We start from the raw sequence: 57,166 nt of genomic DNA, 5'->3' as shown, positions 1-57,166 counted from the left end.
AAGACATACGCGCCCGGGAACTCCATCAGCGGGCCGAGCGCGTCCAGGACCTCCGGCACGCCCTCCGGGTCGGACAGGTTGTCGCCCGTGTTGATCACGAAGTCGGGGCGCAGTCCGGCCAGCGAGCGCAGCCAGCGCTGCTTCTTGCGCTGGCCGCTCACCAGGTGGATGTCGGAGACCTGCAGGACGCGCAGCGGGCGCATCCCGGCGGGGAGGACGGGGACCGTCACCCGCCGCAGCCGGAAGGAGCGGGCCTCGAACCCCGCCGCGTACACCACACCGGCGGCGCCGGCCGCCGCGATCCCCAGAGGTACTCCGTATCGAGCGCGCATACGTCCATCGTGTCAGACCCGGAAGAGGCCCCGAGCCCCACGGCCCCTTAAATCAGCGGGCGTCGGGGCTTGCGCACCTGCGACAATCGGACCCATGACCACCACGCTCAAGTCGAAGCTGCACGAAGACCTCAACGCCGCGATCAAGGAGCGCGACGAGCTCCGCTCCTCGACGCTCCGGCTGACCCTCACCGCGATCACCAAGGAGGAGGTCGCGGGCACGGAGAAGCGCGAGCTCTCCGACGACGAGGTGCTGAAGGTGATCGCCAAGGAGGCGAAGAAGCGCCGCGAGGCGGCGGACGCCTTCGCGCAGGGTGGTCGCGCCGAGAGTGCCGAGCGGGAGAAGGCTGAGGGCGAGGTGCTCGCCGAGTACCTGCCCAAGCAGCTGAGCGACGAGGAGTTGAACGACATCGTCGCCCAGGCCGTCGAGGAGGCGAAGGCCGCCGGTGCCGAGGGACCGCGAGCCATGGGCGCCGTCATGAAGATCGTGAACCCGAAGGTGGCCGGCCTGGCCGAGGGCGGCCGTGTCGCCGCCGCGGTCAAGAAGCTGCTGGCCGGCTGACCGACTCCGGTCGCCGAGAACAGCGACGGCCCCTTTCTCCTCGTAGACGAAGTGGACGAAGTAGAAGAACTTCGCTCCTACGAGGAGAAAGGGGCCGTCGGCCGTAGGGGACCGGCGTCTCAGCCGCGCCGCCCCCCGTTGCCGTTCCCGTTGCTCGTGCCCTGGAACAGGTTGTCCGGGATGGAGAAGGTCGGTGACGGGACGGTGGTGCCGCCGTCCGTGCCGCCGGTGGTCAGGCCGCCGATGAGGCCGCCGTTGGTGGTGCCGCCGTTGTCACCCTTGTTGCCGTCGTCATTCCCCTTGCCCTTGTTGCCGTCGGGGATGTCGACGAGGTTGAACTGCTCCACCGGCTTGCCGTCGAGGGCGCCGGTCATCATGTCGCGCCAGATCGGGCCGGGGACCTTGCCGCCGTAGACCTTCTCGTTCCAGACGCCGCCGATGCTGATGTTCTTCATCTGGCGCTTGTGAGCCGGGTCGCCGACCCAGACCGCGCCCGCCATGTTCGGGGTGAAGCCGACGAACCAGGCGGCGTAGCGGTTGTCCGTCGTACCGGTCTTGCCGGCGCTCGGGCGGTCGGTGAGGCCCGCCTCCGTACCCGTACCGTCCTCGACCACGCCCTTCAGCAGGGTCGTCACGGTGTCGGCGGTCTTCTCCGACATGGCGCGCGAACAGGTCGACTTCGGAACTTCCAGGGACTTCTTCTGGCTGCCGACGGTCTGGGTGATCGACTCGATGGCGACCGGCGTGCAGTACATACCGCGCGAGGCGAAGGTCGCGTACGCGTTCGCCATCGTCAGCGGGGACATCTCCTGGGTGCCGAGGGCGATGGAGGGGGCCTGGGTGATCTTGTTGCCGTCCGCGCGCGCCACGCCCATCTTGCCGGCCATCTGGACGACCGGGCAGATGCCGATGTCGCTGATCAGCTGCACGTAGTAGGTGTTGACCGACTTCGCGGTCGCCTGCTTCATGCTGTACGGGCCGTGCTCCTCGGTGCTCTCGTTCGTGAGCTTGGCCGGGTTGTTCGGGTCGGTGCGCCACTCGTTGCCGTCGCAGATGGAGACCGGGCTCGGGTAGTTCATCTGGTACGGCGAGGAGTACGACTGGGTCGCCGGCGTACCGCCCTCGATGGCGGCGGCGGCCACGATCGGCTTGAACGTCGAACCGGGCTGGTAGCCGGCGCCGCCGCCCATGGACTGGTTGACGGACAGGTTGATCTGCGTCTCGTGCTTGCCGAAACCGTACGGGCGGGACTGGCCCATGGCCAGGATCTTGCCGGTGCCGGGCTCGACGATGGTCGCGGCCGTGGCCACGTCGTCGGTCTTGTAGACGTGCTCCTTGATCGACGCCTGGACCGACTCCTGGGACTGCGGGTCGAGGGTCGTGTGGATCGTCAGACCGCCCTGGTTCCAGACCTTGGCCCGGGCCTCCCTGGTCTTGCCGAAGATCGGGTCGGTGAGGAAGATCTCGCGGACGTAGTCGCAGAAGAAGCCGGCGCCCTTCACGGCGGTGATGCAGCCGTTCTTGGGCTGGCTCGGTTTCAGGCCCAGCGGCGTCTTCTTGGCCTTGTCGGCCTCCGCCTGGGAGATGTCGCCGAGTTCGGCCATGCGCTGCAGCACGACGTTACGGCGCTTGGTGGCCTCCGTGGCGTCGTTGACCGGGTCGTAGCGGCTCGGGGACTGGACGATGCCGGCAAGCAGCGCCGCCTGCTGGACGTTGAGGTCCTTGGCGTGCTTGGAGAAGTAGCGCTGGGAGGCGGCCTCGACGCCATAGGCCTGCTCGCCGAAGAACGTGATGTTCAGGTAGTTCTCGAGGATCTTCTTCTTGCCGAGCTCTTCCTCGATCTGGATCGCGTACTTCAGTTCCTTGATCTTGCGGCCGAGTGTCTGCTGCGTGGCCTGCGCGACCTTCGTCGGGTCGTCGCCGGCCTCCTCGATCGCGACGTTCTTCACGAGTTGCTGGGTGAGCGTGGAGGCGCCCTGGGACACCCCGCCGCTCTGCGCGTTCTTGTTGAGGGCGCGCAGGACGCCCTTCAGGTCGATGGCGCCGTGCTGGTAGAAGCGCGAGTCCTCGATCGCGACGATCGCCTTCTGCATGTACGGCGACATGTCCTTGAGGGGGACCACCGTACGGTCGCGTGAGTACACCGTGGCGATCTGACCGCCGTCGGCGTCGAGGATGGTGGTGCGCTGGCTCAGCGGCGGTGTCTTGAGGTTGGCCGGGAGCTCGTCGAAGCTCTCCACCGATCCCTTGGCCGCAAGCCCGAGCGCGCCGAAGGCGGGCAGCGCGATCCCGGCCATGACGGCACCGGCGAGCACGCTGACACCGAGGAACTTGGCGGCCTGCTGCGTTGAGGACAGACCACCGCCCGAGCGCTTCTTTGGCATGAGGGCAGCCTACGTTCTCAATCGCCGGACACGCGTATATGCCTTGGCCTAAGCTGCTCTCAACTGTCACAGCAGTAGGGCCACGTATCAATACGTCCGGCGACCCCGAATCGTTCCGGAGGTTCCCCAACTTTTTTGGTGGGGGCGTGTCCGAATCGGCCTTGTGTGTCACCTGGCGTCCGTTGTGACTCAATGGAACTGTCCCGGTTTGCCGGGAAGATCACGCATGTCGCCAGCTCACTCCCCCGGGTGATCTGCCGCTTACGCATAGTCCGTTCGGGCCATTCAAGATTGGGCCCGAAGGGGGTGTTGCGCTGTGCCCGCCTTCCGTAACGTCCTCAACTGGCGGCGGTGAATATGCCGCTGCCGCCGTGGGGGAGCCTCGATTCGGGAGAGGACGGCGCCGGTATGGGCTGGGTAACCGACTGGAGTGCGCAGGCCGCCTGTCGCACTACCGATCCGGATGAACTGTTCGTTCAGGGAGCAGCGCAGAACAGGGCCAAGGCGGTGTGCACCGGATGCCCGGTACGCACCGAGTGCCTGGCCGACGCGCTCGACAACCGCGTCGAGTTCGGCGTGTGGGGAGGCATGACGGAGCGTGAGCGCCGCGCACTGCTGCGCAGGCGGCCCACCGTGACCTCCTGGCGCCGGCTTCTTGAGACGGCTCGGGTGGAGTACGAACGCGGCGTGGGCATCCTGCCGCTCGACGACGACGAGGTGTACGAGAACTACGCGGCGGTGAGCTGAGGGCACCCCTCGGCTCAGTCGACGACGGATTCGGGCAACTCCGGCCGGTTGGCCGCGAGTCGGTCACCGATGTCCCGCAGCCCCGCGAGGTCATGCACATCGCCGGGCAGCGCGGCCACTTCGGCCACCGCCACCTCGGGGTGGAGCGCGGTGAAGCGGTCACGCGTGCGCTGCTCGCGGGAGAGCAGCCGCATACGCTCGGCGTGCAGCCTCAACAGGCCCGCGGTGAGCCGGTCCACGCCCTGGTCCACACCGTCCGGACCGGGGGAGTTGGTCTCGGACGGGTCGGACGCGGTGGGCCGGGATGCGTCGGAATCGACGGGCTCGGCGGCTTCGGATGCGGGAGATTCTGAACTGCCGTACGTGTCGGGAGAGTTACGAAGTCCAGCTTTCCCGCCGTCCTGATCGACAATGCGGGGCTCCACAAGATTTTCCGCGGCGGCGAGCGCGCGCTCGGCCGACAGCCGGTCGGCGCCGCTGCCGTGGACCCGGTTGAGCACCAGTCCGGCAAGCGGCATGTCCTCGGCCGCCAGCCGCTCCACGAAGTACGCGGCCTCCCTGAGCGCGTCCCGCTCCGGCGCCGCCACCACCAGGAACGCCGTCCCGGGCGCCTGCAGCAGCTTGTACGTGGCGTCCGCGCGCGTGCGGAACCCGCCGAAGGTGGTGTCCATCGCGGCCACGAACGTCTGGACGTCCTTGAGGAGTTGACCGCCCAGCAGCTTGCCGAGGGTGCCGGTCATCATCGACATCCCGACGTTCAGGAACTTCATCCCCGCCCGGCCGCCGAGTTTGGCCGGCGCGGTCAGCAGCCGGATCAGCCGGCCGTCCAGGAACGACCCGAGCCGCTTGGGCGCGTCCAGAAAGTCCAGCGCCGAGCGGGAGGGCGGGGTGTCGACGACGATCAGGTCCCACTCGTCCCGCGCCCGCAGTTGGCCCAGCTTCTCCATCGCCATGTACTCCTGCGTGCCGGCGAAGCCCGCGGAGAGCGACTGGTAGAAGGGGTTGGTCAGGATCGCGGCCGCCCGCTCACCGTCCGCGTGCGCCTCGACGATCTCGTCGAAGGTGCGCTTCATGTCGAGCATCATGGCGTGCAGTTCGCCGTCGCCCTCGACGTCCTTCACCCGGCGTGGGGTGTTGTCCAGGGAGTCGATGCCCATGGACTGGGCGAGCCGGCGCGCCGGGTCGATGGTCAGGACGACCACCTTGCGCCCGCGCTCGGCGGCCCTGAGCCCGAGCGCGGCCGCCGTCGTGGTCTTGCCCACACCGCCCGAGCCGCAGCACACCACGATCCGCGTCCTGGGGTCGTCGATCAGCGGGTCGACGTCGAGCACACGCGTGGAGGAGAGGCCGTGCTGAACATGGGCCGGGTTCGGACTCATGACATCCCTTGCTTCCGCAGCTCCGTGGCCAGCTCGTACAGGCCCGCCAGGTCCATGCCCTCGGCGAGCAGCGGCAGTTCGTGCAGCGGCAGGCCCAACTCGCCGAGCACCGACCGCTGCTCGTGCTCCAGCGCGTACCGCTCGGCGTACTCCTCGGCCTGCCGCAGCAGCGGGTCCACCAGCTTCTCGGCGTTGCCGCCCCGCCGCGCGCCGCCCAGCCCCGCCGCCGACAGTGCCCTCGCGACAGAAGAACGCGGCACGCCCCGTACGAGTTCCAGATCCGAGCCGTCCAACACCTCGGGCCGCACCATGTTGACGATGATCCGCCCCACCGGCAGCTTCGCGGCGCGCAGTTCGGCGATGCCGTCGGCGGTCTCCTGGACCGGCATCTCCTCCAGCAGCGTCACCAGGTGCACGGCCGTCTCGGCCGACTTCAGCACCCGCATCACGGCCTGCGCCTGATTGTGTATCGGCCCTATCTTCGCGAGGCCCGCCACCTCGTCGTTGACGTTCAGGAAGCGGGTGATGCGGCCGGTGGGCGGCGCGTCCATCACGACGTAGTCGTAGGCGAACCGCCCGCTCTTCTCCTTCCTGCGCACCGCCTCGCACGCCTTGCCGGTCAGCAGGACGTCCCTGAGGCCCGGCGCGATGGTGGTGGCGAAGTCGATCGCGCCGAGTTTCTTCAGGGCTCTGCCGGCACCCCCGAGCTTGTAGAACATCTGGAGGTAGTCCAGAAGGGCCAGTTCGGGGTCGATGGCGAGGGCGTACACCTCCCCGCCCCCTGGAGCGACGGCGATCTTCCGCTCCTCGTAGGGCAGCGCTTCCGTCTCGAAGAGCTGCGCGATGCCCTGGCGCCCCTCGACCTCGACGAGAAGCGTCCGCTTCCCCTCGGTCGCGAGGGCCAACGCGAGGGCGGCGGCGACCGTCGTCTTTCCGGTCCCGCCCTTGCCGCTGACGACCTGGAGCCTGCTCACGTCTTCGAGCCTAACCAGTCCCTGTGCCGATCACGCGGCAGCCTGTGGACAACTCGGCCACGGACCGTGCGCGCCCAGCGGCTAAAGTCGGCCACATGACCAAGAAGTGGGAATACGCGACTGTGCCGCTGCTCGTCCATGCCACGAAGCAGATCCTGGACACCTGGGGCGAGGACGGCTGGGAGCTCGTCCAGGTCGTGCCCGGGCCGAACAACCCCGAGCAGCTGGTGGCCTACCTGAAGCGGGAGAAGCAGTGATGGGCGCCGTCGAGGCGAAGCTCGCCGAACTCGGTCTGACCCTGCCGGAGGTCGTCCCGCCGCTGGCCGCGTACCAGCCGGCCGTCCAGACGGGTGCCTACGTGTACACGTCCGGCCAGCTCCCCATGGTGGAGGGCAAGCTGCCCGTCACCGGCAAGGTCGGTGCGGAGGTCACCCCGGAGGAGGCCAAGGACCTGGCCCGCACCTGCGCGCTGAACGCCCTGGCCGCCGTGAAGTCCGTCACCGGCGACCTCGACCGTATCGCGCGCGTGGTGAAGGTCGTCGGCTTCGTCGCCTCCGCCTCGGACTTCACCGGCCAGCCCGGTGTGATCAACGGCGCGAGCGAGCTGCTCGGCGCGGTCCTCGGCGACAAGGGCGTGCACGCGCGCAGTGCCGTCGGCGTGGCCGTGCTGCCGCTGGACGCCCCGGTCGAGGTGGAGATCCAGGTGGAGCTCACCGAGGCGTAGCCGCAGCTCTGACCTCGGGGACCTCTCGAACATTCGCGCACCACGGGATAGCCTCCGCCCATGGCGAATGGGCAGTGGTTTCCGCAGGACTGGCCGGAACGCATCCGCGCGGTGGCAGAGGGCACCCTCACTCCGGTCGTCCCCAAGCGCGCGGCCACCGTCATGCTCCTGAAGGACACCGACTCCGGCCCCTTCGTCCACATGCTGCGCAGACGCGCCTCCATGGCCTTCGCCGGAGGCGCGTACGCGTATCCGGGCGGTGGCGTCGACCCCCGCGACGACGAGCACCAGATCCGCTGGGCGGGCCCCACGCGCGCGTGGTGGGCCGAGCGGCTCGGCGTCGACGAGCAGGAGGCCCAGGCGATCGTCTGCGCGGCCGTACGGGAGACGTACGAGGAGGCGGGCGTCCTGCTCGCCGGCTCCTCCGCCGACTCCGTGGTCGACGACACCAGGGGCGAGGACTGGGAGGCGGACCGCGCGGCCGTCGCCGCCCGCGAGTTCTCCTTCGCGGAGTTCCTCGACCGCAGAGGCCTGGTCCTGCGCTCGGACCTCCTGGGCGCCTGGACCCGCTGGATCACCCCGGAGTTCGAGTCGCGGCGCTACGACACCTGGTTCTTCGTCGCCGCCCTCCCGCAGGGCCAGCGCACCCGCAACGCCTCCACGGAGGCCGACCGCACGGTGTGGATCCGGCCCCAGGAGGCCGCCGACCGCTACGACAAGGGCGAGCTGCTGATGATGCCGCCCACGATCGCCACCCTGCGTCAGCTGGCCGCGTACGCCACGGCCGAGGAGGCGCTCGCCGCCGCCCCCGACCGCGACATGACCGCCGTACTGGCACAGGCCCGCCTGGAGGAGGGAGACGGCCAGATCGTGCTGACCTGGCCCGGCCACGACGAGTTCACCAAGCGCATCCCGACCGACGCCCCGACCGGTGGAGCCTCCGCATGACCGATGCCGCAGCCCTCCCGGGCCAGCCGAGGGGTGGGGTCCTGACGGGGCCCGCAACCCCCCGGGCCGTCAACGTCCTGGCCCCCAACGCCTCGGTCATGACCCTGGACGGCACCAACACCTGGATCCTGGCGGAGCCGGACTCCGACCTGGCGGTCGTGGTCGACCCCGGTCCGCTGGACGAGGGCCACCTGCGCAACGTCGTCGACACCGCCGAGAAGGCCGGCAGGCGCATCGCCCTCACCCTCCTCACCCACGGCCACCCGGACCACGCGGAGGGCGCCGCCCGCTTCGCCGGGCTGACGGCCACCAAGGTGCGGGCCCTGGACCCGGCGCTGCGGCTGGGCGACGAGGGACTGGGCGCCGGTGACGTGGTCACGGTCGGCGGCCTGGAGCTCAGGGTGGTCCCGACCCCGGGCCATACGTCGGACTCCCTGTGCTTCCATCTCCCGGCCGATCAAGCCGTCCTCACCGGCGACACCGTCCTCGGCCGCGGCACCACGGTCGTGGCGCATCCAGACGGCCGCCTGGGCGACTACCTGGACTCGCTACGACGGCTGCGCTCGCTGACGGTCGACGACGGGGTGCACACGGTGCTCCCCGGCCACGGGCCCGTCCTGGAGGACGCCCAGGGCGCCGTCGAGTTCTACCTCGCCCACCGCGCCCACCGCCTCGCCCAGGTCGAGACGGCGGTCGAGAACGGCTACAGCACGCCCTCACAGGTCGTCGAGCACGTGTACGCGGACGTGGACCGCTCCCTGTGGCCGGCGGCGGAGCTGTCGGTGCGGGCGCAGTTGGACTACCTGGAGGAGCACGGGCTGATCTAGGACCTGTTGCGAAATCCCGCCTGCCCTGCGGGCGGACGACGGGACTTTCGCAACAGGTCCTAGTCCGGCCTGGGGGCCTTCACGCCGTGCACGCGCGCGTACTCGTCGGCGAGCCACGGCCCGAGGTCCTCGACGTACGAACGCAGCACGGCGGCGTCACCGGTCGGCTGGTATCCACGTACGGCCGCCGCACGCATCTGCTCCGCCCGCTCCGGGTAGTACGCCCCGAAGGCCTCGGCCATTTCCACCAGATCGCTGGTCCAGCCGTTCCAGCGGGGCATCACGAGGGTGAACCCGGTGCGGACGAGATGCCGGGACATGAACCGCACCAGGGGCAGCCGGGCCGTGTCGCTGTCCTCGACCCGCGCAATCCGATCCCGCCAGCGGGGGAGGAGCCGGGCGAGGTCCCCGTTGGTCTCGCGGGCAAGCCGCGAGTCGGGCCGGTAGCGCGGCAGGTACTCGGCGAGGTCCTCCCCGAGCAACGGCGTGCACAGACAAGCGACGAACCACCCGAGGTCGTACGTCTCCGCCTCGCTCAGCAGCCGATCCCGCCCGTACAGCAGCGTGCCGACACCGTCGATCTGCGGGAACAGCTTGTCGAGGGCCTCCCCGAGCGCCCGTACGCCCTCCCGGTCCGTGTCGGTCGGCTCCTCGTACAGCGCGACGAGCAGATCGAGATCACTGCGCCCCACGCGCGCGGTGCCACGCGGAACCGACCCATAGAGGTACGCGCTGTGCAGCCGCACCCCGAAGAGATCGAGCAACTGGTCACGTGCAGCCGCGACGACGGGGCGGAAGGCGTGGGGGATACGGCCGAGGGAGCCTTCGCGCTCGATGTGGCCCTGGGGGTCGAGACCCTTGGAGCGAACCGTTTCAGCCATGAGACAACTGTGCCAACTTCAGCCTGCCCGGCGTTCGAGGACTGGGCCGTTCAGACCGAACGGGGGTCTGGGGGCGGAGCCCCCAGAAGCGCGGCCGGGACCAAGCGTCAGCGGGACCGCTTGGCGAGCCTCTCGACGTCCAGGAGGATCACCGCACGCGCCTCGAGGCGGAGCCACCCCCGCTGGGCGAAGTCGGCGAGCGCCTTGTTGACCGTCTCGCGCGACGCGCCGACCAGCTGGGCCAGCTCCTCCTGCGTGAGGTCGTGGACGACGTGGATGCCCTCCTCGGACTGCACGCCGAAGCGGCGGGACAGGTCCAGCAGGGCGCGGGCGACGCGGCCGGGGACGTCCGAGAAGACCAGGTCGGACATCTGGTCGTTGGTCTTGCGCAGGCGCCGCGCGACGGCGCGCAGCAGGGCGCCGGCGACCTCGGGCCGGACGTTCAGCCAGGGCTGGAGGTCGCCGTGGCCGAGACCCAGCAGCTTGACCTCGGTCAGCGCCGTGGCCGTCGCCGTACGAGGGCCCGGGTCGAACAGCGACAGCTCGCCGATGAGCTCGCCGGGGCCGACGACGGCGAGCATGTTCTCGCGGCCGTCTGGCGAGGTGCGGTGCAGCTTGACCTTGCCCTCGGTGACGACATACAGCCGGTCACCGGGGTCGCCCTCGTGGAAGAGCGAGTCACCGCGCGCGAGGGTCACCTCACTCATGGAGGCGCGAAGCTCCGCGGCCTGCTCGTCGTCGAGCGCCGCGAAGAGCGGGTTCCGCCGCAGAACGTCGTCCACGAGTTCTCTCCTTGTCGACCTGCTCAGGGGATCTTGCTTCCCCTTCGTACCAGGGGACCGTGCTCCCCATTTTGCCGGACGGTCCAAACAGTGTGATCTGTCACAAGGATGCCGCACACATGTCCCGAGGTAAGCGGCAGGGGTCCAATTGGGGGCTGATCTCCTGGGTCCGGGGCGGATGTCAGTGGGGGGCTTTAGGCTGGCCGGGTGTCCAAATCGCCGGTGAGAGCACAGGCCAAGGGGGCTGGACGGGTGGTTGTACGTCGTGATTCCGCTGTGGGCGAACAAGGCCCCGGTGGCGGAAAGAAACCGGCAAAAACGACAAAAAGTTCTGCGGTGAAGAAGGTCGTGACGAAGAAGGCGGTTGTGAAAAAGACGGCGGCCGTCAAAAAGGCGACCGTCGCTCCGAAGAAGGCCACGGCCGCTGTGAAGGGCGCCTCCGCCGCGAAGGCCGTCGCCAAGCCGCCGAAGGGCGAGTCGCAGACGGCTCTCGTGCGCCGCGCCCGCCGTATCAACCGCGAGCTGGCCGAGGTCTTTCCTTACGCGCACCCCGAGTTGGACTTCGAGAACCCCTTCCAGCTCGTCGTCGCCACGGTCCTGTCCGCCCAGACCACCGACCTCAGGGTCAACCAGACGACACCGGGACTGTTCGCCAAGTACCCCACCCCCGAGGACCTGGCCGCCGCCAACCCCGAGGAGGTCGAGGAGATCCTCCGGCCGACCGGCTTCTTCCGGGCCAAGACCAAGTCGGTGATAGGGCTGTCGAAGGCGCTGGTGGAGCAGTTCGGCGGCGAGGTGCCCGGCAAGCTGGAGGACCTGGTCAAGCTGCCCGGCGTCGGCCGCAAGACCGCGTTCGTGGTGCTCGGCAACGCGTTCGGGCGCCCCGGCATCACTGTGGACACGCACTTCCAGCGGCTGGTCCGGCGCTGGCAGTGGACGGCCGAGACGGACCCCGACAAGATCGAGGCCGCCGTGGGAGCGCTCTTTCCCAAGAGTGACTGGACGGACCTCTCGCACCACGTGATCTGGCACGGCCGCCGCATCTGCCACGCCCGCAAGCCCGCCTGCGGCGCCTGCCCCATCGCCCCGCTCTGCCCGGCGTACGGCGAGGGCGAGACGGACCCCGAGAAGGCGAGGAAGCTCCTCAAGTACGAGAAGGGCGGCTTCCCCGGCCAACGCCTCAACCCACCCCAGTCCTACCTGGACGCAGGCGGCAAGGCGGCACCGCCGCTGGGGGCCGGATGACGGGGCGGAGGACGCCGGCGCTATGGAGGATCCCGGTGTCGAGGAGGACCTGGCTGCCTGCGGCGACCGACATCGCCGAGACCGGCGCGTCCGTGCCCGAGATTGCTGCCGCTCCTTCGGCGCGGCGCGGCGGCCAAGTCCCGGGGTCGACCCATATCGCCGAGACCGGCGCCCCCGCGGCCGGTGCACTCGCGCCCGGGACGGCTGCCGTGCCCGCGTCGCCGTGCTGCGGCGGGTGGCGGGGGATTCGCGGGTCATGGTCGGTCCATGTTGCCGGGGCCGGGGTACGCCTGGTCGGCCCTTTGGCGGCCGGTGCACTCGCGCCCGGGACGGCTGCCGTGCCCGCGTCGCCGTGCTGCGGCGGGTGGCGGGGGATTCGCGGGTCATGGTCGGTCCATGTTGCCGGGGCCGGGGTACGCCTGGTCGGCGCTTTCGCGGCCGGTGAGCTCGCGCCCGAGACCGCCGCCGCGTCCTCGTCACCGCGCTGCGGCCGGAGGCCGTGGCCCGCTGGCACGCCTGAGGCTGACCCGTTCGTATCCCAGACCGCTGCCGCGCCCGTGCTGCTGTGCAGCGGCCCGCAGGCGTCTCAGGGGCGATCTCCGGGGCGATCTCAGGGTTGCGGGGCGGAACGATCAAGGGAGTGCCGGGCGTTGGATCGGGCAGGGCGACGGGGGTGGGTATGACGCGGGCGAGCGAGACGCAGGGTGGGTCGGTGACGGTCAGCAAGGAAGGTCTGCCGGGCTGGCTGGATCCGGTGGTGCGGGCCGTGGAGACGGTGGAACCGCTGCAGCTGAGCCGTTTCCTGCCGCCCGAGGACGGGGCGGGGCGGCAGTCGGCGGTGCTCGTGCTGTTCGGCGAGGGCGAGCGCGGCCCCGAACTGCTGCTGATGGAGCGGGCAGGTTCGCTCAGGTCCCATGCCGGGCAGCCCTCCTTCCCCGGCGGCGCCCTCGACCCCGAGGACGGCGACCCGAAGGCCGACGGGCCGCTGCGGGCAGCTCTCCGCGAGGCCGAGGAGGAGACCGGGCTCGACCCGTCCGGCGTCCAGCTCTTCGGCGTCCTGCCCAAGCTGTACATCCCGGTCAGCGGCTTCGTGGTGACCCCGGTGATGGGCTGGTGGCGCGAGCCGAGCCCGGTCGCGGCGATGGATCCGAACGAGACGGCGAGGGTCTTCACGGTCCCCGTGGCGGATCTCACGAACCCGGACAACCGCGCCCTGACCGTCCACCCCAGCGGCCACCGAGGTCCGGCATTCCTGGTCGAATCGGCCCTGGTCTGGGGCTTCACGGCCGGAATCATCGACCGCCTGCTCCACTACTCCGGCTGGGAGCAGCCCTGGGACCGCGAGAAGCAGGTCCCGCTCGACTGGCGGTCATGACAGGGTGTCCACCGTGAATGTGCTGGACATCCTGTTGCTGGTCGCAGCCGTGTGGTTCGCGATCGTGGGCTACCGCCAGGGCTTCGTCGTCGGCATCCTGTCGGTGATCGGTTTCCTGGGCGGGGGTCTCGTCGCCGTCTACACGCTGCCCGTCATCTGGGACGCGCTGACCGACAACTCCGAGGTGAGTACGACCGCCGCCGTGGTCGCGGTGATCATCGTGATCGTCTGCGCCTCCGTCGGCCAGGCTCTGACCACCCACCTCGGCAACAAGCTGCGCCGGTACATCACCTGGTCCCCGGCCCGCGCCCTGGACGCGACGGGCGGCGCCCTCGTCAACGTCGTCGCGATGCTCCTCGTCGCGTGGCTGATCGGCTCCGCCCTCGCCGGCACCACCCTGCCGACCCTAGGCAAGGAGGTCCGCGGCTCCAAGGTCCTCCTCGGCGTCTCCCGGGCCCTGCCCTCCCAGGCCGACACCTGGTTCGCCGACTTCTCCTCGGTCCTCGCGCAGAACGGCTTCCCACAGGTCTTCAGCCCGTTCTCGAACGAGCCGATCACCGACGTCAAGCCCCCGGACCCCGCCCTCGCGCACAGCGTGGTGGCCACCAGCGCGAAGAGGTCCATCGTCAAGGTCATGGGCACCGCCACGAGCTGTGGCAAGGTCCTGGAGGGCACCGGCTTCGTCTTCGGCGACCGCCGCGTGCTGACCAACGCGCACGTGGTCGGCGGCGTCGACGAGCCCACCGTCCAGATCGGCGGCGAGGGCAGGAAGTACGACGCCACGGTCGTCCTCTACGACTGGCACCGCGACATCGCCGTACTCGACGTCCCCGACCTCAAGGCACCGGCCCTCAAGTTCTCGCCCACGGATGCCAAGAGCGGCGACGGCGCGATCATCGCGGGCTTCCCGGAGAACGGCTCGTACGACGTCCGCGCCGCACGCGTGCGTGGCCGCATCCCGGCCAACGGCCCGGACATCTACCACCGCGGCACCGTGCGCCGGGACGTCTACTCGCTGTACGCGACGGTCCGCCAGGGCAACTCCGGCGGCCCGCTGCTCACTCCCCAGGGGGAGGTGTACGGCGTGGTCTTCGCGAAGTCCCTCGACGACGCCGACACCGGGTACGCGCTCACCGCGGACGAGATCCAGACGGACATCGTCAAGGGGCGCAGCGCGAACCAGCAGGTGGACAGCGACAGCTGTGCGTTGTGAGCGTCAGCCCCTGGGGTGACGCAGGCGCACCGAGACCCAGCGGGCCCGGCGGCGCAGGATGCGTGGGATGCCCACCCGGAGGTCCGTGCCCGCCATCTGCGGGGCACCCCCTCGCTGGTGGGAGCTCAGGCCCGAGGCCGAGCGGCGATTGCGTGCTGCGTCACTGTAGTCGTGCGTCCAGCCCATACCCCGACGTGTGCCCCCGCCCCAAGGTCGATAACCGCCCCCACGGCCCCCAATTGGCCTATGCGCCGGGCATTTGGCTGTTCGTAGGACAGGGGTTCGGTTCCGGATACCGGGCGCATCGGCTCGGTCACCGATCGGGTTCGGGGTCTTTCAGCCAGTTGATGAGTTCCGTGGAGAAGGCGCCCGGGTCCTCCTCGTGCGGGAAGTGCCCGAGACCGTCGAACAGCCGCCAGCGGTACGGCGCTTCGACGTACTCGCCGGAGCCGGCCGCGCTCCGCGTCCGCATCACCGGGTCCAGCGAGCCGTGCAGATGCAGGGTCGGCACCCGCAGAGGGCGCTTCATCCGGCGGTTGAACTGGATGCCGTCCGGGCGGGCCATGGACCGCACCATCCAGCGGTACGGCTCGACCGAGCAGTGGGCCGTGGAGGGGATCATCATCGCGCGGCGGTACGTGTCCAGCGTCTCGTCGTCCGGGAGGTTCGGGCCGGACCAGTCCCGGATCAGGTCGGCGACGAGCGCGCCGTCGTCGGCGGTGAGCTGCCGCTCGGGGAGCCAGGGCCGCTGAAACCCCCAGATGTAGGAGCCGGCGCGGGTCTGCTTGACGTCGGAGAGCATCGCCGAGCGCCAGCGCCGCGGGTGTGGCATCGAGGAGACGGCGAGGCGACGTACCAGCTTCGGGCGCATGACGGCCGCCGTCCACGCCAGATAGCCGCCCAGGTCATGGCCGACCAGAGCGGCGTCGGGCTCGCCGAGGGAGCGGATCACACCGGTGATGTCGAGCGCGAGGTTGGCGGGGTCGTAGCCGCGCGGGGTGCGGTCGCTGCCGCCGACCCCGCGCAGATCCATGGCGACGGCCCGGAAGCCCGCGTCGGCGAGCGCGGTCAGCTGGTGCCGCCAGGCCCACCAGAACTGGGGGAAGCCGTGCAGCAGCAGCACCAGCGGGCCGTCACCGACCTCGGCGATATGGAAGCGCGCGCCGTTCGCGGCGACGTCGCGATGCGTCAGCTTCGTCCCGTCGGGGAGGGCGCCCGGCCGTACGACCGAGGTGGGTTGCGCCGATGGTGTGGCGGGATCCGTCATGAGGACGAGCGTGCCACAGCCTCGATGGCCGCGGGCGCGCGGTCCTCGATGGCGGGGGTGGTCGGCGCCTCGGGCCGCGGGTGCGGCTTGGCCTTCTGCAGGACGCCCGCGGTCTCCTTCATCGACGCGGCGACCTTCTGCGGGCCCTGGCTCTTCTTCGCCTTCTTCGCGAAGACCACGCCGATCAGCGCGAGGACGACCGCGACCAGGACGTTCGCCGCGAAGGACAGCAGGAAGCAGATCGCGAGGTTCCAGTCGCTCCAGGTCCGAATGCCGTACGCCAGCGCGAAGTTGAGCATCGGCAGCGAGAACACCAGTACGGCACCGGCCACGGTGAACGCGCCGCCGCTCGTCGCACCGCGCTTGACGTCCTGCTTGAGCTGGGCCTTGGCCAGCGCGATCTCGTCGTGCACCAGCGCCGACATCTCGGTCGTCGCCGAGGCGAACAGCTGGCCGATGCTGCGTTCGGCGCCGACCGGCCTGCCGTCGGGTGCGCTCATCGCGGTCTCCCTCGTCTGCATGACTGCAATCTTCTGTCCGACTGCAAGTGAACGGTCCTTTTGTACCGTCCCGTCAGATCATGCCGGACGGTCGTCCTCGTCGCCTGCCCCGCCCGGCACTTGGGCAACCGCTTCTCGCTCGGCGGCCTTCTTTTCGGCGATCCGGCGGTGCTCGGCGGCCTTGTTCTCGTAGATGGCCGCCATACGCAGGTGGTACGCCGGGTCGTCCTGCTCATAGATGTCCGGGATGCCGTCGAGGTCCTCGTCCCGCTCCTCGGCCTCGCACAGCCTTCGGTACTTCGCGTTGCGCACCTTCAGCAGCACGGTCGCGAGGGTCGCCGCGATCAGCGACCCGGTGAGTACGGCGGCCTTGACCTCGTCGGTCAGTACGGCGTCCCCGTCGAAGGCCAGCTCCCCGATGAGCAGCGACACGGTGAACCCGATGCCGGCCAGGGTCGCCACCGCGAACACGTCGGCCCACTCCAGGTCCTCACTGAGCGAGGCCCTGGTGAAGCGCGCCGTCAGCCATGTACCGCCGAAGATCCCGACCGCTTTGCCGACGACAAGCCCGAGGACGACGCCCAGCGTCTCCGGCTTGGTGAACACATCGCCGAGCGCTCCGCCGGAGATCGCGACACCGGCGCTGAACAGGGCGAACAGTGGAACCGCGAGGCCCGCCGACAGGGGTCGTACGAGATGTTCGATGTGCTCGCCGGGGGAGTGCTCCTCGCCCTCGTGGCGGTGGCAGCGCAGCATCAGCCCCATGGCGACGCCGGCGATGGTCGCGTGGACGCCGCTGTTGTACATCAGGCCCCAGACGACGAGCGCGAGCGGGACGTAGACGTACCAGCCGCGCACCCCCTTCCGCAGCAGCAGCCAGAAGACCGCGAGGCCGACCGCGGCCCCGCCGAGCGCGGCGAAGTTGATCGAACTGGTGAAGAAGACGGCGATGATCAGGATCGCGAAGAGGTCGTCGACGACGGCGAGGGTGAGCAGGAAGGCGCGCAGGGCGCTGGGGAGCGATGTTCCGATGACGGCGAGTACGGCCAGCGCGAAGGCGATGTCGGTGGCGGTCGGCACCGCCCAGCCCTGGAGCGAGCCGCCGCCGGTGACGTTGGTGAGCGTGTAGACGAGCGCCGGTACGGCCATGCCGCACAGGGCGGCCACGACGGGCAGCGCGGCGGCCTTGGGGTCGCGGAGGTCCCCGGCGACCAGCTCACGCTTGAGCTCGATCCCGGCGACGAAGAAGAAGACGGCGAGCAGCCCGTCGGCGGCCCAGTGCGCGACCGAGAGGTGGAGGCCGAGGGCCTCGGGACCGAAGTGGAAGTGGCTGACGCTCTCGTAACTGTCGTGCAGCGTCGGGATGTTCACCCAGATCAGCGCGGTGACGGCGGCGACGAGCAGCAGCATACCGCCGACGGTCTCGGTCCGCAGCGCATCCGCGACGAACGTCCGCTCGGGCAGGGACAGACGTCCGAGAACCTTGCGGGGAGCGGTGGTGCGGGGCGGGGCCATCGGGGAGACCTCCGGTCGGTGGGCATGACACAGCTACTCGCCGACCAGACTTCCCGGCGCACCTCGAGGCTCACGTTGTTTTGCTTAGTTTACCTAAAAGGGGCGCCCGGCGCGTGCTGCGCCGAACGCCCCTTCGGATCCGGGGTGACTCAGTCCTCGCTGGGCGCCGCCGGCAGCTTCGCCTGGATCAGGTCCATCACCGTCGAGTCCGTCAGCGTCGTCACGTCACCCAGCTGGCGGTTCTCGGCCACGTCCCGCAGCAGACGGCGCATGATCTTGCCGGAGCGGGTCTTCGGCAGCTCCGCCACCGGCAGGATCCGCTTCGGCTTGGCGATCGGGCCGAGCGTGGCGCCGACGTGGTTGCGCAACGCGTTGACCAGGCCCTCGTCCTCGGCGTTCGCCGTACCCCGCAGGATCACGAAGGCGACGATCGCCTGCCCGGTCGTCTCGTCCGCCGCACCCACGACGGCCGCCTCGGCGACCGAGGGGTGGGAGACGAGGGCCGACTCCACCTCGGTCGTCGAGATGTTGTGCCCGGACACGAGCATCACGTCGTCCACCCGGCCCAGCAGCCAGATGTCCCCGTCGTCGTCCTTCTTCGCCCCGTCACCGGCGAAGTACTTGCCCTCGAACCGCGACCAGTACGTGTCGAGGAACCGCTGGTCGTCGCCCCAGATGGTGCGCAGCATCGACGGCCACGGCTCGGTGAGGACCAGGTAGCCACCGCCGCCGTTCGGCACCTCCATCGCCTCGTCGTCGACGACGGTCGCGGAGATACCGGGCAGCGGGGTCTGTGCCGAACCCGGCTTGGTCTCGGTCACACCCGGCAGCGGCGAGATCATCATCGCGCCGGTCTCGGTCTGCCACCAGGTGTCGACGATCGGCGTCCGGTCGGCACCGATGTGCTTCCGGTACCAGATCCAGGCCTCGGGGTTGATGGGCTCACCGACGGAGCCGAGAACCCTCAACGAGGACAGATCGAACTTCGCGGGGATGTCGTCGCCCCACTTCATGAACGTACGAATGGCCGTGGGTGCCGTGTACAGGATGGTGACGCCGTACTTCTGCACGATCTCCCAGAAGCGGCCCTGGTGCGGGGTGTCCGGCGTGCCCTCGTACATGACCTGGGTCGCGCCGTTGGCGAGCGGCCCGTAGACGATGTACGAGTGCCCGGTGACCCAGCCGACGTCGGCCGTGCACCAGTACACGTCGGTCTCCGGCTTGAGGTCGAAGACGGCGTGGTGGGTGTACGCGGCCTGGGTCAGGTAGCCGCCGGAGGTGTGCAGGATGCCCTTCGGCTTACCCGTCGTACCGGACGTGTACAGGATGAACAGCGGGTGCTCGGCCTCGAGCGCCTCGGGCGTGTGCTCGGCCGGCTGCCGCTCGACGATCTCGTGCCACCACACGTCACGGCTGTCGTCCCAGGCGACCTCCTGGCCGGTACGGCGTACGACGAGGACGTGCTCGACGTTGTCCACCTTGCCGACCGCCTCGTCGACGGCCGGCTTGAGCGCGGACGGCTTGCCGCGCCGGTAGCCACCGTCGGAGGTGATGACGACCTTGGCGTCGGCGTCCTGGATACGGGTCGCGAGCGCGTCGGCCGAGAAGCCGCCGAAGACGACGGAGTGCGCGGCGCCGATCCGCGCGCACGCCAGCATCGCGATCGCCGTCTCCGGGATCATCGGCATGTAGACGGCGACCCGGTCGCCCTTCTGAACTCCCAGCTCCAGCAGGGCGTTCGCCGCCTTGCTCACCTCGTCCTTGAGCTCGGCGTAGGTGATGGCACGACCGTCGCCGGGCTCGCCCTCGAAGTGGATGGCGACCCGGTCGCCGTTGCCCGCCTCGACATGACGGTCGACGCAGTTGTACGCCACATTGAGCGCGCCGTCCTTGAACCACTTGGCGAACGGCGGGTTCGACCAGTCCAGCGTCTCCGTCGGCTCCTTGGCCCACGTCAGCCGGCGGGCCTGCTCGGCCCAGAAACCGAGCCGGTCAGCCTTGGCCTGTTCATACGCCTCCGCGGTGACATTGGCGTTCGCCGCCAGGTCGGCGGGGGGTGCGAACCTGCGCTCTTCCTTGAGCAGGTTGGCCAGGCTCTCGTTGCTCACGGCATCTGCCTTTCCCAGGGTGTCCGTTGTGTCCCAGGCCACAGCTCATCAGACCCGGGGGGCCGATGACAAGGGCCGATCGAGAATTGGTTTAGACCTGTGTGTCCGTCTGCTTCGACTGCTGATACGGCCCGTTCGGCGGCCGGGGTCATCCGTACCCACGGACGCCGTCGAGACGGAGTTCAGCCTCTGTAACGCCTTTCACACTCCGGCCCAAGTACAGATGAAGCGCCACCGACGAGGAGGGGGAGACCGAGTGGAAGGGATACGGGGCGGGCCGGCCGAGGCGGCTCGCGACCCACGGCTCTTCGAAGAGTTCTACCGGCGCCATGTGGATGCGGTGACATCCTTCGTGGCCCGGCGTGTCGCCGATGCCCACACGGTGGCCGACCTGACGGCCGAGGTCTTCCTCAAGGGCACGATCGCTCCCTGCGAGCCGGAGTCCGTCCGCTAGACAGGGGCCGGCGCGTCGCGAGCGGCCGACCCGAGACCTACGGGGTCGGCCGCCGACGGGGAGCTCGGCCGGGTTGTCCGGGCTGGCCGGTTGGCCGGTTGGCCGGGTCGTTCGGGTCGGTCAGGCCGGTTGGTCCGCCGCCCGTACGTGGTCGAACACCTGCTCCTGCTCCGCCTCGCCGAGCAGATACGCCTGCGCCTCACCCACGTGGAAGTACATCCCGTGCAGCTCCAGCGCCCCGTCCCGCAGCGCCCGCGCCACCGAGTCGTGCGCGCGCAGGTGCTCCAACTGCTGGACCACGTTGGTCAGACACAGCTGCTCGACCGCGTCGGCGGGTGCGCGGCCGGCCAGCCGGGCCCATGGTCTGCCGGCGTCGGCCATGCGCTCCAGGCTCGGCAGCCCGTGCCGCAGCCACCGCTCGAGCGGTGTCCGGGCGCCGCCGGGCTCGGAGTTGAGCAGTGCCTGCATGGCCCCGCACCCGGAGTGCCCGCACACCGTGATGGACCGCACCTTCAGCACGTCCACCGCGTACTCGATCGCGGCCGCCACCGAGTCGTCGCCGCTCTCTTCACCGGGCAGGGGGACGAGGTTGCCCACGTTGCGCACCACGAACAGGTCGCCGGGACCACTGGAGGTGATCATCGAGGTGACGAGCCGCGAGTCGGCGCAGGTGAGGAAGAGCTGGGAGGGCCGCTGACCCTCCCGGGCCAGCCGGGCCAGCTCGCCCCGCACGAGGGGTGCGGTGTTGCGCTGGAACGCGCTGATGCCGCGCGCCAGTTCACGGCCACCGGGGCCGCCAGGGCCGTTGGGCCGGCCGGGGCCCGTGCGCTTTCCGGGGCTGCCGGGGCTGCCGGTGCTGCTCGGGCTTGTCGGCGCACCGGGGTGGCCGGCGGGCGGGGCCGGCTGCGGGCGCTCGCACTGGTGGTTGCGCCAGGGTGTCCAGGGGCGGCAGCGGCAGCCCACGGTGGCCGTCGGGTCGCTCGCCCCGGGCGCGGGACCCGGTTCGGGGTCGGCAGGGGTGACCCCGGTCGCGGAGCCGGAGAGGCCGTCGGCGCCGGGCGCCGGCCCGGCGGCACTCACTCCCGCGCGGCGCCCCGTCAGCTCGACGGTCCCGCCCTGCGCGGTGTGCGTGTTCTGCCAGTCCTGCAGTGACTCGTACGCCGCGTGGTCCATGAACGAACCGTCCAACTCCACCACGGCGTGGGCGCCTTGGGGTACGAGATGCAGGGTCCGGCTGAGCCGTGGCACCGCGAGGAAGGTCAACTGGCCCCGGACATGGATGTGATGGGCTCCTTCCTGCTCGTCGTGGGTGATACGGGTGCGGGCGAGGCGGTGCATGGCGACGGCGACGGCCACGGCGATCCCCAGCGTCACGCCCTCCAGGACGCCGAAGATCACCACGCCGAGTGTGGTGACGGCGTACACCAGCACTTCTCGGTGGCGGGTCACCGTGCGGATGTGGTGCAGGGACACCATCTGGATGCCGACGGCCATCACCAGGGCGGCGAGCGAGGCGAGCGGGATGAGCTCCAGGACCGGGACCATCAGCAGCGCCGCGACCACTACGAGAACGCCGTGCAGCATCGTGGAGTTCCGGCTCACGGCACCCGCGTTCACATTCGCCGAACTTCTCACCGCCACCCCCGCGACCGGCAGTCCGCCGAGCGCGCCGGAGACGATGTTGGCGGCGCCCTGACCGAGGAGTTCGCGGTTCAGGTCGGAGCGGCCGACGCGGACGGTCAGGCCTGGCCGCGCGGCCGCCATCTTGTCGACGGCGACCGCGCCGAGCAGCGACTGCACGCTGCAGACGAGGGTGGTGGTGAGTACGGCGGCGGTCAGACCGAGCACCGGCCCCTCGGGAAGTCCCGCCAGGGCATGGCTGCTCCAGGACGGCAGGTCGACCTTGGGCACGCCGAGACCGGCGAGGGAGGCGGCCGCGGTGGCGCCGCTGACGGCGACGAGGGCGGACGGGACCTTGCGCAGGAGCTGTCCCGCCCGGCCGGGGATGCGCGGCCAGAGCAGCAGCACGGTCAGCGTGAGCACGCTGACGGTCACCGAGGCCGGGTGCAGGTTCGCCAACTGGGCGGGCAGGGCGCGGAGGTTGGCGAGGACGGAGCTCTGCGGGGTGCCGCCGAGGACGATGTGCAGCTGGGCGACGGCGATGGTGACGCCGATGCCGGCGAGCATGCCGTGCACGATGGCGGGGCTGACGGCGAGCGCGGTACGGGCCACGCGCAGGCAGCCGAGGCCGAGTTGGGCGAGGCCGGCGAGGACCGTGATGGCACAGGTCGTACGCCATCCGTAGCGGTGGATGAGGTCGGCGGTGACGACCGTGAGCCCCGCGGCGGGGCCGCTGACCTGGAGCGGGGAGCCGCCGAGGCGTCCGGCGACCAGTCCGCCGACCGCCGCCGCGACCAGGCCGGCCTGGAGCGGGGCGCCGGTGGCGAGGGCGATGCCGAGGGACAGGGGGAGGGCGATCAGGAAGACCGCGACGGAGGCCGACACGTCGGCACCTTCGAGCCGGAAGCGGCGGTGCGGGGTCGGCGGTGGGCTGTGGGGGTGATGCGTGCGCTCTGTCCGAGTGGGGTCGGTGGCGCGGGTGGGTGCGCAGGCTGACATGTTTCCCGTCTCCTCCGGGCGGCGCGGTCGCGGAACAGGTGGTCCCCGTCGAGGTGGCGGGGTCGGTCGCGGCCGTGGGTCACGGCGTGCAGCGGCGGGATGAAATCAACGCTCGGTAAATGAATCGTAATCCAGAGTAAAGGTCAGGCATGGATTTTTCTGGCAAATGGAGCATCGAATCACCTGGATGGATGAAGCAGGTATTTCATCGGCTTGTCGTACTAATTCCTTCTCGGTCCCATGCGACCTTGGCGGCGCTGTCGGGCCCTCCCGGCGCATCACCGAAAAACGCCCTCATCGGCGTTGGCCTGAGAGAAGGAAGAAGGTGGGCGGAATATGGCCGCCACCCAGAGGATCGCCGCGGGCGCAGTGGTCGCCGCGACGTGTGCCGCCTCACTCGCCGGTTGCGGGATCGGCTCCAACGGCTCCAAGGCAGGTGCCGCCGGTCCGCAGCAGGCCAAGCAGGCACCGAAGAACGTGGTCCGCCTGATCGGCGACGGCTCCACCTCGTACACCGGAGCACAGCCCCACCTGCCCAGACCCGAGCGGCTCAAGGCCGGTCAGAAGCCCCCGCAGTTCGTCGTCTTCTCCTGGGACGGCGCGGGCGAGGACAGCCAGAAGCTGTTCTCCCACTTCCGCAAGGTCTCCAAGGCCAACCACGCGACGATGACGTACTTCCTCAGCGGCGTGTACATGCTGCCGGAGGACAAGCGCGACCTGTACAAGCCGCCGCAGCACTCGCCGGGCCGCTCCGACATCGGCTTCAACGACGAGAAGGGCATCGCCGACACCGTGAAGCAGCTGCGCCTGGCGTGGCTGGAGGGCAACGAGATCGGCACCCATTTCAACGGCCATTTCTGCGGCAAGGACGGCGGCGTCGGCGAGTGGTCGGTCGACGACTGGAAGGACGAGATCTCCCAGGCGAAGCAGTTCGTGAAGTCCTGGAAGACCAACGCCGGGATGAAGAAGGCGGCCCCACTGCCCTTCGACTACGACAAGGAGCTCATCGGCGCCCGCACACCCTGCCTCGAGGGCCAGACGAACTTCATGAAGGCGGCGAGCGGGCTCGGCTTCCGCTACGACACCAGCGGGGTCAACGAACAGGTCTGGCCCAAGAAGCGCTACGGCCTGTGGGACCTGTCGATGCAGCTCGTGCCCTTCCCGGGCCACTCCTACGAGCAGCTCACCATGGACTACAACTTCATGGTCAACCAGTCCGGCACCCTGACGCAGGGCGACCCCGACAGGTACGACTACTGGGGCGACCAGATGCGGGACGGCCTGCTCAAAGGCTTCCAGCGGGCCTACGACGGCAACCGTGCACCCCTGGTCATCGGCAACCACTTCGAGTCCTGGAACGGCGGCACCTATATGCGGGCTGTCGACGAGGTCGTCGAGAACGTCTGCAACAAGCCCGACGTGCGCTGCGTCTCCTTCCACCAGCTGGCCGACTGGCTGGACGCCCAGGACCCGCAGGTCCTGGCGAAGCTGCGCACCCTGGACGTCGGCGAGGCCCCGAAGCAGGGCTGGGAGTCCTTCCTCGCCGGCAGCCCGGCCCCGGCACCGAAGGGCGTGCCCGGGGCGCCGGCGGCCAAGCGGTAGCCGTCACACCGGGGTGATGACGCCCTCGCCGAGCACGAACCCGGGGTCGACCTGCGCCGCCAGGTCGGCCCCGGTGCGTGCGTTGCCCCAGGAGTCGGCGTTCTTCAGATGGAAGTGGACCATCTGGCGGGTGTAGCCCTCCCAGTCGCGCAACTCGTACGTCGCGTCCGCGGCGACCTGAAGGGTGCGCAGGGCACGGCGGTTGGCGTCCTCCAGGAGCTCGAACCGGGGCGGCCGGCCCTTCTCCATGGCGCGCACCCAGTCCGAGTGCCCAACGGTCACCAGCAGGTCGTCGCCGACCTCGGCGCGCAGGAAGTCGAGGTCGTCCCGGCCCTGCACCTTGTTGCCGACGACCTTGAGGACGACGCCGAAGTCACGTGCGTACTCCTTGTACTGGCGATAGACGGAGACCCCCTTCCGGGTCGGCTCGGCCACCAGGAACGTGATGTCGAAGCGGGTGAACATGCCGGAGGCGAAGGAGTCCGAGCCCGCCGTCATGTCCACCACGACGTACTCGCCGTGCCCGTCCACCAGGTGGTTCAGGCACAGCTCCACCGCTCCCGTCTTGGAGTGGTAGCAGGCGACCCCGAGATCCGCGTCGGTGAAAGGGCCGGTGGCCATCAAACGGACGGCACCGCCGTCGAGTTCCACCGGCCGAGCACAGGCGTCGTAGACCGGGTTGTCCTCGCACACCCGCAGCAGCCGCGAGCCCTCGCCGGGCGGGGTGGTCTTGATCATCGTCTCGGCGGAGGCGATACGCGGGTTGGAGCCGCGCAGATAGTCCTTGATCAGCGGCAGCCGGTCGCCCATCGCGGGCAGCGCGGCGGCCTCCGCCTCGTCGAGCCCGAGCGCGGGCCCCAGGTGCTGGTTGATGTCCGCGTCGACCGCGACGACGGGTGCGCCGACGGCGGCGAGATGGCGGATGAACAGGGAGGACAGGGTGGTCTTGCCGCTGCCGCCCTTCCCGACGAAAGCAATTTTCATATTCACGAAGGGTAGTCGCGCGATAGCTGTACGTCGCAGGCGCGCGTGAAGAAGACCACTCATTCGTGGGGCACCCCTGTGAGGTGGCTAGTGTCGTACTCATGAGTACGACAGGCGCGACCGCCGATCCGCTCGCCGCCCTGGGTTCGCTGCCCGGTGTGGCCGAGTCCGTGGAGTCCGTGCGCAAGGCCGTGGACCGGGTCTACGGGCACCGGGTGATGCGGCGCCGCAGCAACGAGATCACCTCCGAGGCGGCGCTCCGGGGCGCCCGCGGCTCCGCCGCGCTCTCCGGCGCCGACTGGGCCCTCGAAGAGGTGCGCAGGCGGACCGACTTCAGCGGTGACGACGACGCGCGCGTGATGGGCGCGGCCCTGCGGCTCACCGCCGAGGCCGGCCAGCTGCTGTCCATCTGGCGCCAGTCGCCGCTGCGGGTGCTGGCCCGGCTGCACCTGGTGGCCGCGGCGACCAAGGGCGACGAGGTCGGACGGCCGCGGCAGGCGGGCGAGCCGGTCGACGAACCGCTGATCGAGCTGCCGCTGCCGGGCGCCGACGAGGTGCACGGCCGACTGGAGGGCCTGTCCGAGCTGATCATCGCGGGCAGCTCCGCCCCCGCCCTGGTGACGGCCGCCGTCGTCCACGGCGAACTCCTCGCGCTGCGCCCCTTCTCCTCCCACAACGGCCTGATCGCGCGCACCGCCGAGCGCATCGTCCTGGTGGGCAGCGGCCTGGACCCGAAGTCCGTCTGCCCGGCCGAGGTCGGCCACGCCGAACTGGGCCGCGCGGCCTATCTGGCTGCGCTCGACGGGTATGTCTCCGGCACGCCGGAGGGCATGGCGGCCTGGATCGCGCACTGTGGCAGGGCGGTCGAGCTGGGCGTGCGCGAGTCGACGGCGGTCTGTGAGGCGCTCCAGCGCGGGGCCGCTTAGAAGAACCCGAGGACGACTCCGGAAAAGGGATGCGGCGGTACGAATCCTCGTACCGCCGCTGGCATGTTCACCGGGTTACCAAGCGTCCTCGATATGTTGCCCATCAGGTCGGGAACTTTGCCCGTCACCTGGTGCGGCTGGCCCGTAATCGACGGGTCGACGTCGCGTGGGTGCTCGGTGTTCATGCTCGGTCCGTGGGGCCAAATGCGTTATTAAGGTGATCCTCTCGGATGTCCTCGGTCTCGCGGGCCGTTAAAACCTTTGTACTCCCAGACCGGAGGAAGCGAAACCCCTGCCTACGCTTCTTTACTTTTGCTATCAAAAGGTGTGAAACGGTCAGAGGTCTGTCGTTCGGCGCCGACTCGCGTACCAGACGAGGCCCGCAGTGGCCGCCGCGGCACCTATCGCGGCGGCCGCGACCAGGGCCGGACGGGGCGGCACGGAGAACGAGGGGAACCGCTGCTTGAGCCGGACCGGACGGTGGAAATCGAGAATCGGCCACCCGCGCGCGAGTGCCTCGCGGCGCAGTGTCCGGTCCGGGTTCACGGCGTGCGGATGGCCGACCGACTGCAGCATCGGCAGATCGGTCGCCGAGTCGCTGTAGGCGTAGCAGCGTTCGAGGTCGTACCCCTCGGACTCGGCCAGCTCCCTGATCGCCTCCCCCTTGGTGGGGCCGTACGCGTAGTACTCCACCTCGCCCGTGTAGCAGCCGTCGTCGCCCACCACCATGCGGGTCGCCACCACCTGGTCCGCACCCAGCAACTCGCCGATGGGCTCGACCACTTCGGCGCCCGAGGTCGACACGATGACGACGTCGCGGCCGGCGTTGTGGTGCTCCTCGATGAGGGAGGCGGCCTCGTCGTAGATGATCGGATCGATCAGGTCGTGCAGGGTCTCGGCGACGATCTCCTTCACATGCTGGACGTTCCAGCCGCGGACGAGCTGGGAGAGGTACTCGCGCGTCCGCTCCATCTGGTCGTGGTCCATGCCGCCGACGAGGAAGACGAACTGGGCATATGCGGTACGCAAGGCGGCCCTGCGGTTGATCAGTCCGCCTTGGTAGAAGGACTTGCCGAAGGTGAGCGTGCTCGACTTCGCAATGACCGTCTTGTCCAGGTCGAAGAAGGCGGCTGTGCGGGGCAACGACTGGTTTTCCACAGCCCCGAGCATAGGGGGAGCCCATTCGGCGTAAGGTGGGCGCGTGGGTTTGCCTGAGAGGGCTCTCGGGTACACCATGGAAGTCACGGATCGTTCGCGACCGTGCTAACCCGGTCCGGCTCCTCCCCCCCCGAGTCGGCCGTGGAGACGACCCCCGCTCTCCCCCCCGGCGGGGGTCGTCGCATGTCCGGGTGGGTTTTTCCCTTTATCGACGCGGTGATGTGGCCGTGCGCAGGCGGCTGAGGCCGCCCCTTTCACATGTCCATGATCCGTCACCGTGTGTAGCCGTTGGGTGCCTCTGTGGAAGTCGCGCGAGGGTCGGCACAGGGCCCACCGGTATGGGTGACGGCGATATTCACAACCGTCGAGTTGTCCACAGTTATCGACCAAGATCCACATGATTTCCGGCGCCGCTGCACCGTGATTCCAGCGCGTCCCGCTCGGGCCGAGTTCATGACCGGTTCCGGTTTGCCGGGCGGTTTGGCCGGTTCCTATCGGCCGCTCATATGGAGGCCGATTGCCGGTTCTTCACACGTTTGGGAATCGCGGGGCCGCAGGGGCCGCGCGAGAGGAAGCAGCGAAGGGGGATGGAGACCGTGGCCGGAGCCGTCACACACGAACCACCGCCCGCCGCCTCGGGGCGGCAGGCCGGACCACTGATCGTCACGGAGGACCCGGACCTTCTGGACGACCTGCTGCGCCTGTGCGCCGCGGCCGGAGTGACACCGGAGGTGCATCCTTCGGTGCGCACAGGGGGCTGGGAGGCCGCACCGCTCGTCCTGGTCGGCGACGACGCGGCGCGCCGGGTGCGCGGGGCCGCGCGCAGACGAGGGGTGGTGCTGGTCGGCCGCGACCAGGACGACTCCGGGGTCTGGCGCCGGGCCGTCGAGATCGGCGCCGACCATGTCCTGATGCTGCCCGACGGGGAGCAGTGGCTGGTCGACCGCATCGCCGACGTGGCCGAGGGCGTCGGCCGCCCCGCCCTCACCGTGGGCGTCATCGGCGGTCGCGGCGGGGCCGGGGCGTCCACGCTTGCGTGCGCCCTTGCCGTCACCTCCGCGCGCCAGGGGCTGCGCACCCTGCTCGTGGACGCCGATCCCCTGGGCGGCGGACTCGACGTACTCCTCGGCGGCGAGACCGCGGAGGGCCTGCGCTGGCCGGCCTTCGCCGCCTCGCGCGGGCGGGTGGGAGGCGGAGCTCTGGAGGAGTCCCTCCCCGAACTGCATTCCCTGCGCGTCCTGAGCTGGGACCGCGGGGACTGCGTCGCCATCCCGCCCCAGGCCGTCCGGGCGGTATTGGCCGCGGCCCGCCGCCGCGACGGCACGGTCGTCGTGGACCTGCCCCGCCGCATCGACGACGGCGTCGCCGAGGCCCTCGCCCAGCTCGACCTGGGCCTCCTGGTGGTCCCCGGCGAGCTGCGCGCGGTCGCGGCGGCCGGGCGGGTTGCCTCGGCCGTGGGGATGGTCCTGCGGGATCTACGGGTGGCGGTACGAGGGCCGTACGCCCCCGGCCTCGATGACCGCGAGGTGGCCCGACTGCTCGGCCTGCCACTGGCCGGCGAGGTGCCGGTCGAGACGGGGCTGGTGCGGCCGGCCGAGGGCAGGACGCCGCCCGGCGCGGGCGGGCGCGGACCGCTGGCGCGGTTCTGCCGGGGGTTCTGGGAGCGGGCGTTGACGGAGGCGGGGGCGGCGTGAACAGGCGGTTCTGGGAGCGGGGTCCGGTGGCGGCGGGTGCGGCATGAATACGTCACCGGGACTCCTCGACGGCGTACGGCAGTGGCTGGTCGAGAGTGGGGCCGAGCCGACGCCCGCACGGGTGGCACAGGCGCTGCGGGAACAGGGGCGGGTGCTCGGGGACGCCGAAGTCCTCGGGGCGGCCGAGCGGTTGCGGTCCGAGCTGGTCGGGAGCGGGCCGTTGGAGCCGCTGCTCGCCGACCCGTCGGTGACCGACGTACTGGTGTCGGCGCCGGACCGGGTCTGGGTGGACCGGGGCGGCGGACTGGAGCTGACCTCTGTCTCCTTCGCGGACACGGCGGCCGTACGACGCCTCGCGCAGCGACTGGCCGCGGTGGCCGGACGGCGGCTGGACGACGCACGGCCGTGGGTCGACGCGCGGCTGCCCGACGGGACACGGCTGCATGCGGTGCTGCCGCCGGTGGCCGTGGGCTGCACCTCTCTGTCGCTGCGGGTCGTACGGCCGCGAGCGTTCACGCTCGACGAACTGGTCGCGGCGGGCACGGTGCCGCCGGGTGGGGACCGGGTGCTGCGGGCGCTGGTCGAGGCACGGCTGTCGTTCGTCGTGAGCGGCGGGACCGGGACCGGCAAGACGACTTTGCTGAGCGCGCTGTTGGGGCTGGTCGGACCCGGCGAGCGGATCGTGCTCGCCGAGGACTCGGCGGAGCTGCGGCCGGACCATCCGCACGTCGTACGGCTGGAGACCAGACCCGCCAACCAGGAGGGCGCGGGGCTCGTCACGCTCCAGGACCTGGTACGGCAGGCGCTGCGGATGCGCCCGGACCGCGTGGTCGTGGGCGAGGTCCGCGGACCGGAGGTCGTCCACCTGCTCGCCGCGCTCAACACCGGCCACGAGGGCGGCTGCGGCACCGTCCACGCGAACGCGGCCGCCGATGTGCCGGCCCGTCTGGAGGCACTCGGTACGGCCGCCGGGCTCGACCGGGCAGCACTGCACAGCCAGTTGGCGGCCGCGCTGTCGGTGGTGCTGCATCTCGTGCGGGACCGCGCCGGGCGACGGCGGATCGCGGAGGTGCATGTGCTGGAGCGGGATCCGTCGGGGCTGGTGCGGACGGTGCCGGCCCTGCGGTGGGGAGCGGAGGCGTTTGTGCGGGAGCGGGGGTGGGAGCGGTTGCGGGGGTTGCTCGGCTGCCGGGGCGAGGGCGGATTCGGAGTTGGGGCAGTTGGTCGCGCGCGGCTCGGTGGCGGTGGACGGAGCTGGGGCGGCCTTGAGAACGGGGTCGGACCGGGAGACGGCGCCGGCGCAGGGGCCGGGACCGGAACAGGAAACGGAGTCGAGGGTGACGGCCGGGTCTGCGACAGGGCCGGGCTCGGCCGCGGGGGCGGGAGCCGGGCCGGTGTCGAGGGCGGGAGCCCGGGTGGCGGTCAGGTCGGGATCGGCGTCGAGGACGAGGGCGAGATCGGGAGGGCGCGGTGATGGGTACGGAGCAGATCGCGGTGGGGGCGGCTGTGCTGTGTGTCGGGGCGGTGGCCCTGATGCTCGGCGGGTGGCATTCCGGGGCGCGGCGGGCGCAGTTGTTGCTGGCCGGGGGTGGGGCGGTGGGGACCGGGCCGCCGTCCTGGCAGGAGTTGGCCGGGCAACTGCGGCGGATCCGTGGGCGGTTGGGGGCCGAGTGGTGGGCCTTGGCCCTCGGGCTGGTGCTGGCCGTCCTGGGGGCGTCCGTGGTGCCGGTGGTCGCGGGGGCGGCCGGGGTGCCGTTGCTGCGGCGGGTGCGGTTGGCCGGTCTGGCCCGTCGGGCACGGGAGCGCCGTGGGGACGCGGTGATCGCGCTGTGCGGGGCGCTCGCCGGGGAGGTACGGGCCGGGCGGCAACCGGGAGAGGCGCTGCTGCGGGCCGCCCGTGACTCCGGCGGGCTCGGGGACGCCCAGGCGACGGTGCTGGCGGCGGCGCGGTTCGGCGGGGACGTACCGGGCGCGCTCGCGGGGGCGGCGCGGCAACCGGGCGCCGAGGGGCTGCTGGGCCTCGCCGCGTGCTGGCGGGTAGCGGTGGACCAGGGGGCCGGCCTCGCCGCCGGACTCGACCGGCTCGAAGGGGCGTTGCGGGCCGAGCGGGACCAACGTGCCGATCTGCGGGCGCAGTTGGCGGGGGCTCGGTCGACGGCGCTGATGCTCGCGGGACTCCCGGTCCTGGGGCTCGCCCTGGGCGCGGCCTTGGGGGCCGACCCTCTGCATGTGCTGCTGCACACCGGGGCCGGGTGGGGCTGCCTGGTGATCGGGGGCCTGTTGGAGGGGCTGGGGATGTGGTGGGCGATGCGGATCGTGCGTGGCGCGGAGACGGCGTGAGGGCGGCTGCGGGGCCGGCGGAAGGGGCTTGGCGTGGAGGCGTTTGCCAGGCCGTCTGAGAGAGGCGAGTTGGTGGGGACGGAGGGGCGTGTGGAGGGGCTTGGCGTGAGGGCGGTTGCCGGGCCGTCTGAGAGAGGCGTGTGGGTGGACGCAGGGGCGTGTGTGGAGGGGCTTGGCGTGGAGGCGGAAACAGCGCCGGAAACAGGGCGTGGTGTGGAGCGGGGGTCGGTGTGAGCTCGGAAGTTGTCCACAGGGTGTTGGTGGCCGTGGGGATCGTGCTCGGTGGGGCGTGGGCGTTGCGGGGGCTGGAGGCGGCGCGGCGGGAGCGGAGGGTGCGGCGGAGGCTGGCCGGGTTGGTGGCTGCCGTGGAGGCGACGCCTTCCGGGCCTCGGGTCGATGTACGGGAGATCGTGCGGCGGTGGGGGCCGGAGGTGGGCGTCGTGGGTGCCGGGTGGGTGCTGGTCGGTGGGGCCGCCGGGGTTGTGGTGGGGCTGGTCGTCGGGGTCGCGCTGTGGTGGTGGCGTCGTAGGCAGGCGAAGGCGGTTGTCGTGGAGGTGTTCGATCAGGTACACGCGGCCCGTCAACTTCCGCTCGCCTCCGATCTGTTGGCCGCCTGTATCGCGGCGGGCGCCGGGCCGGTCGTCGCGGCGCAGGCGGTGGGGGAGGCCCTGGGCGGTCCCGTTGGGGACGCGTTGGCGCGCGGGGCGGCGGAGGTGCGGCTCGGGGGTGAACCGGCCGAGGCCTGGCGGAGGCTGGCCGCGCTGCCGGGAGCCGGCGGCCTGGCCCGGCTGCTGGAACGGGCCGGTGAGTCCGGGCTCCCGGCTGCCGGGCCGGTCGCGCGGCTGGCCGGAGAGGCCCGCGCCGAGGGGGCACGCGCCGCGACGGCACGGGCTCGGCGGGCGGCCGTCATGGTCACCGTGCCGGTGGGGTTGTGCTTCCTGCCCGCGTTCATCGCGGTCGGCGTACTGCCCGTGGTGATCGGGCTCGCGGGTGGGGTGCTGGGAGGGGGTGGTGGATGACGGGGGCGGGCTGACGGCGAAGCAACGACTGACCAAGAGACCAGTGGACCAATGGAACGGAACCTCACGGGGGTTGAGATGTACGAGGCGGTACGGGCGCGGCTGTGTGCCCTGGTGTGCAGGGCGCGGGCGGCGCGCAGGGACGCGGGGATGGTCACCTCCGAGTACGCGATGGGGATCGTCGCGGCGGTGGCGTTCGCGGTGGTCCTCTACAAGGTGGTGACGAGCGGGGCCGTCAGCGCGGAGTTGCAGGGCATCGTGAAGCGGGCGCTCGATGCGCGGATGTAGGCGGAGCGCGGACCGGGGGTTCGTGACGGCGGAGTCGGCCGTGGTGCTGCCCGTGCTGGTGATGTTCGCGATGGCGCTGGTGTGGGGGCTGCTGGTGGTGGCCGCGCAGATCGAGTGCGTGGACGCGGCACGGGCCGGGGCGCGTGCGGCGGCCCGGCAGGACCCGGCCGACGCGGTCGTCGCAGTGACCCGAGAGGCGGCGCCGCGCGGTGCGAGGGTCACGGTCAGCCGGGCGAGGGACCAGGTCAGGGTGGTCGTCGTGGCGAAGCCACCGGCGCTGCACGGGCTGCCCTTCGAGGTACGGGAGGAGGCCGTGGCGGCGGCGGAGGAGACGGTGGGGGTGGGCGAATGAAGATCGCGACGGCGTGGCGTTCCGACCGCGGCTCCGCCACCGTCTGGAGTCTGGGTGCGATCGCCGTGCTCTGTGTGGTCTTCGGGGTCGTGCTGGCCCTCGGGCAGGCCGTCGTGGTCCGGCATCGGGCGGCCGGTGGTGCGGATCTCGCGGCGCTCGCGGCGGCGGACCACTGGGCGGACGGCACCGCGGCGGCCTGTGCCGGGGCCGACCGGGTGGCCCGGGCACAGACCGCGCGGCTCGTGCGATGCGTGGTCGTGGGCCAGATCTCGGACGTGACGGCGGCCTCGGGAAGGGGGCCGTTCGCGGCGGAGGTCAGGGCACGGGCGGGGCCTGCGGAACCGCTGCCGACGGCGCCTCTTCCCCCGCCTGCTCCCGGAGCTGCTCCACCGATTCCCCCTCCTGCTCCAGGAGTCACCCCACCGTCCGCACCTCTGCCTTCTCCTCCGGCGCCCCGCGCAGCAGCACCGTGAGCAACCGCACCGCCCCCCTCTTGTGCAACGGGTCGTTCCCGTTGCCGCACTTGGGGGACTGGATGCAGGACGGGCACCCCGCCTCGCACTCGCAGGAGGCGATGGCCTGGCGGGTGGCGGTGAGCCAGGCGCGGGCGGTGTGGAAGGCGCGCTCGGCGAAGCCCGCGCCGCCCGGGTGGCCGTCGTAGACGAAGACGGTCGGCAGGAGTGTGTCGGGGTGGAGCGGGATCGAGACTCCGCCGATGTCCCAGCGGTCGCAGGTCGCGAAGAGGGGCAGCATGCCGATCGACGCGTGTTCGGCGGCGTGCAGGGCGCCGCCGAGGATCTCGGGGTTGATGCGGGCCTCGTCGAGCTGGTCCTCGGTGACCGTCCACCACACCGCGCGGGTGCGCAGCGTACGAGGAGGGAGGTCGAGCTTGGTCTCGCCCAGGACCTCGCCGGTGATGACACGTCGGCGGAGGTAGGAGACGACCTGGTTGGTGACTTCGACCGAGCCGTAGCACAACCGGCCCTCGCCCCAGGGGATTTCGGTGTCCGTCTCCAGGACGGAGATGGACGTGGTGTCGCGGGCGACCGTCGAGTAGGACGGGTTCGCCTCTGCGACCAACGCCACCGAGTCCTCCAGGTCCAGGGAGCGGACCAGGTACGTGCGGCCCTGGTGGAGGTGGACCGCGCCCTCGTGGACCGTCGTGTGCGCGGCGCCCGCGTCGACCGTGCCGAGCAGGCGGCCCGTGCCGGACTCCACGATCTGGACCGGTCGGCCGCCCTCGCCGCGGATGTCGGTGAGGTCGGCGGCCCGCTCCCGGCGGGTCCAGTGCCAGGCCTTGGTACGGCGGCGCAGCAGCTTCGCGGCCTCCAGCTGGGGGAGCAGGCTCTCGGTCTCCGGGCCGAACAACGCCAGGTCCTCGTCGGTCAACGGGAGTTCCGCGGCGGCGGCGCAGAGGTGCGGGGCGAGGACGTACGGGTTGTCCGGGTCCAGGACCGTCGACTCCACCGGCTGGTCGAAGAGGGCCTCGGGGTGGTGGACGAGGAAGGTGTCCAGGGGGTCGTCGCGGGCCACCAGGATCGCAAGGGCACCCTGTCCGGCGCGGCCCGCCCGGCCCGCCTGCTGCCACAGGGACGCCCGCGTGCCCGGGTAACCGGCGATCAGGACCGCGTCCAGGCCCGAGACGTCGATCCCGAGTTCGAGGGCCGTGGTCGCCGCCAGGCCCAGCAACTCGCCCGAGTGGAGGGCCTGTTCCAGGGCGCGGCGTTCCTCCGGGAGATAGCCGCCGCGGTACGCCGCCACGCGCCGGGCGAGGGAGCGGTCGACCTCGGCGAGGCGTTCCTGGGCGATGACCGAGATCAGCTCGGCGCCGCGCCGGGAGCGGACGAAGGCGACCGAGCGGACGCCCTGGACGGCCAGGTCCGTGAGGAGGTCGGCGGTCTCGGCGGTGGCCGTGCGGCGGACCGGGGCGCCCTTCTCGCCCTGGAGCTCGGTGAGCGGGGGCTCCCAGAGGGCGAACACCAGTTCACCGCGTGGTGAGGCGTCGTCGGCGACCTCGACCACCGCGAGGCCGGTCAGACGGCGTGCGGCGACCGAGGGCTCGGCGGCGGTCGCGGAGGCGAGGAGGAAGGTCGGGGAGGCGCCGTAGCGGGCGCAGAGGCGGCGCAGGCGGCGCAGGACCTGGGCGACGTGGGAGCCGAAGACGCCCCGGTAGGTGTGGCATTCGTCGATGACGACGTACTTCAGGGCCTTGAGGAAGGAGGACCAGCGGGGGTGGGACGGGAGTATGCCGCGGTGCAGCATGTCCGGGTTGGTGAGCACGTAGTTGGCGTACTGGCGGACCCATTCGCGCTCCTCGAAGGGGGTGTCGCCGTCGTACACCGCCGGTCGTACCGCATTTCCCAGAGGTTGTGAAAGTTTCTTCACAGATCTGCACTGGTCGGCTGCCAGGGCCTTTGTGGGGGCGAGGTAGAGGGCGGTGGCGCCGCGGCCGTTCGGGGCCTCGGAGCCGTCCAGGAGCGTGGAGAGGACGGGGACGAGATACGCCAGGGACTTGCCGGACGCGGTACCGGTGGCGACGACCACCGAGTCGCCGTCGAGGGCGTGTTCCGCGGCGAGGGCCTGGTGGGCCCAGGGGTGCTCGATGCCGCAGGCCTGTACGGCGGCGATGACCTCGGAGCGAATCCGGTCAGGCCAGACGGCATGCCGACCCTCGCGCGGGGGCAAGTGCTCCGTATGAGTGATGCGCGAAGCCCGGCTCGGCCCGGAGGCGAGCCGGTCCAGGAGCATGCCTGGTGCGAGCCGGGACACGGGGTCCGTCGGAGATCGATCGGATCGGTGATTCTTGGCCATCGGCACCGAGTGTGTCACTGGCGTGACGGACAATGGGACCAAGGCGTCGTGCACGTCTGCCGTAAGTGATTGAATGCCATCGCGGCTGGCGAACCGTTCCGGGGGCTCTGCCGAGGTGTCCCGAGGGGCGACCGCTCGAGTAGCAAGGTGCTGGAGGATCCGTGGACCTGTCCCTGTCGACCCGTACCGTCGGCGATCGTACGGTCGTCGAGGTCGGTGGCGAAATCGACGTATATACCGCGCCCAAGCTGCGCGAGCAGCTGGTCGAGCTGGTGAACGACGGGAGTTTCCACCTCGTCGTAGACATGGAGGGCGTCGACTTCCTCGACTCCACCGGGCTCGGCGTGCTGGTCGGCGGCCTGAAGCGGGTGCGTGCCCATGAGGGCTCGCTGCGCCTGGTCTGCAACCAGGAGCGCATTCTGAAGATCTTCCGCATCACCGGCCTCACCAAGGTGTTCCCGATCCACACCTCGGTCGATGAAGCGGTAGCGGCGACCGACTGATCACCGCCCCATGGAGCGGGACGTGACCGCTCCCCAGGCGGAGGAAGTTCCATCAGGGGGTCCGGGCTTTCGGCGGCCCGGTCCCCCGACAGCACGCCCGTAGTTCCGAGGGGGATGCATGGCCACCGTTGAACTCCGCTTCAGCGCGCTGCCCGAGCACGTCCGGACCGCCCGACTGGTGGCGGCAGCGGTGGCGCGCAGGGCCGGAGTGGACGAGGCCGTCCTCGACGAGGTCAGGCTCGCCGTCGGCGAGGCCTGCACCCGTGCCGTCGGACTGCACCAGAGCGCCGGCATCACGGCGCCGGTGCAGGTGAAGCTGACCGAGGAGGAGAAGCAGTTCTCCATCGAGGTCGGCGACGAGGCGCCGCGTTCGGCTCCCGGCGACCGGGCACCCGGCTCGGTGGGCGACGACGTGGACACCGAGGAGGACGAGATGGGCCTCGCGGTCATCAGCGGCCTCGTCGACGACGTCGAGGTGATGGCCGGGGAGAACGGCGGGTCGATCAAGATGACTTGGCCGACCACACCGCCGGTCGCGGTGCTCACCTGAGCCTCGACTGTCCGTTTCTGTACCGAAGGGCCCTACCGAGTAGGGCCCTTCGGCATGTCCGCGCCCGTCGTCCGCGCCTACAGTGGTCTGGCACCCCGCATTTCGTGAATTCATTCACGATCAATCAGGCGATAATTCGATCAAGTAAATGGCGGCGTCAATGCTTTTGAGGCATTACCACTTTCGGGTTCAGTGGCGTGACGTCGATCATTTGCTGAAGAGCATGTGAAGGCTAATTCCGCTTACCGTGCTCTGTTTTGATCAGGTGCGGGTACCTAGAATCCGTCCACATCTTGAGCTCAGCCCAAGCGTCAAGGAGGACGAATGGCGGGGCTTTCTACCCCTCATCAGTTGGATCACCCCACAACCTTCGCAGCCGCAGTACTGACCGACGACAACCGGATCATCGTGACGGTCATCGCGGTCGTCGCGCTGGCCGCGCTCGTGGTCGCGGGCATCCTGGTGCGCCAGGTGCTGGCGGCGGGCGAGGGTACCGACAGCATGAAGGAGATCGCGGGGGCCGTGCAGGAAGGCGCCAACGCCTATCTCGCACGGCAGCTGCGCACGCTCGGCGTTTTCGCCGTCGTGGTGTTCTTCCTGCTCATGCTGCTGCCCGCGGACGACTGGAATCAGCGTGCCGGTCGATCCGTCTTCTTCTTGATCGGCGCGGCGTTCTCGGCGGCCACCGGCTATATCGGCATGTGGCTCGCCGTACGCAGCAATGTGCGCGTCGCCGCGGCGGCACGGGAAGCGACCCCGGCGGAGGGTGAGCCGGAAAAGGATCTCACCGCCGTCTCGCACAAGGCAATGAAGATCGCTTTCCGTACGGGCGGCGTCGTCGGCATGTTCACGGTGGGGCTCGGTCTGCTGGGCGCCTCCTGTGTGGTGCTGGTGTACGCGGCCGACGCCCCGAAGGTGCTCGAAGGCTTCGGCCTCGGCGCCGCCCTCATCGCGATGTTCATGCGTGTCGGCGGCGGCATCTTCACCAAGGCCGCCGACGTCGGCGCCGACCTGGTCGGCAAGGTCGAGAAGGGCATTCCGGAGGACGACCCGCGCAATGCCGCGACCATCGCCGACAATGTGGGCGACAACGTCGGCGACTGCGCGGGCATGGCGGCCGACCTCTTCGAGTCGTACGCCGTGACCCTGGTCGCCGCGCTGATCCTCGGCAAGGTGGCCTTCGGCGACTCCGGACTGGCCTTCCCGCTGATCGTGCCCGCGATCGGCGTGATCACGGCGATGATCGGCATCTTCGCCGTGGCCCCGCGCCGCTCGGACCGCAGCGGAATGTCGGCCATCAACCGCGGTTTCTTCATCTCCGCGGTGATCTCGCTCGTCCTGGTGGCGGTGGCCGTCTTCATCTACCTCCCCTCGAAGTACTCGGACCTCGACGGCGTCACCGATGCCGCCATCAGGGCCAAGGACGGCGACCCGCGGATCCTCGCGGTCGTCGCGGTGGGGATCGGCATCCTGCTGGCCGCTGTGATCCAGCAGCTGACCGGCTACTTCACCGAGACCAACCGCCGACCTGTCATGGACATCGGCAAGACCTCGCTGACCGGCCCGGCCACCGTCGTCCTCGCCGGTATCTCGGTGGGGCTGGAATCGGCCGTCTACACCGCCCTGCTGATCGGCCTCGGCGTCTATGGCGCCTTCCTGCTCGGCGGTACGTCGATCATGCTGGCGCTGTTCGCGGTGGCGCTGGCCGGCACCGGTCTGCTCACCACGGTCGGCGTGATCGTCGCCATGGACACCTTCGGCCCGGTCTCGGACAACGCGCAGGGCATCGCCGAGATGTCCGGCGACGTCACCGGTGCGGGCGCGCAGGTGCTCACCAACCTGGACGCGGTCGGCAACACGACGAAGGCCATCACCAAGGGCATCGCCATCGCCACCGCCGTCCTGGCGGCGTCGGCGCTCTTCGGGTCGTACCGCGACGCGATCACCACGAACGTGGCGGACGTGGGCGAGAAACTGACCGGAGCGGGCGCACCACTGACCCTGTCGATGGACATCTCGCAGCCCAACAACCTCGTCGGCCTGATCGCCGGCGCGGCGGTCGTCTTCCTCTTCTCGGGGCTGGCGATCAACGCCGTGTCGCGGTCGGCGGGTTCGGTGGTGTACGAGGTGCGGCGGCAGTTCCGCGAGCACCCCGGGATCATGGACTACACCGAGAAGCCCGAGTACGGGCGCGTCGTGGACATCTGCACCAAGGACGCGCTGCGGGAGCTGGCCACGCCAGGTCTGCTCGCCGTGATGGCGCCCATCTTCATCGGGTTCACGCTCGGCGTCGGTGCCCTCGGCTCGTACCTCGCGGGTGCGATCGGCGCGGGCACGCTCATGGCGGTGTTCCTCGCCAACTCCGGTGGCGCGTGGGACAACGCCAAGAAGCTCGTCGAGGACGGCCACCACGGCGGCAAGGGCAGCGAGGCCCACGCCGCCACCGTGATCGGCGACACGGTCGGCGACCCCTTCAAGGACACCGCGGGGCCCGCGATCAACCCGCTGCTCAAGGTCATGAACCTGGTGTCGCTGCTCATCGCGCCCGCGGTCATCAAGTTCTCCTACGGCGACGACAAGAACCTCGGTGTGCGGATCGGGATCGCGGTCCTCGCCCTGATCGTCATCGTCGGGGCGGTCTACGTCTCCAAGCGGCGCGGGATCGCCGTGGGCGACGACGAGGGCAAGACCGAGCAGGTGGCCAAGTCGACCGATCCTGCGGTGGTTTCGTAGGCGGTCTTACGACAGCACCGCTCAAGGGGCGGGCGGACGACGCGTGTTGACGCGTCGTCCGCCCGCCTTCGCATGTGTGCCCGGTCTGTGGGGCGCGTGTGTGTGCAGCCTCACGGTGAGCCTTCTCTCGCCTGGTGCAAATGGCTCCAAATGTGTCTCTAGTGGACGCCCGGCATGGGGTTGACGTCTGTGCGGCGTGTATGTTCCGGGGCCGAGAGCCATGGAAGGGACCAATCCGGTGAACAAGAAGCTCGCGGCCGCACTGTCCGGCGGTGCGGTACTGGTACTGGCGCTGTCGGGATGCAGCAGCAGCAACGACAACAACGACAAGCTGAACGCCTGGGCCAAGCAGGTCTGCGACGCCGTACAGCCGCAGGCCAAGAAGATCGAGGCCGCCAACGCCGCGATCCAGAAGCAGACCTCGGACAACAGCGCGCCGGGAGACGTCCAGAAGACCGACGCACAGGCCTTCCAGGACATGTCCGACGCCTACCGGGCGATCGGGGCCGCCGTCCAGAACGCCGGGGCGCCGGACGTCGACAACGGGGCGCAGAAGCAGAAGAACGCGGTCAAGGAGCTCAACGACATCGCCGCGTCCTACGCCACGCTGCAGACGCAGGTCGGCAAGCTGAACATCAAGGACCAGGCCAAGTTCGCCGACGGCCTCAAGGGCATCGCGACCTCGCTGGACAAGCTGAGCCAGAGCGGGAACGACGCGCTGAAGACCCTGGAGGAGGGCGACGTCGGCAAGGCGATGTCGAAGCAGGCGAGCTGCAAGTCGGCGTCCGCCTCCGCTTCGTCCTCGTCGACGGCGAGCTGACGCGGAGCTGCGGTCGGCGGCGTCTGACGGCCACAATGGGGGCGTGAGTACCTCCAGCCTCCCCGCCCTGCCCGTCGCCCCCGCCTCCGGCCGTTCCGATGTCGCCGCCCGGCTGCGGGACGCCCTGCTCCGGGCGTCCTTCACCGCCGACGGGCTGCTCGAGCTGCTCGGCGCCCCCGCGTACGCGGCGCTGGCGCGCAGCGAGATCGTGCCCGCGCTCCGGGCGACGCGTGGGGACACGCCGCTGGAGGTGCTCGTACGGCTGTTCCTGCTGCAGCAGCCCGTGCCGCACGCGCGCGTGGAGGGCGTGCTGCCTCTCGACGCCCTTCTGGAGAGCGGGTGGCTGGTGCGCGCCGGGGCCGACGAGGTGGCCGCGAGCGTGGACGTACGGCCGTACGGCGGGCCCGGTGGCGAGGACTGGTTCATCGTGTCCGACCTGGGGTGCGCGGTCGGCGGGGCGGGCGGTATCGGCAGCAGGGACGAGGGCGTCGTCCTGGGCGTCGGCGGCGCCTCGACGACCCTCGCCGGCATCACCGTCCGTACGCCGGTCTCCTCGGCGCTCGACCTCGGTACCGGCTCCGGCATCCAGGCGCTGCACGCCGCGCAGCACGCCACGCGCGTGACGGCGACCGACCTCAACCCGCGCGCGCTGCACATCACGGCGCTCACGCTGGCGCTCTCCGGCGCACCGGCGGCGGACCTGCGCGAGGGCTCGCTCTTCGAGCCGGTCCGCGATGACGAGACGTACGACCTGATCGTGTCGAACCCGCCGTTCGTGATCTCGCCGGGCGCTCGACTGACCTACCGGGACGGCGGGATGGGCGGGGACGATCTGTGCCGCTCGATCGTTCAGGGGGCGGGTGAGCGGCTGAGCGAGGGCGGGTTCGCACAGTTCCTCGCCAACTGGCAGCACGTGGAGGGGGAGGACTGGCAGGACAGGCTCAGGTCGTGGGTGCCGCGCGGGTGCGACGCGTGGATCGTGCAGCGCGAGGTGCAGGACGTCACGCAGTACGCCGAGTTGTGGCTCAGGGATGCCGGTGACCACCGTGGGGACCCGGCCGAGTACCAGGCGCGGTACGACGCGTGGCTGGACGAGTTCGAGGCGCGCAAGGTGAAGGCCGTCGGGTTCGGCTGGATCACGCTGCGGAAGACGGCTGCCGCCGAGCCCTCGATCACCGTGGAGGAGTGGCCGCACCCGGTCGAGCAGCCGCTCGGCGACACCGTACGGGCGCACTTCGACCGCCTCGCCTATCTGCGGGCGCACGACGACGCGGCCTTGCTGGAAGGGCACTTCCGGCTCGCCGGCGAGGTCGTGCAGGAGCAGGTCGGGCTGCCGGGCGCCGAGGACCCGGAGCATGTGGTGCTGCGTCAGCACCGTGGGATGCGCCGGGCCACCAAGGTGGACACGGTCGGCGCGGGCTTCGCGGGCGTGTGCGACGGCTCGCTGAGCGCCGGGCGCATCCTGGACGCGATCGCCCAACTGATCGGCGAGGACCCGGTGTTGCTGCGCGACCGTACGCCCGCGCAGATCAGGCTGCTGGTGGAGCAGGGGTTCCTCGTGCCGGCCGAGTGATCCCGCGCCGCACGTCGCCCCTGGGGCGGTCCCGTACCTCTGACACCGGTGTGCCCGATCTGGCGGGATTTACGGGATTGGTGATGAAAAGTACTCCTGTCAGTGGTGCATGCGACGCTACTTTCTAGAGACAGGCTCCACGCGTCCTCGGGGGAGGCGCGCTGTCTCGGGGGAGGCACCATGGCTGGTGAGACGCCGCAGCACGGCGAAGGCCGGATGATCAACGGGCGGTACCGGCTGGTGCGGACCCTAGGAGCGGGCGGCATGGGCCGGGTCTGGCTCGCCCACGACGTGGAGCTGGCCTGCGAGGTCGCCGTCAAGGAGATCGCGCTGCCGGAGGTGCCGACGGACGGGGAGGAGATCGCGCAGCGCATCGCCCGCGCCCGCAGCGAGGCCCGGCACGCGGCGCGGCTGCGCGGCCACCCGCATGTGGCGACGGTGCACGACGTGGTGGTGCACGAAGGCCTCCCGTGGATCGTCATGGAGTACGTCCCGGACGCGGTCGACCTCCAGGCGGTGATCCGGAGTTCGGGCCCGCTGCCGCCCGACCGGGTGGCCCTGATCGGGCTCGCCGTCCTGGACGCGCTCATGGCGGGGCACCGTATCGGCATCCTCCACAGGGATGTGAAACCGGCCAACATCCTTCTGGCGCCCGACGCTTCGGGCGACGCCTACGCGCGCGTGCTGCTCACCGACTACGGCATCGCCCTCATGCCCGAGTCCCGCGAACCCCGGCTCACCGCCACCGCCGGCATCCTCGGCACCCCCGGCTACCTCGCGCCGGAACGCGCGCGTGGCGAGCCGCCCACCCCGGCCGCCGACCTGTTCTCGCTGGGCGCCACGCTGTACGCGGCGGTCGAGGGCCGCGGCCCCTTCGACCGCAACGGCGACTACGCCACCCTCACGGCCCTGCTCGGCGAGGAGCCGGCCCCGGCGGTCCGTGCGGGCGAACTGGCGCCCGTGCTCCACGGGTTGCTGGTGAAGGACCCGACACGCCGGTCGGCGCCGGAGACGGTGCGGCAAGGGCTGGAGCGGGTCCTCCAGCAGGCCGCCGCGAGTGCGCCCGCGCAGGCCTTCGGCCCGCCTCAGGGGTACGTCGGGAGCGTTCCGCAGCCAGGCGTGCCGGGCGGTGTGCCGCCGGGATACGTGGCGAGCGCGCCGGCACAGGGCGGCACACCGAACACCCCTTCGGCGCCCGGATACGGGGCGGGTGGCGCGCCGGCGGGTTACGTCGCGGGCGGGCCGTACGGGGGAGCGCCGCCGGCCGCCCCGGTCGGGCCGCAGACGCCGGGGACACCGCAGACCCCCCACACCCCGCAGACACCGGGCGGGCCGCAGGGCCCGGGGCCGTATCCGGGCTGGAATCCCTACGCGAGCAGCCCCACGGTGACGTACGGAGGAGGGGGTACGCCGCCCCCGTACCCGGGTGGACCGGGGCAGAGCCCGACCGTCGTACCGAACAGCGGCGATCCAGGACGCCGTCGGCGAACCGTGATCGTCGTCGCCGTGGTGGCCGCGGTCGCCCTGGTGATCGGTGTCGGCGTGTGGGGAGCGGTCTCGCTGACGGGCAGGAAGAGCACCTCCGGGGCGCATCCGGGCGCCTCCGCGTCCCGGTCGCCGTCGTCCTCCGCGCCCAGCCCGACCGGGCCGGTCTACGTGTACGGCAAGGAGGTCGGGCTCACCAAGGCCTTGCAGGCGGGGGACTGTGTCAAGGCGGTCTGGACGGGTGAGCCGTTCAAGTCCGCGCCGAACCTCGGGGTGGTGGACTGTGCCGACGACACCCCCGAGGGCCAGGTGGTCGCCGTCGACTCGGCGGCGGACTACGCCGACGCGCGTGATCACGGAGCGGACCGCTGCGCTCGCCAGAGCAAACCGCTGGCGCAGAGCCTCCCGGACGCGGGGTACTACGCCGTGGTGCCCACACAGCAGGGGTTCGGCGTGGCCCAGGGGAGTACGGCCTGTCTCGTACTCGGCCGGCATGTTCCGATCGGGGGCGAGATCGGGAGGTTCCGGGACGCGGGCGTGGACATGTCCTCCGCCCAGATGAGCGTCGGCGACTGCTTCACCTACAAGCAGGACAAGGACACGATCCACACCTACCTCACCGACTGCGGCCAGGGACACACCGACCAGGTGATCGGCTTCGCTCAGGCTCCGGCGAACATGGACTTCGCGACCGGGACGAAGGAGCACGACAAGCTCTGCAGCAACAAGTTCCAGTCGACCTGGGCGCCGGGCACGAAGCGGTACATCACCGGCTGGTGGCCTTCGAAGGAGTACTGGAACCAGGGGTTCACGACGATGATCTGCACGTTGGAGCCCGCCGACGGCGGAAAGGAGACCGGACAGGCCACTCCTCCCGCCTCCGGCTCGGCGTGATGCGCCTCGGCCGGGGCGGCACGCGGCGGACCGGCCCCCGGGATTCACCCCCTGTTCGCCCGTGCGTCTCCCACCCGTGGGAACGTCCCGTCCCGGCACCCCGCACCGGAAGGACCCACCATGGAGAGCGGCCCGGCGATCTTCACCGGCACGGTGTTCGACCTGTTCGGAGCCGCTCTGCTGGTCTGGGTCGGCGTCCGGCTCCGGCACCGCCGACCCGTCGCCCTCGGTGTGAACCCGGTCGCATCCGCCACCGTCGCCGTGATCGCCGGCGTGTGTGCTCTCGTGCTCGGCGTGTGGTGTTTCGGGCGGGTGTGACGACGGTCGGCGACGCGATCTCCCAAAGGCCCGCCGACCTGGTCCGGGGGTAATCGACGACCTGGTCCGAGGGCAATTGAGAGGTGGCCTTCCCCATGATCCCGGAATGCCGCTGGCCACTCCGGGCGGCAGGAATGGCACGACTCGGGTTACCGTTCGAGTGGCCGTTGTGGGCTTTTCCCGTTTGACACGGGGGCGGGATGTACCGTCACACTCCGCAGCGTCACCATGACTGTGCCCCGGGACGTAGGCCTGGGGAGGCCCCAGCGTCGACCGGAGAGAGAAGAGCGAAGTTGTCCCCGACCAGCGAGACCGCACACGGCGGCCGCCGACTCGTCATCGTCGAGTCGCCTGCCAAGGCGAAGACGATCAAGGGCTATCTCGGCCCTGGTTACGTCGTCGAGGCGAGCGTCGGGCACATCCGCGACCTCCCCAACGGCGCGGCCGAGGTGCCGGAGAAGTACACCGGCGAGGTCCGCCGCCTCGGTGTGGACGTCGACCACGACTTCCAGCCGATCTATGTGGTCAACGCCGACAAGCGGGCCCAGGTCAAGAAGCTCAAGGACCTGCTCGCCGACTCGGACGAGCTCTTCCTCGCCACCGATGAGGACCGCGAGGGCGAGGCCATCGCCTGGCACCTCCAGGAAGTGCTCAAGCCCAAGGTCCCGGTCAAGCGGATGGTCTTCCACGAGATCACCAAGGCCGCGATCCAGGCCGCCGTCGCCAACCCGCGCGAGCTGAACCAGAAGCTGGTCGACGCCCAGGAGACCCGCCGCATCCTCGACCGTCTCTACGGCTACGAGGTCTCGCCGGTCCTGTGGAAGAAGGTCATGCCGCGTCTGTCGGCCGGCCGTGTCCAGTCGGTCGCCACCCGGCTCGTGGTGGAGCGGGAACGCGAGCGCATCGCGTTTCGTTCCGCCGAGTACTGGGACCTGACGGGCACCTTCGCGACCGGCCGCGCGGGGGACCCGTCGGACCCGTCGTCGCTGGTCGCCCGCCTGGGGACCGTCGACGGCAGGCGGGTCGCGCAGGGCCGCGACTTCGACTCCCTGGGACAACTCAAGAGCGAGCAGGTCCTGCACCTCGACGAGGCGAACGCCCGCGCCCTGGCCGCCGCCCTGGAGAACACCCGGTTCTCCGTCCGGTCCGTCGAGTCCAAGCCGTACCGCCGCTCGCCGTACGCCCCCTTCCGTACGACGACGCTCCAGCAGGAGGCGAGCCGCAAGCTCGGCTTCGGCGCCAAGGCGACCATGCAGGTGGCCCAGAAGCTGTACGAGAACGGCTTCATCACCTACATGCGTACGGACTCCACGACCCTCAGCGACACCGCCGTGGCCGCCGCCCGCGCCCAGGTCACGCAGCTGTACGGCGCCGACTACCTGCCGTCGGCCCCGCGGACGTACGCCGGGAAGGTGAAGAACGCGCAGGAGGCGCACGAGGCGATCCGCCCCTCGGGTGATCGTTTCCGCACGCCCGCCGAGACCGGCCTGACCGGCGACCAGTTCAAGCTCTACGAGCTGATCTGGAAGCGGACCGTCGCCTCCCAGATGAAGGACGCGATCGGCAACAGCGTGACCGTCAAGATCGGTGGCACGGCCGCCGACGGCCGGGACGTCGAGTTCAGCGCCTCGGGCAAGACGATCACCTTCCACGGCTTCCTCAAGGCCTACGTCGAGGGCGCCGACGACCCGAACGCCGAACTGGACGACCGCGAGCGCCGGCTGCCGCAGGTCGCCGAGGGCGACCGGCTCAGCGCCGAGGAGATCACGGTCGACGGGCACGCCACCAAGCCCCCGGCCCGCTACACCGAGGCCAGCCTGGTCAAGGAGCTCGAAGAGCGCGAGATCGGCCGCCCGTCGACGTACGCGTCGATCATCGGCACCATCCTCGACCGCGGCTATGTCTTCAAGAAGGGCACGGCACTCGTCCCGTCCTTCCTGTCCTTCGCCGTGGTCAACCTCCTGGAGAAGCACTTCGGTCGGCTCGTCGACTACGACTTCACCGCCAGGATGGAGGACGACCTCGACCGCATCGCGGCCGGCCAGGCCCAGTCCGTGCCGTGGCTGAGGCGCTTCTACTTCGGTGAGGGCACCGCCACGGGCGGCGCGGCCGAGGCGGGCAACGGCGACGGGGACCACCTCGGCGGTCTCAAGGAGCTGGTGACCGACCTGGGCGCGATCGACGCACGCGAGGTGTCGTCGTTCCCGGTGGGCAACGGCATCGTGCTCAGGGTCGGGCGCTACGGCCCGTACATCGAGCGCGGCGAGAAGGACTCCGAGAACCACCAGCGGGCGGACGTCCCGGAGGACCTGGCGCCGGACGAGCTGTCGATCGAGCTCGCGGAGGAGCTGCTCGCCAAGCCGAGCGGCGACTTCGAGCTCGGTGCCGACCCGGAGTCCGGCCACCAGATCATCGCCCGGGACGGCCGCTACGGCCCGTACGTCACCGAGGTGCTCCCCGAGGGCACCCCGAAGACCGGCAAGAACGCCGTCAAGCCGCGTACGGCCTCGCTGTTCAAGTCGATGTCCCTCGACACGGTGACGCTCGCCGACGCCCTCAAGCTGATGTCGCTGCCGCGTGTCGTCGGCGCGGACGCCGAGGGCCAGGAGATCACCGCGCAGAACGGCCGCTACGGGCCGTACCTGAAGAAGGGCACCGACTCGCGCTCGCTGCAGACCGAGGACCAGCTCTTCACGATCACCCTCGAAGAGGCGCTGGAGATCTACTCCCAGCCCAAGCAGCGGGGCCGGGCCGCCGCCAAGCCGCCGCTGAAGGAGCTGGGCACCGACCCGATCAGCGAGAAGCCGGTCGTGGTCAAGGACGGCCGCTTCGGGCCGTACGTCACCGACGGGGAGACCAACGCGACCCTGCGCTCCGGCGACAGCGTCGAGACGATCACCCCGGAGCGCGGCTTCGAACTCCTCGCCGAGAAGCGGGCGAAGGCCCCCGCCAAGAAGACGGCGAAGAAGGCGCCCGCGAAGAAGGCCCCGGCCAAGAAGGCGACGGCGGCCAAGAAGACCGCCGCCAAGAAGACGACGACGGCGGCGAAGAAGACGACCGCCAAGAAGACGACCGCGGCGAAGAAGGCGACGGCCACGGAGTGACGGGGGTTCGGGGCCGGGCCTGTTGAGGGCCGGCTCCTTCACCACCTGTTCGCAAAACGAACGCCCCGATATCGCTTTGGTGTCGGGGCGTGCGCACGTTCGGGCGCGCGCACTGGGTTGTCAGTCGCTCCCGATAGGCTGAAAGCATGACGCGAGCGGAGCAGCCAACGGCCCACCACCCGGCCCCCGACGACGCCCTTGTCGCGGACTCCCGCGAGCGCGCCGTCCGCGCCCTGCTGAGCCGTCCGCAGCTGAGGCGGCTGTGGAGCGCGCACCTCGTGGGGTCGGTCGGCGACACCCTCGCCCTCCTCGTGCTGGTGGTCCTCGCCCTCCAGGCGGCCATCGTCGAGGGCTCCTTCGGGGGCAACTACCGGGGCGTGGCGTTCGCAGTGGCGACCGTTTTCGGGGTGCGCATCCTGGCGACGCTGCTCTTCGGCGCCGTACTCCTCGGTCCGCTCACCTCGTTGACCGCGCAGGAAGGCCCGCTCGACCGCCGCTGGACCATGGTCGGCGCCGACGGCGTCCGGGTCCTCGCGCTGATCGTCGCTCCCCTCTGGATCGACTGGACGCCGGACAACGCGCTGGCGGTCCTGCTGGTCACCGCCTTCGTGACCGGAGTCGCCGAGCGCTTCTGGACGGTGTGCCGCGAGAGCGCCGCGCCCGCGCTGCTGCCCGCCCCGCCGCTGGAGGGCGCGACGGTACGGCCGCTGCCGGACCACATGGACGCGCTGCGCCGCCTGTCGCTCCGTACGACCTTCGTGGCGATCCCCCTGGCTGCCGCCGCGCTCGTCGTCGCGGCGCTGCTCAACAACCTTCTGGGCGCCGGGATCGACTGGTTCGAGCAGCATCAGGCGGCCCTCGCCTCGTATGTGGCGGCCGGCCTGTTCGCCGCGTCCCTGTCCGTCGTGACCTTCCTCGAACTGCCCGACACCCGCACCCCACGCGCGCGTTCGCCGCTCGAGGGCCTGCGCCGCCCCAAGACGGGCACGGGCGTCGACAAGGGCCGTACGGGCGCCATCCCGCTGCTGGTGCTCGCCGCCGCGGCCGTCGCGGGTGCGATCTCCGCGGCCGTCGCCGTGTGCGTGCTGCACGCCAAGGACCTGGGCGGCGGCCCCACGCTGTTCGGGCTGCTGGTGCTCGCGCTGACCGGCGGTGTCGTCGTCGGCATCCGTACGGCGCCGAAGCTGCTGGTGGCGCTGTCCCGGCGCCGGCTGCTCGCGCTGGCGATCGCCTTCACCGGCGTCGCGCTGCTGGCCGCCGGTCTCGTCCCGGACGTCACCAGCGTCGTGCTGATCGTCGGGCTGGCCGGCACCGGCGCGGGCGTGGCCGCCAACATCGCGCACACGCTGCTCGACCAGGAGGCCGAGGACTACCGGCGGGCGCGCACGACGGAGCATCTGCACGCGGTCGTACGGGTCTCGGTGGCGCTCGGCGCGGTCATCGCCCCGGTCGTCGCCGCGGGCATCGGCCCGCACCGCCTGGAGAACGGCAGGTTCGTGTTCGCGCACGGCGGCGCCGCCTTCACCCTCATGCTGGTCGGCGCGCTGCTGCTGCCGGTGGCCGCGCTGGTGCTGGCCAAGGTCGACGACCGCTCCGGTGTGCCGCTGCGGCACGACCTGCGGGACGCGCTGCTCGGCGGCGACGACCCGGTGACGGTGCCCGCCGCCAACGGCTTCTTCATCGCCCTGGAGGGCGGCGACGGCGCCGGCAAGTCCACGCAGGCCGAGGCCCTCGCCGAGTGGATCCGGGCCAAGGGCCACGAGGTCGTGGTGACGCGCGAGCCGGGCGCGACGCCGGTCGGCAAGCGGCTGCGGTCGATCCTGCTGGACGTGTCGAGCGCCGGGCTGTCGCACCGGGCGGAGGCGCTGCTGTACGCGGCGGACCGGGCGGAACACGTGGACACCGTGGTGCGGCCCGCGCTGGAGCGCGGCGCGGTCGTCGTCTCCGACCGGTACATCGACTCGTCGGTCGCCTACCAGGGCGCGGGCCGTGACCTGTCCCCGACGGAGATCGCCCGTATCAACCGGTGGGCGACGAACGGGCTGGTGCCCCACCTGACCGTCCTGCTGGACATCTCCCCGGAGAGCGCCCGCGAGCGGTTCACCGAGGCGCCGGACCGGCTGGAGTCCGAGCCCGCCGAGTTCCACGCGCGCGTGCGGTCCGGATTCCTGGCGCTCGCCGCGGCCGACCCCGGGCGGTACCTGGTGGTGGACGCCGGCCAGGAGCCCGAGGCCGTCACCACCGTCGTACGGCACCGGCTCGACCAGATGCTGCCGCTGTCCGAGGCCGAGGTGAAGGCCCAGGAGGAGGCGCGGAAGAAGGCCGAGGAGGAGGCCCGCCGCAAGGCCGAGGAGGAGGCCGCCCGGAAGGCCGAGGAGGAGCGGCTGGAGCGTGAGCGCCAGGAGCAGCTCGCCAAGCTGCGCGCCGAGGAGGAGGAGCGCAAGCGGCGCGAACTGGAGGAGGCGCAGCGGCGCGAGGCCGAGCGGCAGGCGGAGGAGGCCCGGCAGCGGGCCGAGGAAGCGCGCCGGCGGGCCGAGGAGGAGCGGCAGCGGCTGCTCGCCGAGGAGAAGGCGCGCGCCGAGGAGGAGGCCCGCCGCAAGGTCGACGAGGAGCGGCGGCGCAAGCAGGCCGAGGAGGAGGCCCGGCTGCACGCCGAGGCCGAGGCCCGGCGGCTGGAGAAGCAGCGGAAGGCCGAGGAGGCGTTGCTGCGGGCGGAGGAGGCCCGACGGCTCGCCGAGCAGGCAGCGGCCGCCGCGGAGGCGGGGCCCAAGCAGCCGACGGCGCCCGCGGTGCCGGTCGACGCGGCGACTGTGCCCACACCGGTGGTGACGCCGACGAACGCGTCCGGCGGGCCGGTGGAGGAGACGGCCGTGTTGCGGCCGGTTCGGGGCGACGAGGACGGGGCCGGCGGTGCGGGCCGTGGCCGTGGTGCCGGTGCGCGGTCCCGCGGCCGGTCCGAGGGTGGGTCCGACGCGGAGGTGACGACACAGCTGCCGCAGCCGCCGGCTCCTGCGGGGGCGGCGGACGAGACGGCGGTGTTGCCTCCGGTGGTGCCGGGGGCGGCCGACGAGACGGCTGTGCTGCCACCCGTCGTGCCGGGGGCCGCCGACGAGACGGCTGTGTTGCCGCCGGTGGCTCCTGGGGCCGAGGACGAGACCGCCGTGTTGCCTCCGGTGCGGGGTGAGGATCCTTCGGACCGGGTGCCGTCCGGGTTCTTCCGGGACGAGGACCGGGCGGCGGGTGGCCGGCCGGACGGGGCCGAGGACCGTACGCGGGAGATGCCTCAGGTCGATGCCGAGGGGACGCCTCGGCGGCGGGCTCCATCGGACTGGGCCGAGGAGACTCCGTTGGACGATCTGCCTTCGCTGGCCGACGAGTTGCTCGGGCCGCACGAGGACGATCACGACGACGATCGCGGACGGCGCAGGCGAGGGCGTCGGGGCTGACGGCGGCCGTCCCTCTGTTGTCAGTGCCGGCCTTCACGACCGGTTGTCAGTGCCGGCCTTCACAATGGATCCCGCAACACGAACCGTGACGAAAGGGCGGGGTGACCTGTGACTGTCTGGGACGACCTCGTGGGCCAGGAGAAGGTGGCCGAGCAGTTGGGTGCCGCTGCTCGGGATGCCGATGCCCTCGTCACCGCCACCACGGCCGGCGCACCGCCGCCCGAGGCGTCGAAGATGACCCATGCCTGGCTGTTCACCGGACCTCCCGGTGCCGGGCGGAACCAGGCGGCGCGGGCCTTCGCCGCCGCGCTGCAGTGCGTGTCGCCGGACCGGGCGCTGGGCGGGTCCCCCGGCTGCGGGTTCTGCGACGGCTGTCACACGGCCCTCGTCGGGACGCACGCCGACGTCACCACCGTCGCCGCCGTCGGCACGCAGATCCTCGCCGACGACATGCGGGACACCGTACGGAAGTCGTTCACATCGCCGGCGAACGGCCGTTGGCAGATCATCCTGGTCGAGGACGCCGAGCGGCTGAACGAGAAGTCGGCCAACGCCGTGCTGAAGGCGGTGGAGGAGCCCGCGCCGCGGACCGTCTGGCTGCTGTGCGCGCCGTCGATCGAGGACGTGCTGCCGACGATCCGCTCGCGTTGTCGGCACCTGAATCTGCTGACGCCGTCCGTGGACGCCGTCGCCGACATGCTCGTACGACGGGAAGGCATCGAGCCCGCCGTCGCCGCGGCCGCGGCCCGCGCCACGCAGGGACATGTCGACCGGGCCCGGCGCCTGGCCGCCGACCCGGCCGCCCGTGAGCGCCGCGCCGCCGTGCTGAAGCTGCCGCTGCGGGTCGAGGAGATCGGCAGTGCCCTCAAGGCCGCCCAGGAACTCGTCGACGCGGCCGCCGAGGACGCCAAGCAGCTCGCCGAGGAGATGGACGGCAAGGAGACCGAGGAGCTGAAGGCGGCCATGGGCGCATCCCAGGGCGGGCGGATGCCGCGCGGTACGGCGGGCGTGATGAAGGACCTGGAGGACAAGCAGAAGCGGCGCCGTACGCGCACGCAGCGCGACAGCCTCGACCTCGCCCTGACCGACCTCACCGGCTTCTACCGCGACGTCCTCGCCCTCCAGCTCGGCACCCGTGTCGCCCTGGCGAACGCGGACGCCGAGGACGCGCTGGAGCGGTTGGCCCGCGGCGGCTCCCCCGAAGCCACTCTCCGCCGTATCGAGGCGATCGCCGCCTGCCGCGAGGCCCTCGACCGCAACGTGGCCCCACTGCTCGCGGTGGAGGCGATGACGATGGCGCTGAGAGCGGGCTGAGCGAGGGCGCAGAGAGCCGGCGAGTGACGGCGCCCGCGCAACCGGCTCACCGATCAACGGGGATTGACCATCGATCGAGGTTGACCATCAAGGCAGGTTGACCATGTAACTCGTACGAGCCACGATGTGCGCGCACGGCATTCGATCCACTGCGCAGAGTTACGCTCGCCAGATGCACACCAGGCGCACCCCTCGCCCTCGCCCCCGTCGGTCCCGAGTCGTCGGCGCCCTCCTCGCCACCGCCGCGCTCCTGGTCTCGGCCTGCTCCGCCTCGGGTTCGGCCAGTTCCGGCAGCGGCCGGGCCGAGGTGGCGCTGGCCGCGCTGCCGCAGTCGACACCGTCCTCCCTGGCGCCGTACTACGCGCAGAAGCTGAGCTGGCGCAGCTGCGGTGCCCCCGGCTTCCAGTGCGCCACGATGAAGGCGCCGCTCGACTACGCGCACCCGGGCGACGGGGACGTACGGCTGGCCGTCGCCCGCAAGAAGGCCACGGGCAAGGGCAAGCCGCTGGGGTCGCTGCTGGTGAACCCGGGCGGGCCGGGCGGCTCGGCGGTCGGCTATCTGGAGCAGTACGCAGGCATCGGCTACCCGGCGGAGGTGCGCGCCCGGTACGACATGGTCGCGGTCGACCCGCGCGGGGTGGCCCGCAGCGAGCCGGTCGAGTGCCTGGGCGGCCGCCAGATGGACACGTACACGCAGACGGACACGACCCCCGACGACCGGAAGGAGACCGACGAACTCGTCGACGCGTACAAGAAGTTCGCGGAGGGCTGCGGGGCGCACTCGGCGAACCTGTTGCGGCATGTCTCCACCGTCGAGGCGGCCCGGGACATGGACATCCTGCGGGCGGTGCTCGGGGACCGGAAGCTGACGTATGTGGGGGCGTCGTACGGGACGTTCCTCGGGGCGACGTACGCCGGTCTCTTCCCGGACCGGGTCGGCCGGCTGGTCCTGGACGGCGCGATGGACCCGTCCCTCGACGCGCGTCGGCTGAACCTGGACCAGACGGCGGGCTTCGAGACGGCGTTCCAGTCCTTCGCGAAGGACTGCGTGCAGCAGCCGGACTGCCCGCTCGGCCACAAGGGAACGACACCTGCGCAGGTCGGCGTGAACCTCAGCGCGTTCTTCAGGAAGCTGGACGCCCACCCGATCGCCACCGGCGAGGCCGACGGCCGCAAGCTCGGGGAGGCCCTCGCCACCACCGGCGTGATCGCGGCGATGTACGACGAGGGCTCGTGGGCGCAGTTGCGCGAGGCACTGACCTCGGCGATGAAGGAGCACGACGGGGCGGGTCTGCTGGTCCTCTCCGACAGCTACTACGAGCGTGACGCCGACGGCCGCTACTCGAACCTGATGTTCGCCAACGCGGCGGTGAACTGCCTGGACCTGCCGTCGGGCTTCTCGTCCCCCGACCAGGTCGAGAAGGCGCTGCCGTCCTTCGAGAAGGCGTCCCCGGTCTTCGGCGAAGGCCTTGCCTGGGCGTCCCTGAACTGCGCGTACTGGCCCGTGAAGCCCACCGGTGAACCGCACCGCATCGAGGCGAGGGGCGCGGCCCCCATCGTGGTGGTCGGCACCACCCGAGACCCGGCGACCCCGTACCGCTGGGCCCGGTCCCTCTCCCACCAGCTCACCTCCGGCCGCCTCCTCACCTACGAGGGCGACGGCCACACCGCCTACGGCCGCGGCAGCGACTGCATCGACTCGGCGATCGACACGTTCCTGCTCCGCGGGACGCCGCCGGCGAAGGGCAAGCGCTGCGCCTGACGAAGGGTGAGCGCTGCACATAACCCCTGCTCGCAGCCCTGTGTCCCGCCTGCATCCCGCCTGCGCCACGCCCCGGAAGCCCCGCCTCCGGGGCGTGGTCGGAGCACCCCCGGAAACTGTGTAGACTTACCGACGTCGCTGATCGCACCATAGTGCAGACGGCGCGCCGCCTTAGCTCAGATGGCCAGAGCAACGCACTCGTAATGCGTAGGTCTCGGGTTCGAATCCCGAAGGCGGCTCAAAGAATCCCCAGGTTAGATGGCATCTGAGCTGGGGCTTTTGCTTTCCCTTGAAGGGTTCATGGTCTAAACCAATGCGCTATGGGGTGCGCGCGAAGGCCAGATGGGGCCCAGATTGCCTTGCGTATTGGTAATGCGTAGGTCGGTGGTTTGCTTTCTGTGACGGGATCTGCGGATCAGGCCTCTGAACTGGCCTTTCTCCTCGGGAGTAGACCGAGGGGGCCTATTGCGTGAGCCATGGGGAACGTACGGGGAACATGGCGTCGGGCAGCCTCCTCGTCGGAGGCGTCCGACGAGGAGGCTGCACCCTCGTCCTGTTCTTCTCCAGGCTGGCCCTGTACGTGTCGAGCGAACGCAGACGGCCGCGCGCACGCGGTGCTCGCGAGTCCGGCCGCCCTGTCGCGCCAGGCCGCGCTGCCGAGCCTAGGTGTGCCCTCACGTGGTCAGTGCTGGGCCGGGACGCCGAGGTCGTCGAGAAGGCCACAGACGTGGCGCTCGATGGCGTCGCGGATGGGGCGGACGTCGTCGACGGTCCTGCTCGCGGGATCGTCCAGCGTTCAGTCGAGATATCGCTTGCCGGGGAAGACCGGGCAGGCGTCGCCGCAGCCCATGCTGACGACGACATCGGCGGCGCGGACGATCTCGTCTGTCCAGGGCTTGGCGAACTCGCGGGAGATGTCGATGCCGGGCCACCGCCGTCACCGACCGCTGGGGCAACTCCCCATATGGACGCCTGTCCGGGCTGCTGGCCTCTCGCACCATCGCGTCTGCCCTGGCGCCATTCGCGGGAGCCGCGCTGGCCGGACCGCTCGGCGGCTATCCGGGGCCTGTTCGCCGTGCTCGCCCTGGCTTCCGCCGCAGCGGCCCTCCTTGCACTGGTGAGCTGACGTAGATCACTGCGGCGGGGCGTCTCGCGGTCAGACCCCGGGCACCCTCCAGGCTTCCACGGACGGTCAATTGCAGCAATTGCAGCCGGGGCGGCAGCCGCACGCGTCGTCCGGCTCAGTGCCGATGGCCGGGACCGCCGCCGCGGAGGGTGCGCAGCAGCCCTTGCCCTGCCAGGCGTCGCGACCTTCCTTTGTGGCGATGGCGGCGATGACGAGGGCGGCGATGGGATCGGCCCAGGACCAGCCGAGGGTGGCGTTGAGGACCAGGCCGACCAGGAGCACGGCCGAGAGGTAGGTGCACAGCAGGGTCTGCTTGGAGTCGGCGACCGCGCTGGCGGAGCCGAGTTCACGGCCCGCGCGGCGTTGGGCTGCTGACAGGAACGGCATTACCGCGAGCGAGAGGGCGGCGAGCACGATGCCGGGGATGGAGCGTTCCGCCTCCCCCGTGCCGGTCAGCGCGCGGACGGCGTCGACAGTGACGTAGGCGGCGAGCGCGAAAAACGACAGTGCGATGATCCGCAGCGTTGTCTTCTCCCGCGCCTCGCGCACGGCGTGCTCACGTGTGGAGAACTGCCAGGCCACCGCGGCGGCGGAGGAGACCTCGATGACCGAGTCGAGGCCGAAGCCGACCAGGGCGGTGGAGGAGGCGAGGGTGCCGGCAGTGATGGCGACGATCGCCTCGATGACGTTGTAGGTGATGGTCGCCGTGACCAGCAGACGTATCCGACGGGCGAGCGCGTCCCGGCGGGCCGGAGAAGGGCAGAGGGATATCGCGGCCATCAGCAGCAGCCCTTCTCGTCGGCGTCGGCACAGGTGCGGTCGGTCTCGACAGCCACCACAGCGGCACGCAGGTCGTCCAGCGCGTGGCCGAGGCGTTCGTCGGAGAGCTCGTACTGCGTGCGCCGGCCGTCGGGCATGGTGACGACCAGGCCGCAGTCGCGCAGGCATGCGAGGTGGTTGGAGAGCCGGGTGCGCGAGATGCCGAGCGTGTCGGCGAGATCGGCTGGGTAGGCCGGGGCCTCGCGCAGCGCGAGCAGGATGCGGCAGCGGATCGGGTCGGCGAGCGCGCGGCCGAACCGGGCCAGCACGTCGATGTCGGAGGCAACAGTCAGCACCCCCTGACAGTACAAGACTCCCTGAATTCAGAAAACCGTGAATCGGCAAGGGGGCCCAACTGGACACGGAAACGTGGTCCATTGGAACGGGCTCGTGCTCGGACTCGGCAGCGGCGATGGTGACCGTCTCCAGACCGCCGTAGGCGAAGACCGAGGTGAGCAGGCCGACGACCATGCCGTTCGTGCCGTGGGGCAGGAAGCCACCGACCCGGTGAGGTTCGCCGCTCCCGGAGCGTGCGTGTCCGGCAGCGCGCCGAGGATCGCGAGGGCGCCCAGCACCAGGAGGAGCGAGATCGCGCCGATCTTCAAGGCCGCCAGGACGGCGACGCGATCGAGTGCGACATCCTGGCGGGTGCGGCCAACGCCGTGCTGCGCGGTCTGCGCGAGCTGGAACTCGACCGCCGCGGATCCAT

45 protein-coding genes, 1 tRNA gene and 4 pseudogenes (1 of these 50 cut by a window edge) are annotated in these 57,166 nt (G+C 70.9%); 31 read left to right on the top strand and 19 right to left on the bottom strand.

All coding sequences use genetic code 11. The annotated features are described in order from the left end of the window. Positions 1 to 332: the 5' end (the start) of a metallophosphoesterase gene (locus ACWC09_RS13595; RefSeq protein WP_450850687.1), read on the bottom strand. The gene continues 595 nt to the left of window position 1, outside the view; the window shows 332 of its 927 coding nt (coding positions 1–332); it begins with the start codon at positions 330 to 332; the stop codon falls past the left edge of the window. 94 nt (positions 333 to 426) lie between these two features. Between ACWC09_RS13595 and ACWC09_RS13590 the strand changes: the two genes are divergently transcribed. Next, complete coding sequence (locus tag ACWC09_RS13590) at positions 427 to 894, top strand: GatB/YqeY domain-containing protein (protein ID WP_450850686.1); 468 nt, start codon at positions 427 to 429, stop codon at positions 892 to 894. Between the two features lie 119 nt (positions 895 to 1,013). Here the strand turns inward: ACWC09_RS13590 and ACWC09_RS13585 are convergent, their stop codons facing one another. Then, positions 1,014 to 3,278 carry a transglycosylase domain-containing protein gene (locus tag ACWC09_RS13585; protein ID WP_450850685.1) on the bottom strand — a complete coding sequence of 755 codons (2,265 nt, stop codon included), beginning with the start codon at positions 3,276 to 3,278 and terminating at the stop codon, positions 1,014 to 1,016. Between the two features lie 408 nt (positions 3,279 to 3,686). Between ACWC09_RS13585 and wblA the strand changes: the two genes are divergently transcribed. Continuing rightward, positions 3,687 to 4,025: a transcriptional regulator WblA gene (wblA, locus tag ACWC09_RS13580; RefSeq protein ID WP_058924101.1), complete on the top strand. Its 339-nt coding sequence runs from the start codon at positions 3,687 to 3,689 to the stop codon at positions 4,023 to 4,025. 14 nt (positions 4,026 to 4,039) lie between these two features. Here the strand turns inward: wblA and ACWC09_RS13575 are convergent, their stop codons facing one another. Both ACWC09_RS13575 and ACWC09_RS13570 read right to left on the bottom strand, forming a co-directional pair. Beyond that, positions 4,040 to 5,404, bottom strand: coding sequence for an ArsA family ATPase (locus ACWC09_RS13575; protein WP_450850684.1), 1,365 nt, complete (start codon positions 5,402 to 5,404; stop codon positions 4,040 to 4,042). Next, positions 5,401 to 6,378 (bottom strand): ArsA family ATPase, encoded by a 978-nt coding sequence (locus tag ACWC09_RS13570; RefSeq protein ID WP_450850683.1) that lies wholly within the window; start codon positions 6,376 to 6,378, stop codon positions 5,401 to 5,403. The genes ACWC09_RS13575 and ACWC09_RS13570 overlap by 4 nt, the downstream gene beginning before the upstream one ends. Before the next feature lie 95 nt (positions 6,379 to 6,473). Here ACWC09_RS13570 and ACWC09_RS13565 point away from each other — a divergent pair, with 95 nt between their 5' ends. Genes ACWC09_RS13565 through ACWC09_RS13550 form a run of 4 tightly spaced genes read left to right on the top strand, consistent with a single transcriptional unit; the run spans position 6,474 to position 8,877 of the window. Then, complete coding sequence (locus ACWC09_RS13565; protein ID WP_450850682.1) at positions 6,474 to 6,635, top strand: DUF4177 domain-containing protein; 162 nt, start codon at positions 6,474 to 6,476, stop codon at positions 6,633 to 6,635. Then, complete coding sequence (locus ACWC09_RS13560) at positions 6,635 to 7,102, top strand: RidA family protein (protein WP_450850681.1); 468 nt, start codon at positions 6,635 to 6,637, stop codon at positions 7,100 to 7,102. The genes ACWC09_RS13565 and ACWC09_RS13560 overlap by 1 nt, the downstream gene beginning before the upstream one ends. A 60-nt stretch (positions 7,103 to 7,162) precedes the next feature. Beyond that, positions 7,163 to 8,050, top strand: coding sequence for an NUDIX hydrolase (locus tag ACWC09_RS13555; RefSeq protein WP_450850680.1), 888 nt, complete (start codon positions 7,163 to 7,165; stop codon positions 8,048 to 8,050). Further along, on the top strand, positions 8,047 to 8,877 hold the full coding sequence (locus ACWC09_RS13550; RefSeq protein ID WP_450850679.1) for an MBL fold metallo-hydrolase: 831 nt from the start codon (positions 8,047 to 8,049) through the stop codon (positions 8,875 to 8,877). Before ACWC09_RS13555 ends, ACWC09_RS13550 begins: the two co-directional genes overlap by 4 nt. Positions 8,878 to 8,936: 59 nt before the next feature. Here ACWC09_RS13550 and ACWC09_RS13545 read toward each other — a convergent pair whose 3' ends face one another. Both ACWC09_RS13545 and ACWC09_RS13540 read right to left on the bottom strand, forming a co-directional pair. After that, positions 8,937 to 9,758: a nucleotidyltransferase domain-containing protein gene (locus ACWC09_RS13545; RefSeq protein ID WP_450850678.1), complete on the bottom strand. Its 822-nt coding sequence runs from the start codon at positions 9,756 to 9,758 to the stop codon at positions 8,937 to 8,939. A 107-nt stretch (positions 9,759 to 9,865) separates the two neighbouring features. Further along, on the bottom strand, positions 9,866 to 10,540 hold the full coding sequence (locus ACWC09_RS13540; protein WP_058924095.1) for a Crp/Fnr family transcriptional regulator: 675 nt from the start codon (positions 10,538 to 10,540) through the stop codon (positions 9,866 to 9,868). Between the two features lie 336 nt (positions 10,541 to 10,876). On the opposite strand from ACWC09_RS13540, the gene nth reads away from it, so the two are divergent. The 3 genes from nth (at position 10,877) to ACWC09_RS13525 (ending at position 14,373) form a co-directional block, all read left to right on the top strand. Beyond that, positions 10,877 to 11,785 carry an endonuclease III gene (gene nth / locus ACWC09_RS13535; protein ID WP_450850677.1) on the top strand — a complete coding sequence of 303 codons (909 nt, stop codon included), beginning with the start codon at positions 10,877 to 10,879 and terminating at the stop codon, positions 11,783 to 11,785. A 679-nt stretch (positions 11,786 to 12,464) separates the two neighbouring features. Beyond that, positions 12,465 to 13,160, top strand: coding sequence for an NUDIX hydrolase (locus ACWC09_RS13530; protein ID WP_450850676.1), 696 nt, complete (start codon positions 12,465 to 12,467; stop codon positions 13,158 to 13,160). Between the two features lie 13 nt (positions 13,161 to 13,173). Then, positions 13,174 to 14,373 carry a MarP family serine protease gene (locus ACWC09_RS13525; protein WP_450850675.1) on the top strand — a complete coding sequence of 400 codons (1,200 nt, stop codon included), beginning with the start codon at positions 13,174 to 13,176 and terminating at the stop codon, positions 14,371 to 14,373. A 3-nt stretch (positions 14,374 to 14,376) separates the two neighbouring features. Here ACWC09_RS13525 and ACWC09_RS13520 read toward each other — a convergent pair whose 3' ends face one another. The 5 genes from ACWC09_RS13520 to acs form a co-directional block, all read right to left on the bottom strand. After that, positions 14,377 to 14,559, bottom strand: a complete 183-nt coding sequence (locus ACWC09_RS13520; protein WP_078912721.1) for a hypothetical protein — start codon at positions 14,557 to 14,559, stop codon at positions 14,377 to 14,379. Positions 14,560 to 14,686: 127 nt separating this feature from the next. Continuing rightward, positions 14,687 to 15,640, bottom strand: a complete 954-nt coding sequence (locus ACWC09_RS13515; RefSeq protein ID WP_450850674.1) for an alpha/beta fold hydrolase — start codon at positions 15,638 to 15,640, stop codon at positions 14,687 to 14,689. Further along, complete coding sequence (locus ACWC09_RS13510; RefSeq protein WP_450850673.1) at positions 15,637 to 16,140, bottom strand: phage holin family protein; 504 nt, start codon at positions 16,138 to 16,140, stop codon at positions 15,637 to 15,639. The genes ACWC09_RS13515 and ACWC09_RS13510 overlap by 4 nt, the downstream gene beginning before the upstream one ends. A 78-nt stretch (positions 16,141 to 16,218) precedes the next feature. Continuing rightward, entirely contained in the window at positions 16,219 to 17,655 is a 1,437-nt protein-coding gene (gene nhaA / locus ACWC09_RS13505) for a Na+/H+ antiporter NhaA (RefSeq protein WP_450850672.1), read from the bottom strand. 149 nt (positions 17,656 to 17,804) lie between these two features. Next, a complete protein-coding gene (gene acs / locus ACWC09_RS13500; RefSeq protein ID WP_450850671.1) occupies positions 17,805 to 19,763 on the bottom strand; it encodes an acetate--CoA ligase in 1,959 nt (652 codons plus the stop codon). Positions 19,764 to 19,986: 223 nt separating this feature from the next. Between acs and ACWC09_RS13495 the strand changes: the two are divergent. Further along, positions 19,987 to 20,175 (top strand): annotated as a pseudogene (locus ACWC09_RS13495) (RNA polymerase subunit sigma); the annotation flags it as partial. A gap of 162 nt (positions 20,176 to 20,337) precedes the next feature. On the opposite strand, the gene ACWC09_RS13490 reads toward ACWC09_RS13495, so the two are convergent. Next, positions 20,338 to 22,836, bottom strand: coding sequence for a bifunctional SulP family inorganic anion transporter/carbonic anhydrase (locus ACWC09_RS13490; protein ID WP_450850670.1), 2,499 nt, complete (start codon positions 22,834 to 22,836; stop codon positions 20,338 to 20,340). Positions 22,837 to 23,172: 336 nt separating this feature from the next. Between ACWC09_RS13490 and ACWC09_RS13485 the strand changes: the two genes are divergently transcribed. Then, positions 23,173 to 24,438, top strand: a complete 1,266-nt coding sequence (locus ACWC09_RS13485) for a hypothetical protein (RefSeq protein WP_450850669.1) — start codon at positions 23,173 to 23,175, stop codon at positions 24,436 to 24,438. 3 nt (positions 24,439 to 24,441) lie between these two features. Here ACWC09_RS13485 and ACWC09_RS13480 read toward each other — a convergent pair whose 3' ends face one another. Next, positions 24,442 to 25,422, bottom strand: coding sequence for an ATP-binding protein (locus ACWC09_RS13480; protein ID WP_450850668.1), 981 nt, complete (start codon positions 25,420 to 25,422; stop codon positions 24,442 to 24,444). A 101-nt stretch (positions 25,423 to 25,523) separates the two neighbouring features. On the opposite strand from ACWC09_RS13480, the gene ACWC09_RS13475 reads away from it, so the two are divergent. Next, entirely contained in the window at positions 25,524 to 26,348 is an 825-nt protein-coding gene (locus tag ACWC09_RS13475; protein ID WP_450850667.1) for an oxidoreductase, read from the top strand. A 336-nt stretch (positions 26,349 to 26,684) separates the two neighbouring features. Here the strand turns inward: ACWC09_RS13475 and ACWC09_RS13470 are convergent, their stop codons facing one another. Beyond that, positions 26,685 to 27,518 carry an HAD family hydrolase gene (locus ACWC09_RS13470; protein ID WP_450850666.1) on the bottom strand — a complete coding sequence of 278 codons (834 nt, stop codon included), beginning with the start codon at positions 27,516 to 27,518 and terminating at the stop codon, positions 26,685 to 26,687. A 575-nt stretch (positions 27,519 to 28,093) separates the two neighbouring features. Between ACWC09_RS13470 and ssd the strand changes: the two genes are divergently transcribed. The 7 genes and pseudogenes from ssd (at position 28,094) to ACWC09_RS13435 (ending at position 33,672) form a co-directional block, all read left to right on the top strand. Further along, positions 28,094 to 29,200 carry a septum site-determining protein Ssd gene (ssd, locus tag ACWC09_RS13465; RefSeq protein ID WP_450850665.1) on the top strand — a complete coding sequence of 369 codons (1,107 nt, stop codon included), beginning with the start codon at positions 28,094 to 28,096 and terminating at the stop codon, positions 29,198 to 29,200. A 43-nt stretch (positions 29,201 to 29,243) separates the two neighbouring features. Then, positions 29,244 to 30,416, top strand: a pseudogene (locus ACWC09_RS13460) (TadA family conjugal transfer-associated ATPase); the annotation flags it as partial. A gap of 257 nt (positions 30,417 to 30,673) precedes the next feature. After that, a complete protein-coding gene (locus ACWC09_RS13455) occupies positions 30,674 to 31,540 on the top strand; it encodes a type II secretion system F family protein (RefSeq protein WP_450850664.1) in 867 nt (288 codons plus the stop codon). Between the two features lie 230 nt (positions 31,541 to 31,770). Next, on the top strand, positions 31,771 to 32,559 hold the full coding sequence (locus tag ACWC09_RS13450) for a type II secretion system F family protein (RefSeq protein ID WP_450850663.1): 789 nt from the start codon (positions 31,771 to 31,773) through the stop codon (positions 32,557 to 32,559). A gap of 78 nt (positions 32,560 to 32,637) precedes the next feature. Then, positions 32,638 to 32,847, top strand: a complete 210-nt coding sequence (locus tag ACWC09_RS13445) for a DUF4244 domain-containing protein (RefSeq protein ID WP_450850775.1) — start codon at positions 32,638 to 32,640, stop codon at positions 32,845 to 32,847. Beyond that, complete coding sequence (locus ACWC09_RS13440) at positions 32,834 to 33,199, top strand: TadE family type IV pilus minor pilin (RefSeq protein ID WP_450850662.1); 366 nt, start codon at positions 32,834 to 32,836, stop codon at positions 33,197 to 33,199. The genes ACWC09_RS13445 and ACWC09_RS13440 overlap by 14 nt, the downstream gene beginning before the upstream one ends. After that, positions 33,196 to 33,672, top strand: coding sequence for an Rv3654c family TadE-like protein (locus ACWC09_RS13435; protein ID WP_450850661.1), 477 nt, complete (start codon positions 33,196 to 33,198; stop codon positions 33,670 to 33,672). The genes ACWC09_RS13440 and ACWC09_RS13435 overlap by 4 nt, the downstream gene beginning before the upstream one ends. On the opposite strand, the gene ACWC09_RS13430 is transcribed toward ACWC09_RS13435, so the two are convergent. Further along, positions 33,614 to 36,010, bottom strand: a complete 2,397-nt coding sequence (locus ACWC09_RS13430; protein WP_450850660.1) for a DEAD/DEAH box helicase — start codon at positions 36,008 to 36,010, stop codon at positions 33,614 to 33,616. The two genes, ACWC09_RS13435 and ACWC09_RS13430, sit on opposite strands and share 59 nt — an antisense overlap. A gap of 161 nt (positions 36,011 to 36,171) precedes the next feature. On the opposite strand from ACWC09_RS13430, the gene bldG reads away from it, so the two are divergent. The 12 genes from bldG (at position 36,172) to ACWC09_RS13370 (ending at position 54,751) form a co-directional block, all read left to right on the top strand. Further along, the gene (gene bldG / locus ACWC09_RS13425; protein ID WP_005475923.1) at positions 36,172 to 36,513 is read left to right on the top strand and encodes an anti-sigma factor antagonist BldG; all 342 of its coding nucleotides are present in this window, start codon (positions 36,172 to 36,174) and stop codon (positions 36,511 to 36,513) included. 118 nt (positions 36,514 to 36,631) lie between these two features. Next, positions 36,632 to 37,063, top strand: coding sequence for an ATP-binding protein (locus ACWC09_RS13420; protein WP_450850659.1), 432 nt, complete (start codon positions 36,632 to 36,634; stop codon positions 37,061 to 37,063). A 324-nt stretch (positions 37,064 to 37,387) separates the two neighbouring features. After that, positions 37,388 to 39,796: a sodium-translocating pyrophosphatase gene (locus ACWC09_RS13415; protein ID WP_450850658.1), complete on the top strand. Its 2,409-nt coding sequence runs from the start codon at positions 37,388 to 37,390 to the stop codon at positions 39,794 to 39,796. Positions 39,797 to 40,016: 220 nt separating this feature from the next. Then, positions 40,017 to 40,616 carry a small secreted protein gene (locus ACWC09_RS13410; protein WP_450850657.1) on the top strand — a complete coding sequence of 200 codons (600 nt, stop codon included), beginning with the start codon at positions 40,017 to 40,019 and terminating at the stop codon, positions 40,614 to 40,616. 43 nt (positions 40,617 to 40,659) lie between these two features. Continuing rightward, positions 40,660 to 42,189 (top strand): DUF7059 domain-containing protein, encoded by a 1,530-nt coding sequence (locus ACWC09_RS13405; RefSeq protein WP_450850656.1) that lies wholly within the window; start codon positions 40,660 to 40,662, stop codon positions 42,187 to 42,189. A 180-nt stretch (positions 42,190 to 42,369) separates the two neighbouring features. Then, positions 42,370 to 44,568: a serine/threonine-protein kinase gene (locus tag ACWC09_RS13400; protein WP_450850655.1), complete on the top strand. Its 2,199-nt coding sequence runs from the start codon at positions 42,370 to 42,372 to the stop codon at positions 44,566 to 44,568. Between the two features lie 120 nt (positions 44,569 to 44,688). Further along, entirely contained in the window at positions 44,689 to 44,886 is a 198-nt protein-coding gene (locus ACWC09_RS13395) for a hypothetical protein (protein WP_450850654.1), read from the top strand. Between the two features lie 293 nt (positions 44,887 to 45,179). Beyond that, on the top strand, positions 45,180 to 47,990 hold the full coding sequence (gene topA, locus ACWC09_RS13390) for a type I DNA topoisomerase (RefSeq protein WP_450850653.1): 2,811 nt from the start codon (positions 45,180 to 45,182) through the stop codon (positions 47,988 to 47,990). A gap of 146 nt (positions 47,991 to 48,136) precedes the next feature. Next, positions 48,137 to 51,436, top strand: coding sequence for a dTMP kinase (gene tmk, locus ACWC09_RS13385; protein ID WP_450850652.1), 3,300 nt, complete (start codon positions 48,137 to 48,139; stop codon positions 51,434 to 51,436). Positions 51,437 to 51,544: 108 nt separating this feature from the next. Continuing rightward, entirely contained in the window at positions 51,545 to 52,750 is a 1,206-nt protein-coding gene (locus ACWC09_RS13380) for a DNA polymerase III subunit delta' (RefSeq protein WP_450850651.1), read from the top strand. 172 nt (positions 52,751 to 52,922) lie between these two features. Continuing rightward, positions 52,923 to 54,512, top strand: a complete 1,590-nt coding sequence (locus tag ACWC09_RS13375; RefSeq protein ID WP_450850650.1) for an alpha/beta hydrolase — start codon at positions 52,923 to 52,925, stop codon at positions 54,510 to 54,512. A gap of 165 nt (positions 54,513 to 54,677) precedes the next feature. Further along, positions 54,678 to 54,751 (top strand) — tRNA-Thr (locus ACWC09_RS13370). Between the two features lie 443 nt (positions 54,752 to 55,194). On the opposite strand, the pseudogene ACWC09_RS13365 reads toward ACWC09_RS13370, so the two are convergent. The 4 genes and pseudogenes from ACWC09_RS13365 to ACWC09_RS13350 all read right to left on the bottom strand — a co-directional run. Then, positions 55,195 to 55,437: pseudogene (locus ACWC09_RS13365) on the bottom strand (arsenate reductase ArsC); the annotation flags it as partial. Between the two features lie 267 nt (positions 55,438 to 55,704). Beyond that, on the bottom strand, positions 55,705 to 56,418 hold the full coding sequence (locus ACWC09_RS13360; protein ID WP_450850774.1) for a cation transporter: 714 nt from the start codon (positions 56,416 to 56,418) through the stop codon (positions 55,705 to 55,707). Beyond that, on the bottom strand, positions 56,418 to 56,753 hold the full coding sequence (locus tag ACWC09_RS13355; protein ID WP_450850649.1) for an ArsR/SmtB family transcription factor: 336 nt from the start codon (positions 56,751 to 56,753) through the stop codon (positions 56,418 to 56,420). Before ACWC09_RS13355 ends, ACWC09_RS13360 begins: the two co-directional genes overlap by 1 nt. Positions 56,754 to 56,847: 94 nt before the next feature. Then, a pseudogene (locus tag ACWC09_RS13350) lies at positions 56,848 to 57,068 on the bottom strand (amino acid transporter); the annotation flags it as partial. Positions 57,069 to 57,166 lie beyond the last annotated feature (98 nt).

The organism is Streptomyces sp. NPDC001617, assembly GCF_053596855.1.
Note: the sequence above shows the minus strand (reverse complement) of the source record. Positions and strands in the feature narration are given on the sequence as shown.

Excerpts from the sequence above, each read along its gene's own strand:
- ACWC09_RS13510 (WP_450850673.1), bottom strand. The coding sequence starts at position 16,140 with ATGAGCGCACCCGACGGCAGGCCGGTCGGCGCCGAACGCAGCATCGGC.
- ACWC09_RS13590 (WP_450850686.1), top strand. The coding sequence starts at position 427 with ATGACCACCACGCTCAAGTCGAAGCTGCACGAAGACCTCAACGCCGCG.
- ACWC09_RS13430 (WP_450850660.1), bottom strand. The coding sequence starts at position 36,010 with ATGGCCAAGAATCACCGATCCGATCGATCTCCGACGGACCCCGTGTCC.
- ACWC09_RS13515 (WP_450850674.1), bottom strand. The coding sequence starts at position 15,640 with ATGACGGATCCCGCCACACCATCGGCGCAACCCACCTCGGTCGTACGG.
- ACWC09_RS13565 (WP_450850682.1), top strand. The coding sequence starts at position 6,474 with ATGACCAAGAAGTGGGAATACGCGACTGTGCCGCTGCTCGTCCATGCC.
- ACWC09_RS13435 (WP_450850661.1), top strand. The coding sequence starts at position 33,196 with ATGAAGATCGCGACGGCGTGGCGTTCCGACCGCGGCTCCGCCACCGTC.
- ACWC09_RS13530 (WP_450850676.1), top strand. The coding sequence starts at position 12,465 with ATGACGCGGGCGAGCGAGACGCAGGGTGGGTCGGTGACGGTCAGCAAG.
- ACWC09_RS13395 (WP_450850654.1), top strand. The coding sequence starts at position 44,689 with ATGGAGAGCGGCCCGGCGATCTTCACCGGCACGGTGTTCGACCTGTTC.
- ACWC09_RS13455 (WP_450850664.1), top strand. The coding sequence starts at position 30,674 with ATGGGTACGGAGCAGATCGCGGTGGGGGCGGCTGTGCTGTGTGTCGGG.
- ACWC09_RS13550 (WP_450850679.1), top strand. The coding sequence starts at position 8,047 with ATGACCGATGCCGCAGCCCTCCCGGGCCAGCCGAGGGGTGGGGTCCTG.
- tmk (WP_450850652.1), top strand. The coding sequence starts at position 48,137 with ATGACGCGAGCGGAGCAGCCAACGGCCCACCACCCGGCCCCCGACGAC.
- nhaA (WP_450850672.1), bottom strand. The coding sequence starts at position 17,655 with ATGGCCCCGCCCCGCACCACCGCTCCCCGCAAGGTTCTCGGACGTCTG.
- ACWC09_RS13360 (WP_450850774.1), bottom strand. The coding sequence starts at position 56,418 with ATGGCCGCGATATCCCTCTGCCCTTCTCCGGCCCGCCGGGACGCGCTC.
- ACWC09_RS13575 (WP_450850684.1), bottom strand. The coding sequence starts at position 5,404 with ATGAGTCCGAACCCGGCCCATGTTCAGCACGGCCTCTCCTCCACGCGT.
- ACWC09_RS13475 (WP_450850667.1), top strand. The coding sequence starts at position 25,524 with ATGAGTACGACAGGCGCGACCGCCGATCCGCTCGCCGCCCTGGGTTCG.
- ACWC09_RS13585 (WP_450850685.1), bottom strand. The coding sequence starts at position 3,278 with ATGCCAAAGAAGCGCTCGGGCGGTGGTCTGTCCTCAACGCAGCAGGCC.
- ACWC09_RS13560 (WP_450850681.1), top strand. The coding sequence starts at position 6,635 with ATGGGCGCCGTCGAGGCGAAGCTCGCCGAACTCGGTCTGACCCTGCCG.
- ACWC09_RS13375 (WP_450850650.1), top strand. The coding sequence starts at position 52,923 with ATGCACACCAGGCGCACCCCTCGCCCTCGCCCCCGTCGGTCCCGAGTC.
- ACWC09_RS13400 (WP_450850655.1), top strand. The coding sequence starts at position 42,370 with ATGGCTGGTGAGACGCCGCAGCACGGCGAAGGCCGGATGATCAACGGG.
- ACWC09_RS13445 (WP_450850775.1), top strand. The coding sequence starts at position 32,638 with ATGTACGAGGCGGTACGGGCGCGGCTGTGTGCCCTGGTGTGCAGGGCG.
- ACWC09_RS13415 (WP_450850658.1), top strand. The coding sequence starts at position 37,388 with ATGGCGGGGCTTTCTACCCCTCATCAGTTGGATCACCCCACAACCTTC.
- ACWC09_RS13420 (WP_450850659.1), top strand. The coding sequence starts at position 36,632 with ATGGCCACCGTTGAACTCCGCTTCAGCGCGCTGCCCGAGCACGTCCGG.
- ACWC09_RS13545 (WP_450850678.1), bottom strand. The coding sequence starts at position 9,758 with ATGGCTGAAACGGTTCGCTCCAAGGGTCTCGACCCCCAGGGCCACATC.
- ACWC09_RS13555 (WP_450850680.1), top strand. The coding sequence starts at position 7,163 with ATGGCGAATGGGCAGTGGTTTCCGCAGGACTGGCCGGAACGCATCCGC.
- wblA (WP_058924101.1), top strand. The coding sequence starts at position 3,687 with ATGGGCTGGGTAACCGACTGGAGTGCGCAGGCCGCCTGTCGCACTACC.
- ACWC09_RS13520 (WP_078912721.1), bottom strand. The coding sequence starts at position 14,559 with ATGGGCTGGACGCACGACTACAGTGACGCAGCACGCAATCGCCGCTCG.
- ACWC09_RS13440 (WP_450850662.1), top strand. The coding sequence starts at position 32,834 with ATGCGCGGATGTAGGCGGAGCGCGGACCGGGGGTTCGTGACGGCGGAG.
- ACWC09_RS13485 (WP_450850669.1), top strand. The coding sequence starts at position 23,173 with ATGGCCGCCACCCAGAGGATCGCCGCGGGCGCAGTGGTCGCCGCGACG.
- ACWC09_RS13470 (WP_450850666.1), bottom strand. The coding sequence starts at position 27,518 with ATGCTCGGGGCTGTGGAAAACCAGTCGTTGCCCCGCACAGCCGCCTTC.
- ACWC09_RS13410 (WP_450850657.1), top strand. The coding sequence starts at position 40,017 with ATGGAAGGGACCAATCCGGTGAACAAGAAGCTCGCGGCCGCACTGTCC.
- ACWC09_RS13490 (WP_450850670.1), bottom strand. The coding sequence starts at position 22,836 with ATGTCAGCCTGCGCACCCACCCGCGCCACCGACCCCACTCGGACAGAG.
- ACWC09_RS13480 (WP_450850668.1), bottom strand. The coding sequence starts at position 25,422 with ATGAAAATTGCTTTCGTCGGGAAGGGCGGCAGCGGCAAGACCACCCTG.
- ssd (WP_450850665.1), top strand. The coding sequence starts at position 28,094 with ATGGAGACCGTGGCCGGAGCCGTCACACACGAACCACCGCCCGCCGCC.